Consider the following 57,671-nt stretch of genomic DNA (forward strand, 5'->3'; position numbering starts at 1 on the left):
ACCCTTCGGCTTATTATCTGCATACTTTCCACGAAGTTTCAATGTACCGTCTTCATAGTATTCACGATAACGACCATGGCGTTTTCCATCCTTTACTTCCGATTCACTCTTCAATGCTCCCTCCGGATAAAACTCCCTCAAAACATTTCCTTCAAACTTTTCGACATAGAAACGTTCCAGTTCACTCATTTGCTCTTTTTCGGTTTCGGCATCTTCATTCATTTCCTTATCATCCTCATCAGTAGCAATGGCAGCAACCACCTTCTCCGGTTGATACGGAGTATAATCCATCACATATTGCAAAGAAGCCGACTGGCCATCTCCAATAATTTGCATGGTCCAGTAAGGAAATGAATACAAAACATCCTTGTTGGATTGTATTTCATTCCATGTTGCGGGATTCATCATCGGTTTCAGTTGGGAATAGAATTTTTGTACATCTGTATATAAGAAGATAGTTGAACTGGATTCCAAATACGAAAGTGCGTTGTCAAATCCCTGATTCTTTTTCAATAAATTCTTTTGCTCATAATCCTCTACAAAAGAAAGCAAAGAGGCAGCTTTATTACTAAAGACGACATAATCATCGACATAAGTATAATATGGCTTCTCAAATTTATCAAATAGCTTTCCAAAGAACAGGCGGAAAAAGCCTTTCATCTCGACATAATTAATCTCGAAACCCTTATAATCGGCTGTCTTAATCTTAACCGGAGTGCGTCGCTTAATCTTCTTTTCAATGAACTCCATGTTCTTACGGGCCTCTTTTATATTTTTAGCCCTGATAGCCAAAATAAGTTCTGGGTCATATCCCAACAACCCGGGTTCGGATTGCGTAATAGCAAACTCTCCCGACATCCAACTCAAAAAATTTTCTTCCAAAGAGATACCGAATAACCCTTCAATCTTTTTCCGGGAACTTTGATAAGAGTCATACAATTGTCTATCATGAACTGCCAGTGCATTCTCCAATTCCTTCACAAAAGTTACCGGATTATTAAAGCCTATATTCGTATAAAAAGCTGTCCGTCCAGACAGAATTTCATGCGCTTTCATCTTATGTTTTCCCGAATTCAATAAAGCAGTGACATAAGGATCGGCAGAATCTTTTTTCAGTGTATATCCCTTCACCTCCATCCTCTTCTTATCCATATTCAAATAAAGCCCGGCAAAATTCATGGAGTTGCTAAACAGATCAATATATTCATTTCTTGCACCCAGATAAATTGACAGAAATTGAGGTACACGCGCATAATTGATAAAGACCCTGACAAGTCCCTTGCCGGAAACCAATTTCTCTGTTTCAATAAAAGAGTGATCAAGTCCGATTTTAGGCTTATCGCGAGAATCAATAGCCGACTCAACAAGTCCGGATGTATAAGAACCTACCAAATGATTATTCACAAAAGCAATATAAAAAATATCCCTCGTTTCGGGATCGCGCATTTCAAGGATATTAATGCCATTATGCATCCGGTTAGTCACGGTAAAACCACTCATAACCAATACGGTTTCAACTTGTTCTTTCAATAAGTCCATCTTTGATGTCTTCTGCATATCCAAGATAAGCAAAAAATCCCAATCTGTGGCACGAGTCTTATGGAGCGAGATAAGCATATCCCGCTCACCAACAAGCGACAACAACACCTTATTGCTCTTGACAACCGAGTCGAGTTTCTCCACACTCTCTGTCACTTTTCCAAAAGATTTTGCTCTTTTCAGACATTGCCACGTTTCGCTTCCACTAAATTTTTCCCAATCTTCAATCGGAGCCGATGATTGAATAATAAACGCAGCATCTTCCGGAACCAGATAGATTTGCTGAATATTACGATCCGGTGAAACGAATAAATAAACTACGGAATATACAACATATCCCACCAATGCTAATGCAACCACCACTAACGTTCGCTTTACGATTGTCGAGATGCCTTTTTTATTTTTCGGGCTCGCATTTTGCTCCTGTGTCCCACCATTTAGTTCATCCATCATTGATTTATTATAAACTTCCGGCGACAAAGATACGAAAAAAAACTATTCTGAATAAAACAAAAAACATTGACTCATATCGTAAATATATACTAACTTTACAGCATGAAAAAGAAATTCCAACTCGAAGTTCCGGGAGGAGCCGCAAAAGTCCTACTCCATACCTGCTGTGCTCCTTGCTCATCAGCCATCATTGAATGTATGATGCAGCACAATATTACCCCCGTCATCTATTATTGTAATCCCAATATCTACCCTCTGGAAGAATATACGATCAGAAAAGATGAATGTACCCGCTATGCCCAATCATTGGGGCTGGAAATAATAGATGCCGATTACAATCATGAAATCTGGCGATGCCATATAGCAGGAATGGAGCAGGAGCCCGAAAGAGGGGGACGCTGCTTACGCTGTTTTAAACTACGCTTGCTGGAGACTGCCCGCTATGCTCACGAACATGGATTTTCTGTCATTACCACCACACTTGCCTCCAGCCGTTGGAAAAGTCTGGAACAGATCAACGAAGCCGGACAATATGCCACAGCACATTACCCGGATGTCACCTACTGGGAACAGAATTGGCGGAAAGGCGGATTAAGCGAACGACGCATTGCCATCATTAAAGAATACAACTTTTATAACCAACAATATTGTGGCTGCGAATTCAGCATGAGAAAAGAAAAATAACAAGAAATTCGTTATTACCATACCATCGATGAACCGAAGTAAAAAAGGGAAGAACAGAAAATCATTCAAAAAGAAATCACATGCTAATAATAGATTAGGATGTATTATTGCCATCATCGTACTTATCCCTATTCTTTTTGGCGTCTATTTATATTATCGGCAGATTAATATCCAAAAGAATCATGAATCACAAACCGATACCTCCCTTCAGATTCCACTTAATAAAGAACTGGAAATTCCCATATCACTAATCCCCCGACAGGAACAAATTATCCGACATACCGGATACACCGTTTCATATAATAAAAATCTAAAAATACCCAATTGGGTTGCTTACGAATTAACCCGGGAAGAGACCGAAGGAAAAGAGAAAAGAGGCAATCGTTTCATTGCCGACCCACTAGTGACAGGTCCGATTGCAACGAATGCCGACTACACCCGTTCAGGATATGATAAAGGTCACATGGCTCCTGCAGCAGATATGAAATGGAGCCCTGAAGCCATGAAGGAGTCATTCTATTTTAGCAATATGTGCCCACAACATCCACAGCTAAACAGAAGAGGATGGAAAAATCTGGAAGATAAAATCCGGAACTGGGCCATAGCAGATAGTGCCCTTATTATTATATGCGGACCTATTATTGAAAAACAACCCGAAACGATCGGGAAAAATAAGGTCGTAGTACCTCAACGTTTTTTCAAAGTGGTCTTTGCTCCTTTTGTCAAACCGATGCGGGCTATCGGCTTCTTATTCAACAACGAACAGGCAGTAGATCCTCTATCTTCCTATGCAGTAACGATAGATAGCATTGAGAGCCTGACTAATATGAATTTCTTTGCTCCTCTGCCCGACGAGATAGAAAACAGGATAGAATCGGAGGCAAATTATTCCTTATGGCCGAACTAATTAACAACCTGCTTCCCTAAAACTAACTTATCTACATACAAATTCTTATTCGTTCCACAACTGTTATCCTTTAGTTCTACATCTGTTGTCCTTTAGTTCCACTATTGTTATCTTTTAGTTCCACTACTGTGGAACGAAAGAAAAACAATGATAGAAAAGGATTACACCTATCCAAATTCTTTTTATCTTTGACGGACTTTTTAAATATACCTCAAAAGATGAAGAGAAATATTCTACTATCCATGTTGATCGGAGCATTCCTCCTTTGTGCCATTGCCGGAGGTACCCTTTATTACTATCTGTTTGCTCCTCAATTTCATCCATCTAAAACCGTATATATTTACGTAGACCGGGATGACACAGCCGACTCTATCTATCATAAAATACAAAAAATCGGGCATGTCCATAAGTTCGCCGGATTCCGGTGGATGGCAAAATACAAAGATTTCAGCCGGCATATCCACACCGGACGTTATGCCATTCGTCCCCATGATAATATTTACCATGTATATAGCCGTTTTTCCAGAGGTTATCAGGAACCTACAAACCTGACTATCGGAAGCGTTCGGACATTAGAACGGTTAGCACGAAACATCGGAAAGCAACTTATGATAGACTCTGCCGAAATCGCCGACCGGTTATTCGACTCTACGTTTCAAACTCAAATGGGATATACGGTCGCAACACTCCCCACTCTTTTCATACCGGAAACCTATCAGGTATATTGGGACATGAGTGTGGACGAATTCTTTAAACGAATGAAAAATGAACACAAACGCTTCTGGAATAAAGGACGTCTGGCACAGGCTACCGCCATCGGTATGACCCCGGAAGAAGTATGCACTCTTGCCTCTATCGTCGAAGAAGAAACCAATAATAATAAGGAAAAGCCGATAGTAGCCGGACTGTATATAAACCGCTTACATCAGGATATGCCTCTGCAGGCAGATCCTACGATCAAATTCGCCCTACAAGATTTCGGCCTCCGCCGAATTACCAATGAGCATTTAAAAATCGATTCTCCTTATAACACCTATATAAATACCGGATTACCTCCGGGCCCCATTCGCATCCCCTCTAAAAAGGGGATAGACAGTGTATTGAACTATACCAAACATAACTATATCTACATGTGTGCCAAAGAGGATTTCTCCGGAACTCACAACTTTGCGTCCAATTACACCGACCACATGGCGAATGCAAGAAAATATTGGAAAGCCTTGAATGAAAGAAAGATTTTCAGGTAATTCTGGAATGAAATGTTTCTCAAATACCTGAGTTCTACTTTATTATTTTTGCAAAAAGAGGCAAATGTTCATCTACATAGCTAGCAATCAATGCTGTAACTTGCTCTTCAGTCTCTAAATAAGTCTCTTCCAATTCATCAAAAACTTCGTATTGCTCATACATAGCCATAAATTCATCATCCGTCCGTTCCTTTTCCAAATCTTCCCGGTTAGCATCAAAGATTACCTTAGCCTTATAGATTAATTTAGAGAATTCTTCCGCTCCCCATAAGCGCATCACTTTCGCAAACGGATTATCAAAGATGTATCCACCGTAGCCATTCTGAATCAATTGGCAAAATCCGCCAACCATTATCTCCTCCCGAAAAATCTGATAAGCCAGCAAAGAATGCTGCTCGCCGGTGAGCAGAGACATCGTATCAGCAGTCAGTTCACCACCAATCACTTCCTTATATTTATCTGTGAATACCTGGATAAATTCATCCATTCCTTCACCCGCAGCCTTCTGTAAAGCAAACTCTAAAACTTCAATCATAGCTTCATTCCTTAAATTCTGCCGCAAAGCTACAAATAAAATGTAAAATACTCAAGTTTCGGATTTAGATCTAAGCTGTCAGAAACAGAGGGTATTCGTGTCCGTCTTGACTGCATAAAGCACCGCTTTGGCAGGTGTAAAGCATCGCTTCAGACATCGTAAAACGATGCTTTTACGGGGGAAATGCTACCTTCCTTTCATGACTTATAGCTCTTCCCGTCATACAAGAATTTTAACACAATGAGGGATAACAGTCGTGAGATGTTTTTACATTACTTTTCCGGCACATCTTCCTGTCGCAAAGTTCCTCCTGCCTCTTTCAAATACCGGAGTGCCTCCGTACGGGCTTCCAGATACACTGTCCCTTTCTGCCTGACGTCCAAAGAAAGTATCTCTTCCGCCATACTTTTCGCATCTTCCTTACGCCCCAAGTCGCGATACAACCTGAACAAACAGAAACGGGGCAATATCTTCGACGGCACCATCCAATAGGCACGCCACAAAGTTTTTTCCGCCCGCCAAGCCTCGCCACAACGATGATAAGCCATCCCCAAATCGCAACACAAAACCGAAGTTATAAACGGAAAACTGCCCGAACCCACTACTCGACAAAACGTTTCCTCTTCACCCCGCTCGAGCAGGCACTTCGCATAGCGCGACATATACTTCTGATGATATGGCAACGCACACTGCTTTGCCGTTTCATCTTCCAACTGCCGGAAAGCCGTCCGATAATGTTGCACAACCGGTACCGCCGCCACTGCAAGTAGCCAAAGAAGGCAAAAACCGACTGCCACCGCACTCTTTCGACACAACGCAAATGCAAGCCATACACGCCGGCAAGAAAGCGTGCCCAGGAGCATGGGGAAAAACATTTTCAACGCCAACGAATCAGTAGGGTAAGAAAAACAGGAAAACACGCCAAGTGCCAGCAGTACCGGACGAAACCGTCCGGACCGAGTGCCGGACAAAGCCATTGCAATCAGCCCCGCCACAAGCAGACATCCCACAATACCCTGCTCGCACGCCAACGACAGAGGTTCATTGAATGCCTGTACGTTATTGTCTGCCAACACACAATAGTGCGAATCGGAATGGCGTTCGAGCCAAGCTCCCTGATAGTCCATATACTTCATCGGAAAACTTGCCACCCCATGCCCCAACAACGGCGCATCGGCAAACATCTCCATGCCTGCCCGCCATATCAGCAAACGTACATCCGCCGACACCTTCTTATAATGATACAATCCGAGAAGCATTCCCGCAAACATACCTGCAACCATCAACTGCACATACCACTTTTTGCCCCACGAACGTACCTCAACCGGCAACACCTTCCACCCCCAACAGGCGGAAGCCACCAACGCCGACAGCCATGACGCCCTCGAATCCGTGATAACAAGCGCCGCCCCTATCAGCAAAAGCACTATCAGAAACACGGCTTTCTCCACACGTTTTTTCGTCTGCTCCAAGCAACTCAGAGACGCTACAAACGCCACAGCCAAATACCCGCCCAACGGTCCCGGATTGCCAAAGCCTCCCGTCACAGGAAACTCAGCCCCCGCTTCTACCAACCAACCGTTTCCCTGCAACAATGACCATACTCCCTGCACCGCTCCGGACAATGCCAAAGCCGCATACAGCAGAAACACCTCTGCGCGCCCCATCCTACAACAGGCTCCATACAGCAAGCACATTGCCACCCATCCATACGCCCCAAGCGCATCTACCTCGCAGTGCCGCACAAAAACGGACGAGAGACAAGCCCAAAGCAACAGCAAGAAAACAAGAACATCCGTAACGGTGACCGTCACACGCCCTCCCTTCCACCCGATCAACAAGGCAGACACACATCCCGCCATCAGGACAACGGACAATGCCACCACCTCGTAGTCGGGAAGAAACCTCATCAGAAAAGGAAGAGACAAAAGATACAAAGCAAGTATCACATTCACCGTCATTCTCATTCTCAACGTTCTTTTTTTGCATTCATATCTGCAAATGTAAGAAAACCAACGCACCCATCCAAACACCCCCCAAAAAACATTCGTCCGAACCACGGCTCTTTCATTTAAAATTGCTTTGAAATTTTAAATGAAAGAGCCGTGCACAAAAGCATCGTTTTTATTGAAAATAATTTGGATTTTCCGGTCTTTTTTGTTTTATTTGCAAAATAACGAACTAAAACTAACGCCTATGAAAAACATGCGACTGTGCATTTATTGCATCCTCGCGGTTGCCGTCACCTTATTATACGTAAGGTGCATGGACGAACCGATTTTCGACGCAAAACGCTCGCCCTCTTCGGCAGAACCAGAAAACAAAACCCTGAGAGCCATGAAACAATGCTTCGAAGAAAACGCAACCACCCTCAAACAGGTACATGCCAACCTTGCGTACAAACCTCACACACGAAGCGGCAAGGAAGCACCGACAAATTGTTGCGCCGCACATACACATGGAAATGCAAACAAGGGAATCGTCAACATTGTCCCCAAATGGGATTACGCACGACTGTGGGAAGGAGAGAAAAGGATATACGCCGAAGTACCCTTGAAAGGAAAAGGTATGCATTTGGCCGCATACGTGCAATCCGGAAACAAAAAGAAGGTATACCTGGCAAACAACCTGCTGATGCTCACTCAGGACAAAGAGACCGGAGAGATACACTACTACGTGGTGACTGCACTTGCCAATCTGTCCAAGTACGGCTCAAGCCCCAGGCGCGAGAAATTATTCCAGTTTGTGGGAAACGCCGACTTCGACGGAATAGCCATCTACTCCAGGACAGACGGTACCTTTACGAAAGCACTCCACATACACGACGGAAAGTCACACCCCATCTTTTTCGGAAAGCCATCGCCTGCCACCAAGGCGACAGGAAGAGCCACTGACACAGGCACAGAAGGCAGCACTGTGACGCTGACATCCAAATTGTTAAGTTACGACGGTCCGGAGATTGGAGGAGGAGTGCAGGAAGAAGCTGTCTGCAAATGTTCACCTTGCCTCTGCGTCAATTGCCCCGGGAATAAAGCCTATTGTGCTATATGCGGGAATTATTACGACATCAGTCTGGGCACATGTCCCAACAATTGTGGTGTGGTAATAACACCGGGTGAAGGAGGAGACACCGGCGGAGGAGGTTGGATTCCCGACTATAAGACTTGCCCGTATTGCAATCTTCAATACGACCCGTTGTTAAACAGTTGCCCGTTCGGTTGCGAGGATCGTTGCAGCAAATGCGGACAAGCCCCATGTCAATGCACAGAAAACGATCACATATGCGAACGATGCGGAAGCAAGTACTGTCCCGGACCGTGGAATTGTGGTGCCGGAGGAGGAGGGAACCAAGGAAACGAAGGCTCTCAACCTATAGTAGCATCGAAAGCGAAAAAGCTATTTCAAAACACTGACATGTCCGAAGCTGACTGGAAAAAATTGGAAAAGTTAATTGATAAAATTATAAAAGAATGTATGGGAGAAAATTTATATAAAGAACTTTCAACACTTTTAAATGGAAACCCTATATTTTTCCAATTCACATCAGCATACGAAGCAACTTATAATGCCCAAGAACATACTATCAAATTTAATAAAGACATGAATAGTAATGAACTTTTTCATGAAATAATGCACGCATATCAACGTCAAAAAGATAAATCATTAGAAGACTTTTCGAATGCTACCATAAATCATGAAATTGAAGCACATTATGCACAATATCTCTATTTAAAAAAAGATACGGCTGAATATAATATTAGTAATTGGAAGTTAGGAGTTAAAGGAAGAAACAAACGTATACTCCACATAACGCATCTAGAAGATTACATTGATAACAAAGGAAATTTGCTACCAGAAACATTCATTGATCTTTTAGATACTCACATAGAATACAATCTTATTCCCACTTTTAAGACCGATAAAAATTACAAAAATTATATCTACAATAAGAATTACAATAGCTTAGCGAATTTTGAGAATCTAAGAAACATAACTAAAGACTGTTAAATATGAAACACTTATTACTATTTTTTTTCGTGCTGTTGAACATTTCAGCTACCGCCCAAATCAATTATTACGAGGTGACAAAAACATTCAATGAAAACGGATATATCTATCAGTGCAAAGTTGATAGAGCCAAAATGGTCACTCTCTACAATAAAGAGAACGAGTTTGTGCATGTTGATCAAACCAATCAGACAACAGGCGAGCAAATGCACATTGATTACAAAACGAACCAATTGGAAGATGATCATTGGACCAACGCCAAACTCTTATCAATTGTTGATAAAGCTATTCCTGACGAAGAAAGACTACTTATAAAGAAAAACGGCGGGCTTCTTACAATCTTATTGAATATCAATTCCAACACGGGAAAGGTAGCAGATGTGGTCTATAACTTTGTGAATTTTAGAGCTTACGCCACCATACCTGTATCAGTATACCGCCAAATAGAAATTGAAATCAAGGAAAAGATTTGGTTTGTCCCAAATCAAGAAGGGAAAAAATGGAACTATATCTGTCTCTTCTATACCATAAACCCTCAATAGAAGTGCAAATTACCCCAAGCCGTAATAGTGAGAATCTAAGAAACTTGCCGTCCCAACGAACCATTACACCGGAACATTCCACGAAACAGTTTGAAGTTTTCCGCCAAACACCGACTTGTGTATTCAAACAAAAAGTTCTTCCCTTGCGGAGCTTTCATTCTTTGCATACGTACAGCTAATTGTTTCTTTACTTAAATTTATTCGTCCAACAACTGTCAGATGAAAATTCAACAACCGCCCGAAGCAATTAAAATCTGACACAAAAGCATCGTTTTTATTGAAAATAATTTGGATTTTCCGGTCTTTTTTTATTCTATTTATACAAATAAACAAAATAGAGCATCAATCTTATATAAAAGCACACACTATTTATATTTTTTTTATAATTTGATCCTACACTATGTAGTAGCCTGTTCGAGTTTTCCTCAATAATAATCTTATAGTGCTACATTTGACCATTCCCTCTACCGAATCGAATGTCAGTTCATTGTTTCGACAGCGTTTCACACATGCATGTCCACGTAAATTCTCCAATAGCCAGTCAAAGTCTGACTGGGACCCCCATTCACGGTAATAACATTTTAAATCAGTTTTAATTTTCGGGGATTACGCCTTCTGGGGCCATGACAATTCTTTGGATCGAACCGTCAGGATTGTAATAGAGGAAACCGTGACCGACATAGACGTAGACTTTTCCATCATATACCATCGCTTCAGGATCTCCAAGAAATTCGTGAGTCACAAAGGAGTTGTCATGAGCGACAAACGTTGTATCAGATGAAGGTGTGTCAAAATGCGCACCTTCTTTTTTTGCCCAAAGCCCCGACTTTCACAAGCAGGGGCTTTGTTATTACCTAAAGATTTTGTATCTTTAAGCATAAAATTTACACTATGACAAAGATACATTTTCGTCCTTACATTCCCAACCAAACAGTGCTTTTTCCTGAGAGAATCGATGAGGATATTGCAGAAAACGATCCGGTTCGCATGGTTGACGTTCTGGTTGAAAGCCTGAATCTTGAAGGTTTCAGAAAGTTATACAAGGAATGCGGCCGTAGTGCTTACCATCCCCGAATGATGCTCAAGGTTATTCTGTATGCCTACATGAACAACATCTACTCCTGCCGGAAAATAGAAAAGCTACTCCATCGTGATATCCATTATATATGGCTGGCCGGATACGAGAAACCGGATTTCATTACCATCAACCGATTCCGCAACCGGGTGAAGAAGGAAATCAACGAGGTGTTTACCCAAACCGTACTTCTGCTTTCTTCCAAAGGTTTCATCAGCCTGAATGTGGAATACATTGACGGTACAAAAATCGAATCCAAGGCAAACAAGTACACTTTCGTCTGGAGAAAAACGGTCGAACGGAACCGTGAACGCCTGATGAAGAAAATACATGTACTATTAGGTCAGATAGACGAGTTCATCGCTCAGGAGAAATCATCAGAGACCAATGAGGGGATAGAGTTTACTCCGACTATGCTGACCGAAATGGCGGGAGAATTACGTAATGCACTTGCACAGGCTCCCGATCCTTGCACGAAAAAGGAAAAGACTGCACTGAAAAAGAAACGCAAACAGCTCAAGGAGCTGGAAGAACACAGAGATAAACTGCAGGAATACGACGGTCATCTGGAAAATCTGCAAGCTCGCAACTCCTATTCCAAGACAGACAAGGATGCCACTTTTATGAAGATGAAGGAGGACGCCATGCGTAACGGGCAGACAAAACCCGGCTACAACCTTCAGATCGGTACCGAGAACCAATTCATTACCGACTTCGCTCTTTTCTCCAATCCTACGGATACACTGACCATGATACCTTTCCTGCAATCCTTTTCAGGCAGATACGACAGATTGGCCCATATGGTGGTTGCCGACTCCGGATATGGTTCTGAGGAAAATTACCGTTTCATGTCTGAAAACGATATGGAAGCCTACGTCAAATACAACTACTTCCACATGGAACAGCGACCCGGATTCAAACCGAATCCGTTCAAGGCCGAAAACTTCTATTACAATGAAGAACATGACTATTGCATCTGCCCCATGGGACAAAAGATGCGGAGGACAGGAACCGGGCATGTGAAAACTGCATCCGGATATGTAAGCGAAAATGCCAGGTACAGAGCCGTCAGATGTGAAGGGTGTCCGTTGAGATGTCTATGTTTTAAGGCAAAGGGAAACAGGACAATAGAACTGAATCACAGACTCAGGAAATACAGGCAGAAAGCCAAAGAATTACTATGTTCCGAAGAAGGACTGAAACACAGAGGGCAAAGATGTATAGAACCGGAAGCTGTGTTCGGGCAAATAAAATATAATATGAACTACAAACGTTTCCGCCATTTTGGAAAGGAGAAGGTCTTTATGGACTTCGCATTCTTGGCCATTGCCTTCAATATAAAAAAGATGTGTGCAAAAATGAGAAAAGAAGGTATAGACTGGATGATTAAACTGTTTTATAAACTTGTACCCGCTCTTTTCAGATGGGGGGAACACATTTATCAAACAAATCTTCAAAAGAGCGCAGCTTGAAGAAGGTTTACTGATTCTTTATAGGTGATGAAAAAAAGAAGGCGTATCGTTCATTACGACACACCTTCTTTTTAATTTTGCTTTCTAAGTCTGCGGTGCGTACGGGACTCGAACCCGTGACCCCATGCGTGACAGGCATGTATTCTAACCAACTGAACTAACGCACCAGAATATCTACTTTCTCCTCTCTCTTGATTGTGGATGCAAAGGTAGATATTTTTTAGAAACCTGCAATAGGTTCAGTATCTTTTTTCTGAAAAAGCCCTTCATAAAATGAAAAAAACGGAAAGAACGATTGTTATTCCCTTTTTTTCCTACATTAGTGGCATGAATATCAACTCAGACATATTTAAGATTCAATCGAATAATGTGTTACCATCAAGAGGGAAGATTTTAATATCTGAACCTTTTCTGCGTGATGCAACGTTTGGCAGATCCGTAATTTTACTGATCGATCATACGAACGAAGGAAGTATGGGATTGGTTATCAACAAGCAACTGCCATTATTCCTTAATGATATCATCATGGAATTTAAATATCTGGACGAGATCCCACTATACAAAGGTGGTCCTATCGCCACTGATACCCTTTTTTATCTCCACACATTATCCGACATCCCCGGAGCTATTCCCATCAGCAAAGAGCTTTATCTGAATGGGGACTTTGATGAAATAAAGAAATATATATTGCAAGGCAATAAAATCAGCGAATGTATTCGCTTCTTCCTGGGATACTCCGGATGGGATAGCGAACAGTTGAGCAACGAAATCAGGGAAAACACTTGGTTGGTGTCCGAAGAAGAGAAATCATACCTGATGAAAAACGACATCAAAGATATGTGGCGGAAAGCCTTAGAGAAGCTAGGCAGCAAGTATGAAACATGGTCACGTTTCCCACAAGTGCCTACTCTCAATTAGTATTTTATTTCTTTGGATTCAAACATTGAAGGAGCAATACATCTTTGTAACAGTTCTCCACCTGCAGCCAGTTTTTTAATAATCCGCATTGAACGAAGCCACAAGACGTGAAAAGTTTTACACATATCTCATTGTCTGTCATGACATGTGCATAGAGCTGATTCAAAGACAGAAAATCAAAAGCATATTCACAAAGCAGTTGCAATGCATCAGTAGCGTAACCTTGTTGCCGATAATCTTTATGAACGGCAATTCCAACTTCTCCCCGCGAATGAAAGGGTACAAAATCCGTAATATCAATCGTGCCGAGTATGCATTGATCAGATTTGCGCACAATCATCAGGCGCAATTGCTTATCCGCAAACACATCACACTGCGAACCTTCAATGTATTGACGAAGCACATAACGGGAATAAGGAACCGTAAAGTTACTGATATCCCACATGGAAGGGTCATTTTCCATCTCGTACATAATATCCAGATCTTCCGGTTCTACCGCACGAAGATAAACACGTTCGTTCATCAAGAAAGAGTGTCTCATAGTTTTTCGTCTTTTGCTATATGAAGCTCGTTACGCAATCTTTCTTCACTGGGAAGACAAAAGACTGATGCCGTCAGACCAATCAGCATACAGAGATGCCCCGTACTGCTTACTGTCAGATAGTAACACAAAAGATTCACTACAACAGCCACTTCAAGCATCCCCAGACGAACAATGCTCCATTGCACATATCGCTTCAAGGCAAGCGTGATAGTCAAATGATCTATCTTTTTCTTAAGCACCGAGCTAAACAATTTGAGAGAAAGGGGCACACACAAAGCTGTGAGCAAAATGCCGATCGTCTCAAAATAGTAGACAGCTTGCGCATTATCTGCCAAACAGCCTACGGGAAAGAGTTCAAACTCCCCTGCTCCGAACAAAAACGCAGGAAGTACCCAAAAGAATATATAGCTAATATTCAAATTTCTGACAGCTTGTTTTATCAATTCTTCCATGTTCGTTCTTAAATGATTAAAATGACTATACAATTCCGGTAAAAAGTGTCCGGTTAACAATACTGCGTCCCAGAGTTACTTCATCAGTATATTCCAGCTCATCGCCAACAGATACACCACGGGCAATGATACTTAGTTTTACCCCCAGTTTATTTAACTTACGATAGATATAGAAATTGGTAGTATCACCCTCCATCGTGGTACTTAAAGCCAAAATGACCTCTTTGATTTCACCTTCAGTCACCCGTTGCACCAGACTTTCAATTTGAAGATCACTAGGTCCGACTCCATCCATTGGAGAAATAACTCCCCCCAAAACGTGATAAAGTCCACGGTATTGCTGGGTTGCTTCCACCGCCATGACGTCACGAATATTCTCCACTACACAGACAGTAGAAGCATCCCGTTGTGGATTAGCGCAGATCTGGCAAGTTTCAATATCAGAGATATTATGACACACTTTGCAATACTTCACCTCACGCTTCAAAGTGATGATAGAATTCCCGAAAGCTTCTACAGTTGCCGTATCCTGACGGAGCAGATGCAGAACAAGCCTCATAGCTGTCTTACGCCCGATACCCGGAAGTTTGGAAAATTCACCGACTGCCTTTTCAAGCAGTATAGAAGGATATTGTTGGTCCATAGATAATTAATGCTATTCTATCGATAAAACCTTGCAAAGATACAGATTATTGTTTTTAATACCTACAAAAATTGCTACCTTTGCATCTGTTATGATGATATTTGTCTCTATTATTTGTTACTTTGCGGTATTATTACTAATAGCCCGCATCACCGGCCGTAAGGGTGGGTCAAACGCAGCGTTCTTCAAGGGAGAGAATCAATCACCTTGGTACATAGTCTCTTTCGGAATGATTGGCGCCTCTATCTCCGGAGTCACTTTTGTCTCTGTACCGGGAATGGTGCGCGGAACGGATATGACCTATATGCAAATGGTGCTCGGATTTTTCTTCGGATATATGGCAGTAGCACACATTCTACTACCTTTATATTATAAACTAAACCTGACAAGCATCTACGGATATCTCGGCACGCGCATCGGATTGCGCGCCTATCTTACCGGCTCTTTTTTCTTTCTACTGTCACGCATGCTGGGAACCGCAGCCAAACTTTATCTGGTCTGCCTCATTCTCCATACTTATGTCTTTCAGAACATACACGTCCCCTTTGGGCTGATTGCTGTGGGGGCTGTTGCACTGGTATGGATATATACTCATAAAAGCGGAATAAAGACCATCGTATGGACAGATACCTTACAGACATTTTGCCTGATTGCCGCTCTGATTTTTATTATTTATTTCACGGTCCAAAAATTAGACCTTGACTTTAGCGGTATCGTCCGAACAATCCAAAGAAGTGAACATAGCCGTATTTTTATATTTGATGACTGGGTATCGCGGCAAAACTTCTTCAAACAGTTCTTCAGTGGTATCTTCATCGTTATCGTAATGACCGGACTGGACCAGGATATGATGCAAAAGAATCTTTCTTGCCGGAATCTTCGGGAAGCGCAAAAAAACATGTATTGCTATGGCTTCTCATTCATTCCGCTAAATTTTCTTTTTCTATGTCTGGGAATTCTATTGATAGCGCTAGCGAGACAAATGCAACTCGAACTGCCGGTCATGAATGATGATATACTGCCTATGTTTGCAACGCAAGGTTATCTGGGACAATCCGTATTAATACTCTTTGCAATCGGCATTATCGCAGCTGCTTTCAGCAACTCCGATTCTGCCCTGACAGCAATGACGACCAGCGTATGTGTAGACCTGCTGAATACGGAGAAAGATTCAGAAGAAAGGGCACGCCGAAAAAGAAATAAGGTGCACTTATCGCTATCAATTTTATTGGCATTCTTCATTTGTCTGGTAGAGATACTTAATAATAAGAGCGTTATTGACGCTATATATATCATCGCCTCCTATACATACGGTCCCTTGCTCGGAATGTTTGCCTTCGGACTCTTTACCCGAAGACAAACGAACGACCGGTGTGTTCCTTTCATTGCCCTCCTTTCGCCATTACTTTGCTACTTTGCCGACTGGTGGATTGAAAAAGAAACCGGATATAAATTCGGTTATGAATTGCTAATATTAAATGGAACGCTTACCTTTGCGGGGTTAATCTGTATGTCTAAAAAAGGAAAACGATGAACAAGCTCATTATAAGCGATCATATAAAGAAATAAATGACAAGAAGATGGAAATAACAAGTGCCGAATTTGTGATTAGCAACACGGACGTGAAGAAATGCCCGACCGGTGTTTTCCCCGAATATGCCTTTATAGGCCGTTCGAATGTAGGAAAATCAAGTCTTATAAATATGCTGGCCAACCGTAAAGGACTGGCTATGACTTCCGCTACTCCAGGAAAAACGATGTTAATCAACCACTTTCTTATCAACAAAAATTGGTACCTCGTCGACTTGCCGGGATACGGCTATGCCCGACGCGGACAAAAAGGTAAAGACCAGATACGCACCATCATCGAAGACTACATTCTGGAACGGGAACAAATGACCAATCTCTTTGTCCTAGTAGACAGTCGGCTGGAACCTCAAAAAATAGACTTGGAGTTCATGGAATGGCTGGGCGAGAACGGCATCCCTTTCTCTATCATCTTTACCAAAGTCGACAAACTCAAAGGAGGACGTTTGGGAATGAATATTAATGCTTACTTATGTGAATTGAAAAAACAATGGGAAGAACTCCCTCCTTACTTTATTTCTTCTTCAACGGACCGAACGGGACGTACGGAGATACTCAACTATATAGAAAATATAAACAAGAATCTCAACACTAAATGAAAAAAGAATGAAAATTAAAAAGAGCTTTTTATCAATTGCCTTCATGGCAGCATTTATGCTAACGGCGACTAGCAGCCGGGCACAATCATGGGCGGACTTATTGAATAAGGACAGCATCTCAAAAGTAGTGAACGCCATCACCGGCCCCCCCCCAATCGTTCGATATGACCGGAACATGGAATTATAAGGGTTCGGCGGTAGAATTCAAATCGGACAACTTGCTGATGAAAGCAGGAGGAGCAGCTGCTGCCACTATGGCTGAAAACAAGTTGAACGAACAGTTACGTAAAATAGGAATCAAAGACGGACAGATGAGCTTCACTTTTAACCCAGACAGCACCTTTACCAGTACAGTGGGCAAGAAAACTTTGAATGGCACTTACTCTTATAATGCCTCTACCAAACAAGTCAATCTGAAATATCTGAAACTTTTGAATCTGCACGCAAAAGTGAATTGTACGTCTAATTCACTGGAGCTACTGTTCAACTCGGACAAACTGTTGAAACTGATGGCTTTCATCGGAAGCAAAAGCAGCAATACCGCACTGAAAACAGTTAGTTCGCTAGCTGAAAATTATGATGGAATGATGCTGGGATTCCAACTTTCAAAGTAGCAAAAGAGAATCGTTTAATACTATTTCGCACTCCATAAAGTATATTTTAGAGGGAAAAGCATTATCTTTGGCAGTTGTAATCAAAAATAGAAGGAAAAATGAAAAAGATACTTTTTTTAATGAGCCTGCTAGTAATGGGCGTTGGTTTTGTGTTTGCGCAAACAAATGCAGATATCAAATTTGACAAAACAACCCGCGATTTCGGCAAGTTTTCAGAAAACAGTCCGGTTGTCAGTTGCACATTTACCTTTACTAATATCGGCGATGCCCCTCTGGTCATCCATCAGGCTGTAGCCTCTTGCGGATGTACAGTACCCGAATATACAAAAGAACCTATCATGCCGGGCAAAAAGGGAACGATTAAAGTGACTTACAACGGAACAGGCAAATATCCGGGACATTTCAAAAAATCGATCACCTTACGTACCAATGCCAAAACAGAGATGATAAGATTGTATATCGAGGGGGATATGACAGCAAAAGATACAAAGTAAGAAAAAATAGGCTATTACATAAAGGAGAATCTTTCGGTTCTCCTTTTTTTTTGTTTACTTTGAGGGCGAAAAGATAAATAAACACATTATTCATTATGAAACAAGAAGAAGACAAATTCACCGGACTGCCTGAGAATGCGTTCAGAGAGTTGAAACCCGGGGAAGTGTACAACCCATTGATGGGTCCCTCAAAAAGTTATCCGGAAGTTAATATCTGGTCAGTTGCGTGGGGGATTGCCATGGCAATCCTTTTTTCAGCTGCCGCTGCCTATCTGGGACTGAAAGTCGGACAGGTATTTGAAGCAGCTATTCCGATTGCAATCATTGCCGTAGGAGTTTCCGGAGCTGCAAAAAGAAAAAATTCATTGGGAGAAAACGTAATTATCCAGTCTATCGGAGCCTGTTCCGGAGTAATTGTTGCCGGAGCTATCTTCACTCTCCCCGCCCTTTATATTCTCCAAGCCAAATATCCCGAGATGACAGTTACTTTCATGCAGGTATTCATCAGTTCTTTATTGGGTGGCGTATTGGGTATTCTATTCCTGATTCCTTTCCGCAAATACTTTGTCAGTGACATGCATGGGAAATATCCTTTCCCGGAAGCAACAGCTACTACACAGGTGCTGATTTCCGGGGAAAAAGGTGGCAGCCAGGCTAAACCGTTACTGATGGCAGGCATGATCGGCGGATTATATGACTTCATCGTAGCTACCTTCGGATGGTGGAACGAAAACTTTACAACTCGTGTTTGCAGTGCCGGAGAAATGCTTGCAGAAAAGGCCAAGTTGGTTTTTAAAGTAAATACCGGTGCTGCCGTACTCGGTTTGGGATATATCGTCGGATTGAAATATGCTTCCATCATTTGTGCCGGTTCATTGGCTGTATGGTGGATTATCCTTCCGGGAATGTCTGCTATTTGGAGCGACAGTGTACTGAATGCCTGGAATCCGGAAATTACATCTGCCGTAGGTATGATGAGTCCGGAAGAAATATTCAAATATTATGCCAAGAGTATCGGTATCGGTGGTATCGCTATGGCAGGTGTAATTGGTATTATCCGTTCCTGGAGCATCATCAAAAGTGCTGTCGGACTGGCAGCGAAAGAGATGAGCGGCAAAGGGAATGTAGAGAAAAGCATTATCCGCACACAGCGGGATCTTTCCATGAAGATTATCGCCGTCGGCTCTATCATCACACTGGTACTAATCGTGTTGTTCTTCTACCTGGATGTCATGCAAGGGAATCTGTTGCATACACTGGTAGCTATTGCTCTTGTTGCCGGAATCTCTTTCCTGTTTACCACAGTAGCAGCTAACGCCATCGCCATTGTAGGTACTAATCCGGTTTCGGGAATGACATTGATGACGCTGATTCTGGCTTCTGTGGTGATGGTGGCTGTCGGATTGAAAGGGCCTTCAGGTATGGTTGCCGCATTAGTGATGGGCGGTGTAGTATGTACCGCACTATCGATGGCTGGAGGTTTCATCACCGACCTGAAGATTGGTTACTGGCTGGGAAGTACACCCGCCAAACAGGAAACATGGAAATTTCTGGGAACGATCGTATCAGCTGCAACAGTAGGCGGTGTGATGATTATCCTGAATAAGACATACGGATTTACAAGTGGCGCGCTGGCTGCTCCACAAGCAAATGCAATGGCAGCCGTTATCGAGCCACTGATGAGCGGTGTAGGCGCACCTTGGTTGCTGTACGGCATCGGTGCTGTTTTAGCGATTATTCTGACTCTTTGCAAAATTCCCGCATTAGCTTTCGCACTAGGTATGTTTATTCCATTGGAACTAAATGTACCATTGGTTGTAGGCGGAGCTGTTAATTGGTTTGTCACAACCCGTAGTAAAGACGCAACTCTGAATACGGAAAGAGGAGAAAAAGGAACCTTACTGGCATCCGGTTTCATTGCCGGAGGTGCATTGATGGGAGTAGTCAGTGCTGCCATGCGCTTCGGTGGAATCAATCTGGTAAATGAAGCATGGTTGAACAATACTTGGTCAGAAGTGTTGGCATTAGGAGCATACGCATTATTGATTCTTTACTTTATAAAGGCATCAATGAAAATTAAATAAATAATTGTGAGGAGACTCTTATCCATCATAACATCACTTATAACTGCAATATCATTTGCACAGCAGCCCGTCGAGCTATCTTTGTGGCCCGACGGTGCTGTAGTTCCGGAAAGTCCCGAGTCTATGTTACGAATCGGGAAATCTTATTTGGGAACCAGATATGTTGCCAATACGTTAGATCAAAACGAAAAAGAAACGTTGGTAATTCGAACCGATGCAGTAGATTGCCTGACTTTCGTAGAATATACACTTGCACAGGCACTCGGTTCTTCTTTTGCCGACAATCTGCAAAAAATACGTTATCGGGACGGCATCATCAACGGATACCCCTCCCGGTTACATTACACTTCCGAGTGGATTGAAAATGGAATCCGACACGGATTCCTTACCGATGTCACTGCAAGAGACAGTGAACATACCATGAAATTATCCCTTTCGTATATGTCCACCCACCCGGAAAAATACAGGAAACTAGCTGATTCACAGGAAAATATAGCACTAATAAGCGAACACGAAAAAGCAATTTCCGGAAAAACAGTACATTGGTTACCGAAAAGCGAACTGCCGGCATCCGGATTACCTTGGATCATGAATGGAGATATTATTGCTATTACAACAAAGTTGCCCGGACTGGACATAGCTCATGTGGGAATAGCAGAATACAGACATGGGAAACTACATTTGCTGCACGCTTCTTCTACGTTGGGAAAAGTAGTTGTCAGCGATAAGCCTCTCAATCACATGCTAAACAACAATAAATCATGGACAGGCATACGCGTTGTCCGGATGTATCACTCTAAAAACGACTGATTATGAAACGAGTAAAACATCTCCTTCTTGCCTCCTGCTTATTCCCCACTTTACTGGGAGCACAAGAAATAGCAAGCGCTTACTTTCTGGGACTCACTCCGGATGCCCAATCGGCAGGGATGGTATACATAGATTTGCTGTAGGCTTCCGGCATTTCAAAGAGCCCAAAGTGCTCGATTACCGTCCTCATATATGGGACTTGGAAGCTACCTATTTCAGAAATGTAGCTAGAAATCTATCTCTTTCATTAACGTTCAGATATCTGCAAGCAAAAGCTACCGGAGGTGCAGACAACCCAAACAGTGTTTGCCTGGACTTGGGTGCGACTTACTATCGCAAAATGGCTCTGCTGGACGAGATGGTCTCTTGGAGTATTGGTTTCCAAACTGCCAACCTAGGCAAAAAGCTGGACGGACAGAAGCTACCCGCCAGATTAGGTTTAGGAGGTACGATCGACCTGCCATTCAGTATAGAAAACCGTTTGCAGGTTGCACTTGACTTCAATGATCTGCTTCCTTCTGAAATCCGTCATCTCCAAGCTGACGTGGGAGCCGAATACCATTTCCTGAAATATGGTATTGCTCATGCAGGATACCATTTGGGAGACAAGGACAAAGGAGTAGGCAACTACGGCACTTTAGGCTGTGGAATAAACTTCTGGCCGATACGTGCAGACTTTTCTTATACCCTGGCTGATAAAGGCTGTTTTATGCACCGGACATGGCAACTGGGAGTTGGAATTGTTTTCTAAACTCATTTTCTAGACGTTGCTTCACTTCGTCCATTGGCACATCGTGCTTTAACTCTTGACGAAGAGAAGTGACACCTTTATCTATAAATCCACAAGGGTGGATATAACTGAAATAGCGTAAATCCGTATTCACATTCAAAGCCAACCCATGCATAGTGACAAAGCGACTGCTCCTCACTCCGATAGCGCAAATTTTACGCGCACGGGGCGTATCACCCTCCAGCCAAACTCCTGTCGCTTTCTCCAAACGCCCGGCTTCAATACCATAAAAAGCACATACACGAATCACCGCTTCTTCCAACAGATGAACGTACTCTTTCAATCCCAGCTGAAATTCCTCAAGGTTCAGTATCGGATAGCATACCAGTTGTCCGGGACCATGATAAGTTATATCCCCTCCCCGATCAATATGATAGAGAGTGGCATCGATGGCTTTCAGTTGTTCATCATTCAACAACATGTTATTTTCTTTCCCGCTACGACCTAATGTATAAACATGAGGATGCTCGCACATCACAATACGATTTTCATAACTTTCACCCCGGACTTTTGCCCGGATTATGTTATCAAACCACTCCGTCTGCCGGTGCCATGCTTCGGCATATGGTATTAAATTCCAATCGATAAAAACTGTTTTCATAAGAACAAAGGTAAGAAATAAAAAGAAAATGCGTATATTTGTTTCCATAATATAATAAACACAAGTATGAAAATGGACTTTCCACAAGTAGACTTACCTACCGAAGTGTTAGCATGGACGAATGTTACGGAAGAGATTCTAAATATCTATAAGCAATCTTGTCGGTTGCAAGCCTGTATTGTTGCGATCTGTACCGAAGGTTCGATAAAAGCTTCCATTAATCTGCTTGATTATGAAATCCGTCCGAATGACCTGATAACATTGTTACCGGGAACAATCATCCAATTCCGGGAGAGAACAGAAAAAGTACGCCTTTGCTTTGCAGGTTTCTCCGCCTTTTGTACCGGACGAATCAATCTGATGAAGATTATTGGTAATGCATATCCCAAACTCATAGAACAACCGGTAGTTCCTCTTAATGAAGAAGTAGCCAGTTATCTGAGAGACTATTTTACCCTATTATCACGGGCTAGTTGCAATGAGAATTTCAAAATGGACTCTGAACTGGTTGAATTGTCTCTTCAGACCATCCTGACAAGCATACGGTTGATATATCATAAAATTCCGGGCGGGAACAGCAGTTCGAACCGCAAAAAGGAGATCTGCCGGGAATTGATTCAAGCCATTAAGGAGAATTATAAGAATGAACGCCGCGCACAATTCTACGCAGACAAACTGGGAATATCTCTTCAGCATCTAAGTACAACCGTGAAACAAGTGACAGGTAAAAGAGTATTGGATACCATTGCATATATTGTAATCATGGATGCCAAAGCCAAACTGAAAGGTACTAATATGACTATTCAAGAAATAGCTTATTCCCTAAATTTCCCCAGTGCTTCTTTTTTCAGCAAGTACTTTAGACGATACGTAAAGATGACGCCATTGGAATTCAGAAACAGATAATCCTTAGAAAGAATAACGAGGATAAAATTAGAAACAGGAAGTTACAAACAATGAACGGTGAACAAATTGCGCATAATCCGCAAAGTATTCACCGTCTATTACCTGCTATTCACTGTAAATTACAGTTCACCGTTTGCTATTCAAATTCACCTTTGATGATTTACAGTTCGTTATTTGTTATAACCACATCCTTATTTTCTTCCCAAGCTCAATGAATTGAGCACTACACTCACACTGGAGAAAGCCATTGCAGCACTCGCCAACATCGGATTCAATAACAAACCATTCAAGGGGAACAAGATACCGGCAGCAATAGGAATACCAATCAGGTTATAAATAAATGCCCAGAAAAGGTTCTGATGAATCAGTTTGACCGTTTGCTTTGATAACAGAAAAGCCTTAGGAAGCAGTAGTAAATCCGATGTCATCAAGGTTAGCATAGCTACATCCATAGCAATATCTGTTCCTTTTCCCATGGCAATGCTGACGTCAGCCAGTGCCAGAGCCTGCGAATCATTGATACCATCTCCCACCATAGCCACTTTCTTTCCCTGCATTTGAAGCTCACGCACAAATTCAGCCTTATCGTCCGGCAGAGCATCAGCGACAAAACGTTCGATCCCTAAACGGGAAGAAACGGCTAATGCACTCCTCTTCCCGTCACCTGTCAACATACAGATGTCAATACCTTGGCGTTTCAATTCTTTTACTGCTTCGGCAGAAGTAGCCTTTATCGGGTCGGAAACAGCAATGATAGCCAATAACTCATTCTCGCATCCAAAGTAAATAATGCCATTACCATCCGATTCATAGTGAGCCAGCATTTCAGTCATCACATCATTTACTGCCGCACTGAAATTTTTTAGGAGTTTATGACTACCTACCCAGTAAGTATGTCCCTCATAAGAGACTTTGATTCCTTTGCCCGTAATACTTTCGAAGCTATCCAAAGCAGCAGGTTTTACGTTCTCCCCATCCTGAAGTGCAGAGACTATGGCACCGGCAAGAGGGTGCTCCGATTTTATCTCTGCCGCTAAAAGCACCTCTTTGAAATGTGGCTCCTGCGACTGTGCCCATAACCATCCGGTAGCTGTAGGGTGTCCTTCAGTCAATGTCCCGGTTTTATCCAATACAACGACATCCACTTTACGCATTTGTTCCAAAGCCACCGCATCCTTAATAAGGATATGCTGGCTGGCAGCTTTGCCTATACCCACCATCAATGCAGTAGGCGTGGCAAGTCCTAAAGCACACGGACAAGCAATGACAAGGACAGAAACAGCCGACAGAACACCATAAGAAATATATTCTCCACCACCAATGGTAACCCATAAAACAAGTGTCAGGACGGCAATGCCCAATACGACAGGTACAAAAATCCCTGTAATACGATCGACAATACGTTGCACGGGAGCTTTGCTACCCTGTGCTTCCTGCACCATGGAAATGATGCGGGCAAGCACCGTTTCACTACCTACCTGTGTAGCATGTATGATAAACGAACCACGCTGGTTGATTGTTCCCGCCAATACTCTATCGCCTTTCTTTTTTTCTACCGGAACCGGTTCACCGCTAATCATGCTTTCGTCGACATACGAATCACCTTCGGAAAGCAAGCCATCCACAGGAATCTGCTCTCCAGGACGTACAACAACCCTATCACCAATCTGAAGATTCTCGATCAAAATCTCCTCTTCTACTCCATTGCGCAGCACCCGGGCAACCTTAGGCTGCATCCCCATCAACTTGCGAATGGCAATAGAGGTATTTCCTTTAGCACGCTCCTCCATCAGTTTTCCGGTAAGTACGAAAGCGATAATCACCGCAGAAGCCTCATAATAAACATGCGGTTCCAATCCACGATCATACCAGAATTCGGGGAAGAAAGTATTGAACAGACTGAAGAGAAAAGCAATGGAAGTACTAAGTGTAACCAGAGTATCCATATTGCTCCGCCCCAGTTTAGCCTGTTTCCAAGCTCCGGTAAAGAAGCCACCTCCGAAAAAGACCATGACAAAGATAGCAAGTGCCATCTGAATCTCATTAGAGTATGGTATATGCATCAGCACCATGGAAAATACCAGCAACGGTACTACCAAAATCCAAGCCCCAATCACTTTCCACTTCAAACGAGTGTAACGCTTATGCTGCTCCTCTTCCTGACGATCCTCTTTACGGGCTTCTTCCACAATCAAATCATAACCTGCCGCGAGCACAGCTGCACGGATTTCTCCAGGAGTCAACTGGCCTTTTTCATAAGAAACGGTCAATGTATTGGTAGCAAAATTAACGGAAGCCTCCATGACTCCCGACAATTTCTTCACTGTTTTTTCTACATTATTGGCACACCCTGCACAATGCATATTAAGCACAGGAAATACCTTTTTTATTGTATTACCCATATAATTACCAGTTACGGTCTTCCCCTTCTTCCTCAAAGGAGTCGGGGAAGAACCATTGTTTAATTATAGAAACAAGCGAATATAGGTATTGCTCAATTACTTCCTATCACTCTTCTGATCACCTTTCTTTGTTTCTTTTACAAATTCAGCTTCATAATTGAACTTGTTAAATCCCGCTTGCAACTTCTTTACATTTGTTTTTTCCGCATCATACGTGATAGTCACCGTTTTGGTTTTTACCTCGGTCGAAATATCCTTCAGTCCTTTTTCAAAACGCATATTGTCCCTTACTTTCTTTTCGCATCTCTCACAATGCATCTGAGACACTTTAAATACGACTACACGAATATCTTTTGCCAATACAGCTGTTACACTCAAAAGAGCCACTACGCAAGTGACCATCCATCTTTTTGTTTTCATTTTTCTTATCAATCTAAAATTAATATTATATATTTCCTAGTGATCGTTTCCTTGCTCACTATTCTTGTCTTTACTCACTATTTCTAGCTAAATTAAAACGTATTCCGATATATCCTTTCGCCCCGTGTACCGGTCCCCATATCATAGTAGAATCAAAGTTATTCCCCCAAGGATTCGCCGCATCAACAATCGGATTCTTTTGTTTGAAATTTGTCAGGTTCTCGCCTCCCACATAGATAGACCAGCGACGGAAGTAACGTGTCACCTGTAAACTCAACTGCTCAAAACTACCATAACGACGTTCCCAGGATAACTGTCCGTCTCCCCATTCATAAGGAGCAGGCATTCTACCACCACCATTCAGTTGCAGTGTTGCATCGAACTGCCAAATTCCCAACGGTGTCTGGTAAGAAGCAGTGAGCAATCCTTTGTATTTACCGGTCAGAGGTTTCTCCATTCTTTCACCCTTGTAGGTCGTTTTTGCATCCGTGAACCGGTAGGCCCCCGTCAAGGTGAATCCTTTAAAGAAAGGATAGCTTGCTTCCACTTGAAATACATGCGAATAAGAGCGTCCATCCAAATTATAGAAAGCTACTTCATGAGGATTGCTATCCATATCCACTACTACTTGTTTCAGAAAATCTGTGTAATAATATTCCGCATTCACATTCAGTGTTTTTCCGAATATAGGAATATAAGCAGATACACTGGCACCATAATTCCAAGCCTCTTCCATATCCAGATTCTTGGCTATCTCCACCTTGCGGCTGCTGGAAAGCAGATAATTATTTTCTGCCAGCACATGATTGGTGCGATACCCTTTTCCGGCAGAAAAACGGAAGTTCACATACTCATTCGGATTGTATTTAAGATGCGCACGCGGAGTCACAAAGAAACGATGTTCGTTGCTGTAGTCTCCACGCAGACCTGCCATCACCATCCATTTATCGTTCAGGTTCAACGTATATTGCACGTAAGCACCGGGAACGGCTTCCTTTTCAAAGACTTTGAGAGGATTGTCCGTATTATTTTCCAAACGATAATGTTGGTTATAGGCGTCATAATTGAAACTTAATCCTGCTGAAAAGCTGTTCTGCGAATTAAATTCCGTTTCAAACATCAGCGAAGCATAGACGCTGGTCTGATCCACATTATAGAGTTTGCGTCCATACGCAGCATCCTGATTGTGTAAAGTAGTGGAAAGAATCAAAGCCAGATTGGTACTCTTCTCCTTATTAAAGATATAAGCATTCTTGGTGAAGAATTCATAACGCTCTGTATCGATTCCCACTTGATATAAATCACCGGAGTGTATGGTTCCTCCATGACTAGCTTGTCCGCTGGTACGCGTTTCAGAAAGGGCTTTGATACCTGCCTGAAAAACATAATGGTCACCCATATACGCCCACCGGTTCCACACATTATACTGCTCCACTTGTGGAATATCGACAAATCCGTCATCATTACCGTCATGCGCCTTGGTCTCATTTTCATAATGCGCCAGCAGCGAAGTGCTCCACCGTTTGGAGAGTTTCAATGTAGCATCTGCATTGGCTTCATACCGGTTGGTAGTGCTTGCAAAAAGATTGGCAGACACCCAGTCGGCTTCCGGCAACTGCGGTTTCTTAAACTCCACATTGATCTGTCCTGTAATGGCTTCATAACCATTCTTTACGGAAGATATACCTTTGGAAACCTGTATACTCTGCATCCACGGACCGGGAACATACCCTAATCCATAAGATGAAGCTGCTCCGCGATAGTTCGGAATGTTTTCCGTCAACATCTGCACATAAGTGCCGGACAGTCCCAACAATTTTATCTGTTTGGCTCCTGTTGCCGCATCAGAGTAGCTCACATCCACCGAAGGATTGGTCACAAAACTTTCACCCAGATTACAACAAGCAGCTCTACTCAATTCGGCACTGCTTATCATATCTTCATTCATCACGCTACTGCGCAATTTCATCGTTCCCAGTTTACGAGTGACAATATTTACTTCATTCAATTCCACTCCATCACGAAGCACAATATCTAATTGCTGTTTTTTACTGCTCACATGAATGGTGTCGTTCCGGAAACCGATAAAACTAATTATCAACATGTGGCTTCCTGAGGGTTTTGCGATAGAAAAGCTACCGTCTTCCTTAGTTGTCACTCCTTGCCCTGTATTCATCCAGAATACATTTGCCCCCGGAATAGCCTCTCCGGTACTGTCTTTCACTGTTCCCCGTACTTGCGCATTTATATAACCGGCAAATAACAGGAACAGACCTATCATCAAATATTTCATTCTTTCTAAAGTTACTTTCGAGATACAAAAATAATTCATTTCTCATGCAACCTAGTTGCATTCAACTTCACTTCACTTTCATATTTCATAAAAAGCAAAGAATTTAAGAAGAAAAAAAATAGTGGCTAAATAATATAGGTAGAATATAGCGCCAACTTCTGCCTTGAGCAGAGCGGTGGCGGAGAGGTCAGACTATCATATTCAACCTGTTTATCCCCATAAGTCGGAGTCAACAGATAGCAAAAATGCTCACACTCAAAATCGACTACCATAGCTGATACTGTCAGTTCGGTAGTATGTTTCATGAGGTCGATCTTATAAATAGTAGCTGTACACCCTTTCTCTTTACAGCCTTTTTTCGAATCGCAAGTATGAGCCTTTTTACACTTCGGACAACCTGTATCACAGCAGCTTTGCACCGTTTCACAACGGGCACAGCAATAACGCACAATAGAGACTCCACCTCCTGAATAGATAATCAGAAGAGAAAGGATGAGTGCTGTTATGTAGGCTAGTCTTCTCATTTCAGAGGACAAAGATACGGAAGAAAAACAGATTTTCCTATAAATTTTCATATTTAACACACATTTCCTCTCCCTTATTTGACTATTTTAGAGTCATATCAGCACTATTAACTCTTTTTACTCAACAATAAGACCTATCTTTGCCCCTGTAAATTTTCTGATTTTAAGTAAACACTATGCTCACATATTTACTGATTATCATCACTCTTTATCTGGCAGGTAATGCCTACATATTTATCAGTGCAAAGCAAGTTTTGATAGTTAAATCTCTCGGAGTAAAAATCTTCCTAACCGTTTTATTTTGGATATGTGCTTTGTCCTTTTTCGGCACGATGCCGGCTCGTAACCTTGAGATACCTCTCTTTATCTCGCATTCGATGTACACCATTGGAACAAGTTGGCTGATATTTACTTTATACATGACAATCTTCCTACTTTTGTTTGATATCTTGAGATTATTCAAAGTTGTCTGCAAATACAGGTTCTATCTGTCTTTAGTACTCACATTGGGATTGCTGGGATATGGAGTGTACAACTATCATCATCCGGAAACCAATGTAGTCAGCATTTTAACCAATAAACAGTATGGAGATACTCCCCAAGCAATTAAAATCGCTGCAATCAGCGATGTTCACTTGGGGAATGGTACAGGGAAAGCCGCATTAAAAAAATATGTGGAAATGATAAATGCACAACATCCCGACTTGATACTGATTAGCGGTGACTTGATCGATAATAGCGTCGTACCTCTTTATACAGAGAATATGGCTGAAGAATTGGCCGAATTGAAAGCTCCTATGGGTATCTATATGGTTCCCGGCAACCACGAATACATCAGTGGTATCAATGAAAGTATTCGATATATAAAAAATACTCCAATACAATTATTGCGCGATTCAGTAGTTACACTTCCTAATGGCATACAACTGATAGGACGTGATGACCGCCATAACCGCAAGCGTCATTCCCTGCAGGAATTAATGGTAAATGTCGATAAAAGCAAACCTATCATTTTATTAGATCATCAACCTTTCTATTTAGAAGAGACAGAAGCTGCCGGCATCGACCTGCAATTCAGCGGGCATACACACCACGGACAAATATGGCCCATTAATTGGATGACGGATTTTATATTCGAGCAAAGCCACGGTTATCGCCAATGGGGAAACAGCCACGTATACGTATCTTCCGGATTATCCCTTTGGGGACCACCTTTCAGAATAGGGACGCATAGTGAAATGGTTATTTTCAATTTTCGATGAATATCATGCAGTTTTGTCACAGATATTACAGTCTCTAAGTAATCGTTTACAAGTATTGATTGACGGACAATATCCACCAATCCCATTTTAGGAGATAAATAGTTCACGGCTCTTAGCAGAGTAATTTCGACATCCTTGAGTTGGATGGTGCCATGGTTACGGCAAAGCAGTTTGATGCACCAACGAGTGTTATTACCGATCCTTTCCCTGTTGATTTCGTCAATTCCTCTTTCATCCTATCACCGTCGTCCTGAAACTCTTTATTCATCGTATTTACAAAGCGGTGATAGGTTGTTATTAACCTATCACCTCATCTATCACCTATCACCGCCAATTTTTTGCAAGCCCGATTTGTTTTGTCTTATACGGATTTAGGTTGACACCTTTTTAGAGACATAAAAAAAGAAAAATTATGTCTAAATTATCTCGTAAGATTTATTCTGAGACTTTCAAATTGGAAGTTCTCCGTGATTACTTCAGTAGCGGTTTGTCAATGTTTGCTACTGCCAAGAAATGGGGTTTACCCAACCATACTTATATTCTGCGTTGGCAAAAGTGTTATGCAATTGATTCGGATTCCTTATCTTTGTCCCCCGAACTTCTGTCAGATCTTCAAATGAAAAAGAATCCAAAATCAAAATCTAAAGAAGAACTTCTTGAAGCGGAAAATTTGCGTCTGAGAAAGGCTTTGGAACTTGAAAAACTTCGTTCCCATGCCTTTGAAAGACTGATTGAACTCACAGAAAGAGAAGAAGGGATTTCCATCTTAAAAAAAGATGGTGCCAAATAGTCACCGGCCTTCGTGAAGAGTTTCCTCACATCAGTGTGAAAACCCTTTGCGGACTGTTTGGCATGTCTTCCCAGGCCTATTACAAAAAGAAAAAAAATCTTTTGTCGCGTCATCAGATCAGAACAGCCATCTTGGATGCCGTCTTCTTCTACCGCTCAAAGGCTCCGGGCATCGGTGGTTTGAAATTATACCATGAGCTCCGCTCCCTTTATGGAAGCGAGATAACCGGAGGGCGGGATGCCTTCCTTCATCTGCTGCGTTCGGAACGCCTTATGCTGCCCCCGAAGAAACCCAGGCATACGACGGACTCCCACCATCTTTACAAGAAGTATCCGAATCTGATCAAGGGGGTAACGGCACAATACCCGAACCATATCTGGGTATGTGACATCACTTACATCTGGATTGAAGGTGGCGTATGCTACCTCCATCTTGTAACGGACATGTACTCACATGCCGTTTTAGGATGGGTGCTCTCTCCCAGTTTGCATGCCGAATATACGCTACAGGCACTGGAACAGGCCATCAATGAGGCCGGAGGTGGCAATCTTTGCGGCACAATCCACCATTCCGACCGGGGGGTACAGTATGCCTGCGATGCCTATATCGACACACTGGTCACTCATCATATACGTGTGAGCATGACTGAAGATTACAACCCGACGGACAATGCGGTAGCAGAAAGGATGAATGGCATCCTGAAAACGGAATGGATATACGGCATGTCGCTGTTCAGGGATAAAGAGATGGCACGGGAGCAGATTACGCGAATGATTGACTTCTATAATAATGGACGACCACATATGAGCATAGGTATGAAAAAACCCATGGACGTATATCATGGAGAGGTGCCGGGAAAATCATTGTGGAAAAAATAAGGTTCCATATGATAAATAAATACTATATTTGCGATACCGAGAGCCCGAGCACACTCAGATTTGTCCATTGTTTTTACGTATGACAACTATCTTAGGAGCAAAGGGAAGAAACTAACAACTGTTTTAGTTATGAATAACAGAATGTGACAACTTATTTAGTAACTAGCCTCTAAAAGTGACAACCATTTCTAGTATAAGTCATTTCAAGATGTTTCATTTGCTTGAAACACTTTGTTTCAAGGCGCGAAACACTTTGTTTCAAGGCGCGAAACACTTTGTTCCAAGGCGCGAAACACTTTGTTCCAAGGCACGAAACACTTTGTTCCAAGGCACGAAACACTTTGTTCCAAGGCACGAAACACTTTGTTCCAAGGCACGAAAACATTTTGTATCCCGCAATGCAACAATCCAACAATCTCATTTTAGAGGATAAATAGCTCAAATTTTTCTATTTTTATTAGCCCGATTCGTGAATTTCATCTATATTTGTCAATAGTGAATGATAAAACAAATGTTGAATTTACAGAAAAAGTGGATATGAAAAAACAATATGTCAGCTTGCTTGCAATTATACTTTCGGTAAGCGGCTTTTTGTTTTCTTGTCATGACAAGATGAACAAAAATACAGGTGCGCTACAATTTGATAGCATTCAGGTGAATACGACAGCACACCTTTTCAATGATACGACTAAACCGGCCTGCAATATTATTATTAATTTTACTTATCCGGTAAAATCATCGGATGATATGCTGAAAGACAGTCTGAACACTTATTTTATCTCGGCCTGTTTGGGTGACAGATTCATTGGTGAAAACCCGGAAGAAGCTGTAAAGCAATACACTGAAAACTACATAAGCGAATATCGTCGCGATCTCGAACCGATGTACACTGAAGATGAGAAAGACAAGGAAGATGAATCTTCCATCGGTACCTGGTATTCTTATTATAAAGGAATGGAGAGCCATGTGCAACTGTATGATAAAGATCTGCTTGTATATCGCATCGACTATAACGAATATACCGGAGGTGCACATGACATTTATATGTCAACCTATTTAAATATGGATCTTACCTTGATGCGTCCGCTCCGTCTCGATGATATTTTTGTCGGAGAATACAAAGACGCATTGACCGACCTGATCTGGAACCAGCTCATGGCGGACCACAAAGTAACCACTCACGAAGCATTGGAAGACATGGGATATGCGTCGACCGGTGACATCACTCCGACGGAAAATTTCTATCTAAGTAAAGGAGGGGTCACCTTCTATTATAATGTATACGATATCACTCCTTATTCGATGGGACCTGTTAAGGTAACAATCCCGTTTGCTATGATGGAGCATTTGTTAGGCAGTAACCCCATTTTGAAGGAACTGAAAAATTAAATTCCATAAAAACGGACACCAATGAATATCCTGTTGGCATCACATCTCTGTGACAGAATAAAATATTCATCCACTTATTATATTATTCAAAACTTATAACTCAAAATTCAAACAGTGGAAATCATACTGAAATATTTTCCTGATCTGACTGAAGAACAGCGCAAACAATTCGCAGCTCTATACGACCTCTACGTGGACTGGAATGCAAAAATCAACGTTATCTCCCGCAAGGACATTGAAAATTTATATGAGCATCATGTGCTCCATTCGTTAGGCATCGCCAACGTAATCCAATTCCGCTCCGGAACTCGTATCATGGACTTGGGCACAGGAGGAGGCTTTCCCGGCATTCCTTTAGCAATCCTGTTCCCCGAGGTAAGATTTCACCTGGTGGACAGCATCGGTAAAAAAATACGTGTAGCAACCGAAGTGGCAAATTCCATCGGACTAAAAAATGTGACTTTCCGCCATGCCCGCGCAGAAGAGGAGAAACAAACGTTCGACTTTGTTGTCAGCCGTGCCGTAATGCCTTTGGCAGACTTGATTAAGATTATCAGGAAGAACATTTCTTCGAAGCAACAAAATACATTGCCCAATGGGCTTATCTGTCTCAAAGGCGGTGAACTGGAACATGAAACGATGCCATTCAAGCATAAAACGGTCATTCATAGTTTGAGTGATAACTTCGAGGAAGAGTTCTTTAAAACCAAAAAAGTGGTGTATGTCCCGATTTAAACAAGACCATGTGTTCTGACAAATGATAAATCATAGAGAAGCCATGAAAATAAAACGATTTGAATTTAATATGTTTCCCGTAAATTGCTACGTCTTATGGGATGACACTAAAGAAGCAGTTGTTATCGATCCCGGCTGCTTTTATGAAGAAGAAAAGCAGGCACTGAAAAAGTTCATTCTTGCCAACGAGCTAAATGTAAAGCATCTGCTGAATACTCATTTACATCTGGATCATATCTTCGGAAATCCGTTCATGCTGGAAGAATTCGGATTGTCGGCAGAAGCAAACAAAGCGGACGAATACTGGATTGACGAAGCACCCAAACAAAGCCGGATGTTTGGCTTTCAGTTGCAGGAAGAACCTGTACCACTGGGTAAATACCTGCACGACGGGGATATAATCACTTTCGGACACACCAAACTGGAAGCGATACATGTGCCCGGACACTCCCCCGGCAGCTTGGTGTATTATTGCAAGGAAGACAACTGCATGTTCTCCGGTGACGTCCTGTTCCAAGGCAGTATCGGTCGTGCCGATCTCACAGGAGGTAATTTCGATGAACTGATAGAACACATTTGCAGCCGTTTATTTGTTCTCCCCAACGATACAGTCGTTTATCCGGGACATGGCGCTCCCACAACTATCGGAATGGAGAAAGCTGAGAACCCCTTTTTTAGAAAATAAAAAAATGAATATCAAACATCAAGCATTCGTATGAACAAGGCACCCCCATCAACTACAGCAATACTTGATATTTGATACTTAATACTTAATACACGATACTTTAATACTTGATTATTATGAGAACCGATTTGTTAGCTAGCCGTCACATCGGCATCAATGAACAAGACACAGCCACAATGCTTCGCAAAATTGGCGTGGACTCACTGGACGAACTGATTGATAAAACAATTCCCGCCAATATACGGCTGAAAGAGCCGCTGGCATTGAATAGTCCGCTGACAGAATTCGAATTTGGGAAACACATCGCCGAACTGGCTGCTAAAAACAAACTATATACTACGTATATCGGTTTGGGATGGTACAATACGATTACTCCGGCCGTTATCCAACGGAATGTATTCGAAAATCCGGTATGGTACACTTCATACACTCCATATCAGACTGAGGTGTCGCAAGGACGTCTGGAAGCATTGATGAACTTCCAAACAGCTATATGTGACCTTACTGCCATGCCACTTGCCAACTGTTCCCTCCTAGACGAAGCAACTGCCGCCGCCGAAGCTGTAAGCATGATGTATTCTTTACGCTCCCGCGCACAACAGAAAGCCAATGCGAACGTAGTCTTCGTAGACGAAAATATTTTCCCGCAGACATTGGCTGTCATGACTACACGTGCCGTACCCCAAGGCATCGAACTACGTGTAGGTAAATATAAAGATTTTGAACCTTCACCGGAAGTATTTGCCTGTATTCTGCAATATCCGAACTCGAACGGAAACGTAGAGGACTATTCCGAATTTACAGAAAAAGCACACGCTGCAGACTGCAAAGTAGCCGTTGCCGCTGATATTCTAAGTCTGGTCCTGCTGACTCCTCCGGGGGAATGGGGAGCGGACATTGTATTCGGAAGCACACAACGCCTGGGCACTCCGATGTTCTATGGCGGTCCGTCGGCTGCTTACTTTGCTACCAAGGATGAATACAAACGGAATATGCCGGGACGAATCATCGGATGGTCTAAAGACAAATATGGCAAACTCTGCTACCGAATGGCTTTACAGACACGCGAACAACATATCAAACGGGAAAAAGCAACGTCAAATATATGCACTGCACAAGCACTATTAGCCACTATGGCAGGCTTTTATGCTGTTTATCACGGTCAGGAAGGCATCACTACGATTGCATCACGCATTCACAGCATTACTGTATTTCTTGAAAAGCAATTGAAGGAATGCGGATATACGCAAGTCAACACTCAATACTTTGACACCTTGCGTTTCGAATTGCCCGAACATGTTTCAGCACAGCAAATCCGTACAATAGCACTAAGCAAAGAAGTAAACCTGCGTTATTATGAGAATGGCGATGTCGGTTTCAGCATTGACGAAACAACAGATGTGGCAGCCGCCAATGTGTTGCTCTCTATTTTTGCCATTGCTGCCGGAAAAGATTATCAGAAAGTGGACGATATTCCGGAAAAAAGCAATATCGACCAGGCTTTGAAACGTACAACGTCTTTCCTGACACATGAGGTATTCTGCAAGTATCACACGGAAACGGAGATGATGCGTTATATCAAACGCCTGGACCGCAAAGATATTTCTCTTGCACAATCGATGATTTCCCTCGGTTCATGCACCATGAAGCTGAATGCAGCTGCGGAAATGTTGCCTTTAAGCCGTCCCGAATTTATGGGTATGCACCCTCTGGTCCCGGAAGATCAGGCAGAAGGCTATCGTGAATTAATCCATAACCTAAGTGAAGATTTGAAAGTTATCACCGGATTTGCAGGAGTCAGTCTGCAACCCAATTCGGGTGCCGCGGGAGAATATACAGGCCTTCGTGTGATTCGAGCCTATCTCGAAAGTATCGGTCAGGGACACCGGAACAAAGTCCTGATTCCGGCCTCGGCTCACGGAACAAATCCTGCGTCGGCCATACAGGCGGGCTTTAAGACCGTTACCTGTGCATGTGACGAGCAAGGAAATGTAGATATGACGGACTTGCGTGCCAAAGCTGAAGAGAATAAGGATGAACTGGCCGCACTGATGATTACTTATCCTTCTACACATGGCATCTTCGAAACCGAGATAAAAGAGATTTGCAATATCATCCATGCCTGTGGTGCACAAGTATATATGGATGGAGCCAACATGAATGCGCAAGTGGGATTGACCAATCCGGGATTCATCGGTGCGGATGTTTGTCATTTGAATCTTCATAAAACATTCGCCTCTCCTCATGGCGGTGGCGGTCCGGGAGTCGGTCCTATCTGTGTTGCCGAACATTTGGTTCCTTTCCTTCCCGGACACGGAATCTTCGGCAATTCACAAAATCAAGTATCGGCAGCTCCATTTGGTAGTGCAGGTATTCTGCCTATCACCTACGGATATATCCGCATGATGGGTACGGAAGGACTGACACAGGCAACTAAAATTGCAATTCTGAATGCGAATTATCTGGCTGCTTGTCTGAAAGAGACGTATGGAATTGTTTATCGGGGAGCCAACGGTTTCGTAGGACACGAAATGATTCTGGAATGTCGGAAAGTACATGAAGAAACAGGTATCTCGGAAAATGATATTGCCAAACGCTTGATGGATTATGGTTATCATGCTCCTACCCTCTCCTTCCCCGTTCACGGCACATTGATGATTGAGCCGACAGAAAGTGAGAGTTTGGCGGAACTAGATAATTTCGTAGAGGTCATGCTAACTATCTGGAAAGAAATTCAAGAAGTGAAGAATGGCGAAGCAGATAAAGATGATAATGTATTGATTAATGCTCCGCATCCGGAATACGAGATTGTAAGTGATCGTTGGGAACACTCATATACACGAGAGAAAGCTGCTTATCCTATAGAAAGTGTACGTGATAATAAATTTTGGGCAAATGTATCCCGCGTAGATAATACATTGGGGGACCGGAAGTTACTAGCCACTCGCTATGGCACTTTCGAATAAATAGAATTGTTTCAAACATCAGTTGAGTCAGTGACTAATTAAGAGGGTGTGTCATAATGTCTAAATAGGAATATTCAGTAAATGTTCCCCCCAAATACCATGGCATATGAAGATGATAGAGTATAATCACTTCATATGCCATTATTATTGTCATTTTTCTGTATATTCTCATATACTCTTATCTGACAATACATGAAGTTCCGGAAGAAGTCTTCTGACCTCTTCTGATTCTTTCAGTAAACTCATATCATGCAGCTTTCCCCGTTCTGTTCCTGATCTTGTCAATCATCAGTATGGCATTTGCTGTATGTATTCCGAAGAAAATCCACAGGATTTCCGTCTTCTTGTTCCTTGCCTTTATCCTTGGGAGCGAGTAATGTTGCTTTTGAGTGCCGAAGCTTCCTTCAAGCCGTGTGGCCCTTTCTTTTGAGAGTTCGCTTCTAAGCACCTTCCTCAAAGGCTCATCTTTGCCCTCCCTTCCCTTGCGCACAAAGGATGTGGATATCCCATATTTAGTACAGAACTTTCTGTTGGCATTATTGGCATATATGGAATCGGCAGCCACACATCTTACCCTTACATTCATCAGCTTCTGCTGCATACGGATACAGTCCTTCAAGCGTATCCCCTCATTGAAAGCCTTGAACGAGAGGTGTTCGATGAACGATATGCCGTCTATCTGTATATTATTGACCTTTGCACCGAACTCGACGGACTTGGTTTCCTTGCCTCTGACGATGGGACGTACATAATGACGGTCGATGCTGATGATGCGGTCACTGACTTTTCGCCCTTCAAACATTTCCTTTTCCTGTACAAGCACCTTTCTGATGATGGAAAGACGCTTATGGTAATCCTGCGTATATCGGAGTAAAGCACCGTACTCGCTATGGAGCCCATCCCTTTGACTGAGGAGCTTTTCAAGAAGCTTGATCATACGGCGCTTAAGCATTCTTGTCCTTGAAGCTCTCCTCTTTCTTTTCTTGCAGTAGGACAGATAGGATTCCGCCACATTCCTGTATTTGTTGCGCGGACGCCTTATGCCCAGATCCCTGCAATGCCGGCATATATGACTGTAGAGCCATTCGATGCTTTCCCAAAGGAGTTTCATGTCCGTAGGAAAACGCATGTGGCTCTCATAGCATGTGGCATCGGTCATGCAGACGTGAAGGTTATCAAGATAAGGTTTCCAGTGTGAAGCCAGGATCTCCTGGAAGGAATCAATGTCAAGGCGGGATGCTATCTCATTACGGATGGCACTGACTATCTTGAAGTTGGTTATGGGAAGGGACGGGGGGATCATGATGCCACAGAACATCTGGTAGTGTATGTTCCCGTTCAGATGTTCCACCAGTTTCCTGTCGGAGAATCCGGTGTATGCCTTCAGGACCATAAGGGCGATCTTTGCGGAAGGACTGAATATGTTCCTGCGGCCCAAACGTTGTTCAGACAGGCCTGCGGCTTTTGCCATACGATCAAATGGAAAGACCGAATGAAGCCTGCCAAGCTCACTCTCATGAAAACTCTTGCGGCATTTTTCCAGAATATCAAATTCTGTAAAGCCCAAAGTTGGGTGGATTTCTGAAATTTTTTGTATCTTAGCCATATCTTAGTTGGGGAATTTCCCCCGTTTGGGCCGTCAAACCTTGTTTTCGGGGGAATACCTAAAGATACTAAAAAGCCAACTAATTCGCAATAATTTGTGTATGAATTAGTTGGCTCATTTTATAATATTTAATGAATGTCCCTAGTTATACATTTGGCTATATATGAAGGTATTATCATATATAAGAAGCCTTGTTGCCCAACATTTGCCCCTATTTCGTAATAGGACTTCCGTTAGGAGTATTGCAATATTAAAAAGAAGGTGTGTCGTAATGAACGATACGCCTTCTTTTTTTCATCACCTATAAAGAATCAGTAAACCTTCTTCAAGCTGCGCTCTTTTGAAGATTTGTTTGATAAATGTGTTCCCCCCATCTGAAAAGAGCGGGTACAAGTTTATAAAACAGTTTAATCATCCAGTCTATACCTTCTTTTCTCATTTTTGCACACATCTTTTTTATATTGAAGGCAATGGCCAAGAATGCGAAGTCCATAAAGACCTTCTCCTTTCCAAAATGGCGGAAGCGTTTGTAGTTCATATTATATTTTATTTGCCCGAACACAGCTTCCGGTTCTATACATCTTTGCCCTCTGTGTTTCAGTCCTTCTTCGGAACATAGTAATTCTTTGGCTTTCTGCCTGTATTTCCTGAGTCTGTGATTCAGTTCTATTGTCCTGTTTCCCTTTGCCTTAAAACATAGACATCTCAACGGACACCCTTCACATCTGACGGCTCTGTACCTGGCATTTTCGCTTACATATCCGGATGCAGTTTTCACATGCCCGGTTCCTGTCCTCCGCATCTTTTGTCCCATGGGGCAGATGCAATAGTCATGTTCTTCATTGTAATAGAAGTTTTCGGCCTTGAACGGATTCGGTTTGAATCCGGGTCGCTGTTCCATGTGGAAGTAGTTGTATTTGACGTAGGCTTCCATATCGTTTTCAGACATGAAACGGTAATTTTCCTCAGAACCATATCCGGAGTCGGCAACCACCATATGGGCCAATCTGTCGTATCTGCCTGAAAAGGATTGCAGGAAAGGTATCATGGTCAGTGTATCCGTAGGATTGGAGAAAAGAGCGAAGTCGGTAATGAATTGGTTCTCGGTACCGATCTGAAGGTTGTAGCCGGGTTTTGTCTGCCCGTTACGCATGGCGTCCTCCTTCATCCTCATAAAAGTGGCATCCTTGTCTGTCTTGGAATAGGAGTTGCGAGCTTGCAGATTTTCCAGATGACCGTCGTATTCCTGCAGTTTATCTCTGTGTTCTTCCAGCTCCTTGAGCTGTTTGCGTTTCTTTTTCAGTGCAGTCTTTTCCTCTTTCGTGCAAGGATCGGGAGCCTGTGCAAGTGCATTACGTAATTCTCCCGCCATTTCGGTCAGCATAGTCGGAGTAAACTCTATCCCCTCATTGGTCTCTGATGATTTCTCCTGAGCGATGAACTCGTCTATCTGACCTAATAGTACATGTATTTTCTTCATCAGGCGTTCACGGTTCCGTTCGACCGTTTTTCTCCAGACGAAAGTGTACTTGTTTGCCTTGGATTCGATTTTTGTACCGTCAATGTATTCCACATTCAGGCTGATGAAACCTTTGGAAGAAAGCAGAAGTACGGTTTGGGTAAACACCTCGTTGATTTCCTTCTTCACCCGGTTGCGGAATCGGTTGATGGTAATGAAATCCGGTTTCTCGTATCCGGCCAGCCATATATAATGGATATCACGATGGAGTAGCTTTTCTATTTTCCGGCAGGAGTAGATGTTGTTCATGTAGGCATACAGAATAACCTTGAGCATCATTCGGGGATGGTAAGCACTACGGCCGCATTCCTTGTATAACTTTCTGAAACCTTCAAGATTCAGGCTTTCAACCAGAACGTCAACCATGCGAACCGGATCGTTTTCTGCAATATCCTCATCGATTCTCTCAGGAAAAAGCACTGTTTGGTTGGGAATGTAAGGACGAAAATGTATCTTTGTCATAGTATGAAATATTATGCTTAAAGATACAAAATCTTTAGGTAATAACAAAGCCCCTGCTTGTGAAAGTCGGGGCTTTGGGCAAAAAAAAGAAGGTGCACATTTTGACACACCTTCTCATCAATTAGAGTAAAGACAAAATATCAGAAAGAAAAAACAACCTGTTTACTCAAACTTACACTTACTTCCCCAAACTACCTTTTTCGGGGAAGATTCAGCAAAGAATACACTGCATTACTCAAAATCGGTTCTTTATGAAACGGCAGTATAGCCAATGTCTCATAAGCCTTCCTATAGTCACCGCTCCTTGCATAAGCAGCAGCCAAATAGGAAACTGTACTCTTTGAAGGAGTCAACTCGAACGCCTTCTCCGTCAGCTTTAAGATAGTCTGTTTCTCCTCGTCAGACGGAGAATAATTGTCAACAAAGAATTTACCAATAACAAAGGTATATGCAATTTCTCTATATAAATAAGCATGAGTTGCTTCATAGGCTGCTCCAATAGCAAGCGCCTGCTCCAATGCCTCTTTATAGTTACCTTCAAACACCTTGGATTCCATCTGAATAAGATTCAAATACAGCTCTTTATTAGGGAAGTTTTTACTCTTTATCAACTCCAGATACGAACGAAATTTAACTTCGTCTGTCCATACGGACATAGGTATGCGTACTAAATTCATATACATATAGCGGTCAAAATCAAGAGATGAATCCAGTTCTGACGAATAAACATCATTATATTCAAGTAAGGTAGACCAAACCCTATCATTTTCAATAGTATGAGTGAAGCGACACAAAAGTTTTCCTATTCTCGGACTTTTTAGTTTCTCGGGAGACAAACCGGCAAGGTATTGATTGAAATACGGACGTACGGAATCAGGAAACACTTGTGGCAATATCTCAAACAGATATTTATCAATAAAAGCATCTTCCCGGTTCCCCGATTTCCATTTCCGGTTATACTCATCAATTTGCTTTCCCAACGAGCCAGTTTGTGCATCCCGACAGGATTTCAGAAATGACTCCGACAACATATATCCGGTTTTAGTGCTCAACAGTTGCCCATTTTTATCCAACCAGTAGAAAGAAGGATATGCCCCCGGATGGAATTTCGTAAAAAATCCATGCTCTTTCTCCTTTTCCGCATCCAACTGAATAGAAATATAGTTCTTATCCATATAAGCTACCACCTCAGGATCTTTAAAAACTGTGGCTGCCATCTTCTTGCAAGGAGCACACCATGATGTATATACATCAACAAATATCGGTTTATCTTCTTTCTGTGCACGAATTTTTAATTCCTCCCAGGAACAATTCTTCACAAAAGAAATCTGCTGGGCTTCTGCAATAGATGTAAAAGCCAATAAACAGAATCCAAAAACAATAAAACAACCTATTTTATACTTCATAATCAATATTTACTTTCAAAATCAACAATACGGTCAGCAAACTGCGGATGAAAAACAGTACGCTTCAAGCTAAGTCCCCCGTCAGTGTTCACTGTCAAACCACAAAAACCCGCTTTCTTCTTTGACAGGCTATTATCGCGGAATGCCACCCACAAACGATTTCCACCGCGTTCTACTTCTATATGATCAATTATATATTCTGCACCATCCTCTGCGTCTGTTTGCAAGTCGTATATTTCTCCCCCCGTAGCACTTGCCGAATTATACACATATACTTTACTACCGGCAGTGTAAAACAAATAGCCGGAAAACAGAGCCGAGGTAGTAAACGAATTAGCCGTACCAATATTCTCACAAGAAAGGACATCATTGGACAAATCCTTGAAATAAGAAGAAGGAGTATCATCGGTGTAGAAACCGATTCCCATCTTCAACAAGTGCCGCTCCCCTGCTCCGTCCTCAAATACTCCCAGATACTCTTTACCACCTGATGAACTACGTGATGTTATACCTGCATACAAACATTTCATACCAACCCGATCCGGATTAAAGAAACCTCCATTGATATAAGTAAAGCCGCTTGTTTTAGTCACTTTCGTCAAAAACGCTGTCGTTATGCTCATAATAGAATAGAAGCAAGTATTCTGATTATCATAAAGCACCATACGAGTTACCATATCCTCATCATCGATAAAGTTTGCGTTGTCAGCAATTTCGTACGTCGAACCCTGAACAACCAAGTTGGGTTTTACCGTTATATTCGGAGTCGTGGAATTAGTGGCACGGTCGTAAACCAGTCCGTTATCTACCAAATACTCACGCATAGAACTTTTATAATAAGCTTGCGGTACAACAGTTTCGGGAACCACACCAAAAAACATATCCTTATAATCTCGGCGTTTCGTCAAAGTAATATTATCCAGTACCTTACCACCTTCTCCATCCTGACACATTACAAGAACCTCACTTGTGACATCCGTCCGATACTTATTAAAATAAATCCGCTTCGGATGACTGCCCAGCACATCATTGTCATTCAATTTGCCATAAACGTCCGTTACAACCTCATCTTTACCGGGAATCCAGAAATCAAGTACGGCTTTGCCATCCGTTTCTGCAAGAATCATCAACCCATTTGTAAATTCATTCACCACATTTACGGTAAACTCCTTCTCATAATAGATATCAGTCGTTGTACTGACAGCTTTGAACTTCATGGTATGTTCTCCCGGAATCAAACGAATCACAATATCCAGATTTTTCTCTTTAGAAAGCGTATCTGCCTCATAACGAGTAGATTTATCATAAGCAATCCAAAAGAACTCCAAATCATCCTCTGTATGTAACGTAGTCTTTATTGTAGGATGTATACTAAATAAATTATCTACATATACATCCGTATATTCATCTTCAATACCTTCGATTGTAACATCATTAAGCGTATTGAAGTCCTTATTCGTTGTATCGTCCACACACGCCCAGCAGACGGCCAACATTATGTATGCTATGCTCTTTTTCATCATATTATAAATCATTAAAGTGGTGACCAATCTGCTGTAATCCATGCCTGTGTATCTTCATCCCAAACAGGAGTCTTCAATAAATAATTATACACCATACGCCCGTAAGACATATAACTCGAAATCCTATTGAAATCCATCACCTCCGGGAAATCAAAGCCTTGCAACTGGATACACACCCGATGTTTGGCTTTAGAATACGCCCCATAATATAACGACAAAGGCATATCCCAATAAGAAGGTTTGACCAACTGATCAGTAATCACCAGTTTCGCTTTCAGTGAACCGGCGTATCCCAAATCAAAATCTTCACTCGTCTTTAGATTCAGAATTAACTTCACATCGCCATTCTCCAGTTCCCTGTTCATTACAGTGACCTTAATCTCCGTTTCCACGTTACCGGCTTCCAACAGCACTGATTCCGACAAGTCTTTATAGTGTACACCTTTCTTTGCGGTTGATGCCGGATCTACCTCAATCATAATACAACGGTCCTTGTCAGTGGAAGTTCCGATTATCCGCACCGGGATAGAGACTATATCTTCATCTGTCAAACCGGATGCGAAAGAATAGAAAATGCTGTCTTTTTCTGTTATTGAGCTGAAATAGACAGCCGGTTTTTCCGTATAGAGTACTCTTTCATTTTCTTGGCATCCCAACAGGCTACAACCAATAATCATAGCCCACACATTTACTAACAAAAATTTCTTCATAACATATCAATCTATAAAATACGTATTTTCCACAGGAATCGGAAGTATATACACACTCTCATAGTCGGACAAAGCAGTCTGTAAAATAGGTTTCTTCTGTATTGCCATACGTTTGTAGGCATAAAACAACTGTCCTTCACCCAAAAATTCTTTAGCATATTCCGCAAGGAGTATCCCTTGTAAGTTATCCGCAGTAAGTTCCGTTTCCGGAAGTCCACGATGATATTGGAGCTGATAAAAGTACCCGTTTGCCTCATCCAATGTCGGAGCTGTCTCCGTTGCGATAAGAAACATTTCCGAAACTTTCAGAAGGGGAACCCGTTCCGAATAGTTATATTTCGCAACCAAATTATAAGAGCCGGAATTTTCAACCCACCATTGCAGACGATAATCCAGATTCAAACTTGCAGGAAATATTTTATTCAGTGTTGATTTGTTGACAGACAAGAAATTGGAACTAGTATTGCCAACATAGAAATATTTATCTACCATCTCATCTTTCAGGCCTCGATATTCCAACGAGAATATATTTTCCTGAGTAAACCCGTTCTTGTCCTGACTTGACAAGTCAGCCCCGGACACTAGCGGGAACAAAGCGGAGTTTATCACCTCGACAGCATAATTATAGGCTTTTGCCTTATCCCCTGCGGCATTGCGATACAATAAGGTGCGTGCCAATAAAGCAGTCACCGCATAATAATTCATCCGGTACTCCCTTCCTTTCCACACCCCGGTAAGATTCTCCAAATCATACGCAGCATGTTCCGGCCCGTAAGGATCGATCTCCGCCAGCAAATCACGGGCATTCTCCAGATCACCGACAATACGGTTTAGTACTTCCTCCGTAGTAAGGCGTTCAAAAAGCTCGTCCGTATATCGGTCAACATACGCAATCGCTTTCCTGTCTCTGCCATTCTCCATCGCCGGTGAAGCTGCAAACAAACGCAACAGGTCCAGATGAATATAAGCCCTTAATCCCAACGCTTCTCCTTTGAAAAGCTCATATTCCCCGTTCGCAAAAATCCCTCTTTGTTCATCAATACGTCCTAAAAGACTATTCAAATTAGCAATGACATTATATTCGTTCTTCCAGATATTGTCCTTACGTGTCTCTTCCTGCGTCTCCGTATAATTATACGCATACGCATATTCGAAGTTATTGAGAGCAGTGGCGGCTGTCGAATAATATTGTCCGAGCACATCCATATAGGTCATGGTAAGTTGCCCGCCATACAGTTCGGTGGCAGCCATGCTTCCATAGCAACCCATCAAAGCATCCCTGAATCCTTGTGAACTTTCAAACAAGTCATCCGCCTTCAGTTCAGATTTAGGGGAGATATCAAACCAACTTTCGCACGAAGAGAGTGTGAAAAGTGGTATTATATAACTTAACAAAAGTATCTTCTTCATATTCTTCTTCATTAAAAAGTTAATTGAGCAGTAAAAGAGTAATGACGTGCATAAGGGTAAGTCGTACCAATCTCCCGACGTATGGTAGACATTCTCATAAAATCGTTCGCGGTCAATGCAACCTTCAGGTATTGGGCTCCGAAGTGGCGAATCCAGTCTGTTTTGAATGTATATGCCAAACTTACGGAATTGGCAGATAAATAATTATCTTTCTCCACAAAGCGCGATGTCGGTTTGGTGGCCGAACGGTCACTGATTCGTTTATATTCGGCAGCTATTCCCGGAGTCTGCCAACGATTATAAAGGGCACGTTCATCCACATTATTATACGGATTCACATTCTCCACTTTATCTACCAATGTCTGATTATAAGCATATCCTCCAAAACGGTAATAAAAGTTCGTATTCAATTCAAATCCCTTATAATAGATATTAAAACCGAACGTACCACTCAATTTAGGATCAGCCGAAGCATACGGTACATAATCATTTTCATTCCATGTATCCGTATAACCGCCATCCTTACTGATAAACACTTCATTTCCCGTGGCAGGATCGATGCCTGCCGAAGGCACTACCCAGATTGTATTGATAGAAGCCCCTTCGATATACCTCACATAAGTTTTAGTAGCACCTTCCGCATCTGCCTTTTCATTGAACGAGCTCAGTCCCGAAGAAATCTTTTTCAGGGTATTTTTATAATGTTGCCCGTTTACAAACATATTCACCCGCCAATCCTTATTTTGGAAAGCTGTCAGTTTTACACTGAAGTCATAGCCCTTGTTCTGAGTCTCTCCCAGATTTTCTTTATAAGAATCAAAACCGAGGTAAGAAGCCATATTGACATCTACCAGCAGGTCTTCCGAGTTCTCTATAAAATAATTGAAGTATCCGCTCAAACGATTATGAAAGAATCCGAAATCAATACCCAAATTCGTTTTCTGAGTACGCTGCCACTTCAAGTCCGAGTTGCCAAAAGCTTTAATCACGGTACCGATATAGTCCTGATATGACAATGAACTTTTGTACCGGTACATCATCAAAGCCTGATAAGGATAAAAATTCTGGCTGCCGGTATATCCGGTACTCATACGCAGACGAAACTGTTCGACAAAAGCAATATCCTTCATAAATGCTTCTTTATGAAGGTTCCATCCGATACCGGCACTCCAGAAAGTTCCCCATCGCTGGTTACTGCCAAACAAAGAAGAGCCGTCCATACGTATGGAAGCGTCTACAAAGTAACGATCGTCAAAACTGTAATTGGCATTTCCGAAGTACCCCATCAAACGAGTCATCGTTGCATCTCCTTTCACAACACTGCCTTCCAGAAAACCAGCCCCCATAGCAGGATGGTCAAGTTGCTGGTTCGGAAATCCGTTAATAGTATAAGTACTGTAATCATTTGAGGTCTGCTGAATGTTCCATCCGCCATTCAAACTCAGTGCATGTTTTTTGAATTGTCCGAAATAAGAAAGCACCAAACTGCCATCGTAAGAACTGGACACCGTATTTCCTTTGGTATAACTTCCTTTATTCTCTTCCATTGTAGCAAAATCCGTGTGATCTGCCGGCTTAAAAATATCTGTCGATTTATTGATACGTTCCAAAGAAAAGTTACCTTTCAACTTGAGGTTGCTTAGGATATTCCATTCCACACTGAAATTATCAACAAAATCGTCATAAGCTGTACAGTCTTTCGTATTCAACGTAGCATTGTACATCGGATTGACCACTGTTGTCGAACCGGCACTCGGACTATAAATAGTGAATAGTATTTTTTTCAACTGCCCGTTCTCGTCATACGGATAGTAATAAGGGTTCATATTGGCATAATCACTGAATGACCCGTATGGAGAATTATTGGAAGTTATCTTATCATAGGTAATCTCATTACGGAAACGCAGATTGCGATAATTATACTGTAACTTGATACCTGTACCGATGCGTGTACGGTCCGACCCCTTCATTACACCAGAAGTCCCGTTATACGTAAGGTTCACTCCATAACGGAAACTTTCGTTTCCCCCTTCCAACTGCACACTATGACGATGGCTGATACCTAAAGAGCGCAACGGTTGTGCCAGCCAGTCCGTATCATACCCTTTCTGTACTAATTTCAGGCGTTCGTTATAGTTTCTGCGATATTCTTCATCCACATACACGGCGCCTGTCCCCACATAAAGCCGTGCCAATTCTTCATACTTCAGCTTGTCAGGAGCACGAAGCAAATGATAATCGGAAAGATCAGCCACCTCAAAGTCCATACTTCCATAATAATTCAAACGCAACTTTCCGAGAGCCGGTGCCTTAGTGTCGATAATTACAACTCCGTTGGAAGCACGCGAACCGTAGATGGCCGTGGCAGAAGCATCTTTCAGGATTGAGATATTAGCTACCCTGTTGGGATCAAGGTCATATATTTTTTCCACACTGACCTCAAACCCATCAAGGATAAAAGTCGGCAAATTAGAATTACCTTTATATTCCTCGCTCAAGCTGGTAGTAGTAGGAAGAGCATTCACACCACGTATTTGTATATTCGGAACGGTATTGGGATCAGATCCCATCGCAAGATTATCCACAATCTTGAAAGAGGGATCAACGGCGGCAATGGTTATAAGCAATCCTTGATTGGAGATCGCCGATAATTCCGCACCGCTATAATTGGTAGCCGCTCCGGTGAATGTTTGTTTGCGTTGCGTATAATATCCTGTCACAACCACATCATCCAACGCTTGTACACCCACCTTCAAACGGACATTCATCACAGTCTTTACAGGAATTGAAGCTGTTTCCATTCCAATAAAAGAAATACGTATGATTGCGTCGTCAGGTACTTGGGCCAATTCAAACTTTCCGTCGATATTGGTTTGTACACCGATATTCGTTCCCGCCACTTGTACGGACGCTCCGATGACCGGCATTCCGTCTTCCGCTGAGATAACTGTCCCTTTCACGCTTTCGTAAGTCCCGGTCGTTCCTTTCTTGAGAGGAGTTATATTCACAAACTGCCCGTCAATAAGATATTTCAAAGGCTTGCTGCCAATCATGAACTTCAGAACCTGCTCAACGGTCTGGTTCTTTACTTTCCCGTCCACAAAGTACTGATTGACATCTTCATAGGCAAACAGTATCTTATACCCAGATACTTTCTCAAGATTCTTAAACGCAGAAGGCATGCGTTCATTCTTAAATTCCATCGTAATCCGCTTCTCCTTCACTTCCTGTGCTCCTATATTCAGTGAGCACATCCAGGAAATAAAAAAGATGATGGCTAGTAACCGATCTTTTCTCATAACTGATTTTATTAAACAAAGTATTTCATATTATCAGTTTATATACGAAGTAAACCTTCAAACGATTACCTTTTCAAGCAAAAAAATTTCAAAAAGAGATATTTTTATTCCAGAAACAACTAAATTGTCATACATCAATCGACAACTAACGTATGCCCTTCCAAGCTGATAGTCGCCTTTTCCATTCTATTCAGCAACGTAAGCGTATGTTCCAATCCCTGAAAACGGTCGGACAAGAAATGTACCTTACAATCCATGGCCTGAATATTACGGAACTCCACTCCCACATTATACCAACGTCCAATACCTTGCAATACTTCGACCAATGGAAGGTTATCAAAATAAAAGTATCCGTCACGCCAGTATATATACGAATGCAAGTCTACCTCTTTCACAGAAATGCCTCCGTCTTTCCGGACACACAAATCCTGTCCGGGCAGGATTACTTTAGAATTGCCGGAAGCATCAACTTGCACACTCCCTTCAATCAATGTGACGTGGACATCGGAAGCAGAATAACTACTGATATTGAATTCCGTACCGAGCACACGAGTTTGTACGTTCCCCGCTTGCACTATAAACGGGCGTTCTTTATCTTTAGCTACCTTAAAATAGGCTTCTCCTTCAAGGGTGACTATCCGTTCCTTCCGGACAAATCTCGTTGGATAAGTAAGACGGCTACCGGCATTCAGATAAACTTCCGTACCATCGGAAAGGACAAGTTTGAACATCTGCCCATACGGGATGCGCAAGATATGTGTTTGTGCATTTACTTTCTCCTTAAAGGTATTCTTCTTATCGAAGTAGTTCATTTCTTTGGTACGCACAGTAGCGGTCTGTTGAACCACCGGAGTCTTTTCTATTTCTTCCAATGAGTATGTTTCATGCCGGTGTTGTTCATCTTCCACTTCCAAGGTAACTTTTTGTGGCAAAGGATCGGCCTTCATAACTACAGCAACCGCATGGGATTTATCAACCAAGTTATTCAAAGTTCCCTCCGGACCACCGCTCAATAAGAATATCCCACCGACAAACAGAGCTACCGCAATACCGGCTGCCATGCTCCATCTTATCATGCGGCGACGTTGCGCTTTCTGTTGATGTTTATAGTGAAAACATTGTAATTCCGTTTCTATATTCTGATAGGCAAAAGCGGCATCTTCTTCCAAAAGGACAGAAATATCATTCAATAACCGGCAATCCCGCAGCGCTTCCTCTTGCAACGTTTCAATGTCTCCGCGCGTGATGCCTCGAGGGTTTTCCATGATATCCAACGCTTTCTTTTCCGACTCACTTATTTCCATACTCTTATCCTTTTTTATTATATTACGGACACGATTACCTATCAATCACTTATCTTGCGATTCATTTTTAATTTCTTCACGAATCACCCGAAGCGCTTTAACAATATGTTTATTGACAGAACTTACGCTGATATTCAATTCATCCGCCACCTCCTTGTAAGATTTACGGGCATTGTAACAACTTTCCAATACATGCCGGGTCAGAGGAGTAAGTTTGTTCATCGCTTTGCGAATACGTTTCATGCGTTCTTCCCACAATAACCGTTCATCAGTATCAGCATCATTCGAAGTCATTTTACGGACAAATTCAGCATAATCTTCTTGAACATTCTGCTGGCGGATGTAATCGATACAACGTGAACGGACGATGGAATAAAGATAAGCCCTGACCTTATCAGCTTCCATTTTTTCATAATTCCGCCAAATGTACTCAAAAGCATCATGGACAATATCCCGGCTTGTTTCCGTATCTTGCAAGTAGTGGTTCGCAAAAGAAAAAAGTCTTGCGAACCACTCTTTAAACATACGATCAAATTCCGTTTTATCCTCCATGAACCATTTATCTATTTAACATATCGGTCACAAAGTTAGTCTTTTTTCAGATATAAGCAATCGTCCTATTCCCGATTCATCAAACGATGTTCCGCCATCTGTTCGAACTTTGTTCCCGGACGACCGTAATTGGCATACGGATAAATGGAAATCCCCCCACGAGGAGTAAAGATTCCAGTTACTTCTATGTATTTGGGATTCATCAATCGGATAAGATCTTTCATTATGATATTCACACAATCTTCATGAAAGGCCCCATGATTACGGAAACTGAAAAGATAGAGTTTCAAACTCTTGCTTTCCACCATTTTTATATCAGGAATGTAGCTGATACGTATTTCGGCAAAGTCCGGCTGTCCGGTAATAGGACACAGACTTGTGAACTCCGGGCAGTTGAAACGTACCCAGTAATCATTTTCAGGATGCTTATTATCAAAGGCTTCCAATACTTCAGGAGCATAATCTTGCTTATACTCGGTTTTTCTTCCTAACAAGGAAAGTTGCTCTTTTAATTCAGTCATTGCACTCGTTAACTACCACCTCTACCCTAAACAAAAAATGCATTTCCTCTTTCACCTATCACCGTCCAATCCCAAACGCTTTATTCATCGATGTTTCAGTGGTGAAAGATTCATTTTACAACCTATCACCGCATCTATCACCTATCACCTATCAACATCAACTCTTAACCCACGTCTACTTTCTCCTCATCTTACGTGTTACAGTGTGTTTCATTGCCTTGAAACAAAGTGTTTCGCGCTGCTGAACAAAGTGTTTCGCGCCTTGAAACACTTTGTTTCCCTATGCGAAACAAAGTGTTCACCATAGCGAAACAAGTAGTTTCAAGCTATTGAAAACCTAATCTAAGCCTTCTAGTTTGTCTACAGCCATGTGACAGATGACCACCACAAATGCATTTAATCTCTGTGTAGAGATATTATTGATTCTTACTTTTTAAATACTTCTCCAATCCCTCCCGACGTAGTGTACAAGCCGGACAGTGCCCACAACCATCTCCCTGCACACCATTATAGCAAGTCAGAGTCTCGGTGCGAATCAGTTCCAGCACTCCCAGTTCGTCGGCCAATGCCCACGTTTCTGCCTTATCAATCCACATCAAAGGAGTATGAATCACAAATTGTTCATCCATAGCCAGATTGAGAGTTACATTGAGAGACTTGATAAAGGCATCACGGCAATCGGGATAACCGCTGAAATCCGTTTGGGAGACTCCCGTTACCAGATGATTTATACCACGTTCACGGGCATATACCGCTGCGATACTTAGAAAAAACAGATTACGTCCCGGAACAAAGGTGTTGGGAACGCTATCTGCCGGCTTTTCCTGATCCATCACCATCGTAGTATCGGTCAATGAATTATGCCCCAACCGTCCGATAAAGGAGACATCCATCACATCAAATTCCACTTCCGCTTTCCGGGCTATCTCCCGTGCAAGTTCCACTTCTTTCTGATGCTTCTGACCATACAGGAAACTCAAGGCATATACTTTCTTAAAGTTGCGTTTTGCCCAAAACAAACAAGTAGTAGAATCCTGTCCACCACTAAACACAACCAATGCTGCTTCTCTATTCATGTTCTATCTTAAATATCTTTGACTTTCAACACATTATAGGAGATATCGGTATCATACACATCACTGCCATCGACCTTCTTAATGGCTTTCACAACACGGATTGTCACCGGAAGGATCATTACTTCATACATGGATTTCAGCATTATCTGAATCCCCATCATGAGAAGCAGTTCCTTCCAGGCAATGATTCCGCCAAAAGCTACCGGAAAGAAAATCAGTGAATCGGCAGTCTCACCTACTACAGTAGACCAGATGGCACGAGCCGAAAAGTTACGCCCCTGACTGGCTACTTTCATTTTACTCATCACATACGCATTAAGAAATGAGCCTACCAGAAAAGCCATCAGACTGGCAGCCACAATGCGGGGAGCCATGCCGAACACAAAATCAAAATGTTCCTCGCCCTCCCAGAAAGGAGCAGCCGGAATGGCAACAGCTATCAATCCAAGAGCTACCACGAAGAGGTTCATGGCAAAACCGCTCCAAATGATGAGCCGGGCTTTCTTGAATCCCCAAACTTCGGCGATACAATCATTAATGATATAAGAAATAGGAAAGACTAATAATCCGGCTGTCACAGTCAGACTACCCACCTGGATTACTTTTGTTTCAAGAAGATTGGCTGCAATGAGACAGACATTAAACAGAATGCCCAGCAGCATAAAGGGTACAGATACTTTTTCTTTCATAACTCCTGTTTTTTACGTGGTGTTCTAGAATACACGACCGCTATTCACGGCATCATACATTTTTATTCTTTCGGGGTGCAAAGGTAAAAAATAAAACTGAAATTATCATATTCATCTTAACAGAATCTTTGTTCCCGAAACGGCTCTTTCATTTAAACCTGTAGTGCAAACAAGTATTCAAACCGATAAAAGTGTTCCACCTTATTGCAACAAAGTGTTCACCGTGTTGAAACAGAGTGTTCCACCGTATTGAAACAAAGTGTTTCACCATATTGAAGCAGAGTGTTCACCATATTGAAGCAGAGTGGTTTCTGAAGTAACAACAAATACAAAATAGCATACGAGTTTACTTGTGAGATTGAAAGAGTAGTTTATCATGTTGTCAGACCATCATGAGCTAAAACAGATATGTTGCAGATACTTGACCTGCAACATATCTGCAACAGGTATCTGCAACACCATAAGACGTTATATTTCAATTAGATACAACGAAATTGTTGCAGATGGCAGATAATTACCATAAATATATTCTTTTGTATAGGAATCGGATGTAGGTTCCTCCGGATTACCCGGCTCGCATTGGACCGGATAAGGGGCAGTATGGCTATATTTTTATCTTAAATGAAAGAGCTATGACCAAATCATTGGCAGCATGGTCTGCAGTCAATTTATATGCGAAGCGATGCAAATCCGGCCGTATCGCCAACATTCTTTTAGTAAAATCTACTTTTTCCATCACCATATCTCTTTTATCTAACTAGTACGATACAAAGATCCGATTTTTTTTAATCACTATAATAACACTGGGCGTGCACCCCGTTTTAACAAATTTTACATACAGAAAGTTTGTCAATCTAAAATCCATTAATAAATTTGCCTCGCATATTTTCTGTTGCAAGTATGATACGGGCTTGCAGATGGGAATACATACATAATTATAAGCGTTTATCTATGCTTATCCTTGACCTATAGGAATCTCGCAAATTCTTTCATTGGAGTCGAAGATGAAGCAATGGTAGATGCCTTTCGAGTATGGTATTTTGTCAGAGACGGTTATAAGACCACCTCTGTATTTATCATACAGCGTGAGGCTTCAACATTACTCTTTCTACTCCAATGGGCAATGCGAGAGCCTCTATGGGCGGATTGAGTAACTGATACAGGTTCTCACGCTTTTTTTTTGCTAATCCGTTGAATCGTGAACCTTTCAACTAAATCATTAATACTATGTCTAAGAAAAGATTGAATAGAATGGTGCGCGGTTTTGTTTGGTCTCTTCTGGCTGTTTTCATCTCTTGCTCAGAAGAAAAGGAATGGACCGTAACCGACGGTGAGGAAATCACTACCTCTGTCACCGTGGAAGTGCCCGAAGTATTCAGAACACGCGCGGTTCCCGCCGGCTATCCGACGGACGCTAAAAGCTATCTCGGTGAATCGGGTTATCCCTCTATAGGAAATGTGGATCTCAACAAGCATCCACTTGCTTTCACAGTGGCCGTTTATGTTGAAAAAACTGTTAACGGCAACAAGGATTACACCTTCGTCGACCAGCAATCAAGGCTCGATGTCAATGACGATAAAGCAGACTTTAATTTTCGTCTTATGAAAGGTCAGACATACCGAATCGTCGCCTATGCCGACTTCAGTAAAAAAGAACAAGCAAATCTTGACAACATATCCATCGCTCCCGGACTCAATGATGAATTGAAGGACGCATTCTTTGTGACTCAGGACTTTATAGCCGATGACAATTTGACAGTTGTTCTCAAGCGACCTTTCGGAAAACTACGTCTGATAGCTCGTGACTTCAGCACCTTTGCCAAAGGAGGAGTGTTGAAAATCGAGGAAATAAAAGTCACATACAAAGAAACTGTCACTGCCCTTGCAACCAATTCGTTCAACGCCATCACGGGGCAATTCAACGAAATCGAGGAAGGTATTAGCCGAGAATTTACAGCGGATCCTGTGATTTACCCAAAAGAACATGAAGGAGAAACAACCCCGTATGCCGCAGTGTTCACGATGTACCTTCCGGTAAATTTCGGCACAGAAGATACTTCAGGCAAGTATACCCCGGTCGAATCGGGGAATCCGGTACCCCAGTCGTGGATGCATCCTTTTGACATAGAGGTGACATATAAAAATGAATCCGGTACAACTACCACAATCAAACGTTCTTTCGAGATTGACATCCCGATAAAACGCAACTGGCTCACTACCATTGATGCCGCCGACTTCTGGACCGATAATTCCAGGATTACCGTATCTATCGACCACCGCTTCGAAGGATTCATCTATAAAGAGCCGGAGACATATTATGTCTATACGGGAAAAGAGCTGAGGGATGCGATCACAGCAATAGAAAAGACGTCTGAAAGAACAGGTAGGATTGTACTCGGGGCAAACATAACCCAGATTGGTGGTTATGGTGGTGTTGAAATTGGCTACTACTACAATAAGACATCACATCCGACTGCGGCTCCCTTTGAGAGCGAGGATATTACACTGGATCTGAACGGACACAAACTGACTACCGATGTAATTCCACAATATGGCCTTGGGTTAATTAATGTTTACGGGCCGGTCACCTTGAGGATTGTGGATACAAGCCCCGATGCAAACGGTGTAATTGAAAGTCCGTGGGTGCCGGATGAAAACGGAAATAATAAAAGCGTTCAGACGATAATCGCATGGCGTTATGGCAGCCATATTATCGTGGATGGCGGGAAGATAAAAGCTCGTCCTTATTGGTGGTACGATGATGATCCTAATAAACCACCCACATCCGGGTATTATGAAACAGAGGCTATTTATCTGGGTGGTCCCATTAGATATGTCGGAAGTAAAACCGAAGGACATCTGGGGCTTGAGCCAAACTCTTTGACCATCAACTCCGGATGGTTTGAATGTGTTGGAATAGCTAATCCGGAATGTCTTATCAATCTCGAAAACTCGGGGCCGGTTGTGGATATTGATGGCAAAGACCAACCCGGACACATAGGTTACGGTAAGGTATATGTCAATGGCGGTTCGTTTGTAGAGTTCAACCCCTCGAATGGCGACAATAAGTCAGGCAATTACACTAACCAATGGGTCGATGACGACCACACCGTTTTGACGGAGACAGTCGAAGGTAAAACCGTTTACACGGTGATTCCCAAAAACTCACCCGAATATCACCATTAGTCCCGATAGGTTACGGTTTAGGTACGGTCGGCGGATTCCGACCGTACCTAAACCGTGCATTAAGTAAGCTTACCGGTCACCGTTAAAATTCACATGCAATATGATTGATTACACCCGCTTACCATACTTTTTCCTGCGGTGCGTTATATCAGCGGTTTGCCTCATGAACGTCTTCATGGCTTTTGCGCAGGTACCTGCCGACGATACGACCAATCGCACTGACGAGAGGGTCGTGATCCGGCATATTCCTCCCGCTGTCGTCGGACGATATCCTTACGGCGTAACGTTTCTGAAACCCGAACAAACCGACTCTGTTCTCAATTATGCCGAAACCGAACTCGTACCTATTATCTTCAAGCGCAACAAAACCGACCTTATACTCCCCAATGCCCGGCTCGACAGTATCGTGGGAGTGGTCAACCGTATACTCGATGACAGGGATGCCGGTCTTTCTTATGTATGGATCGGTGGCTCCGCGTCGCCCGAAGGTCCCGAAGCGCATAATGTCTGGCTCGGCAAGACCCGCGCCAGACGCCTTTATGATTATCTCAAGACTCATA

The 57,671-nt window shown here is 42.4% G+C and carries 45 protein-coding genes, 1 tRNA gene and 3 pseudogenes (2 of these 49 running past the window's edge); 23 read left to right on the plus strand and 26 right to left on the minus strand.

The annotated features are described in order from the left end of the window. A protein-coding gene (locus tag AB9N12_RS00475) for a toxin-antitoxin system YwqK family antitoxin (protein ID WP_369892771.1) crosses the window boundary here: on the minus strand, positions 1–1,989 show its 5' portion. 54 nt of this gene lie to the left of the window's left edge; the window shows 1,989 of its 2,043 coding nt (coding positions 1–1,989); the start codon lies at positions 1,987–1,989; its stop codon lies beyond the left edge, outside the window. 105 nt (positions 1,990–2,094) lie between these two features. On the opposite strand from AB9N12_RS00475, the gene AB9N12_RS00480 reads away from it, so the two are divergent. The 3 genes from AB9N12_RS00480 to mltG all read left to right on the plus strand — a co-directional run bounded on the left by AB9N12_RS00480 (position 2,095) and on the right by mltG (position 4,830). Further along, positions 2,095–2,676: an epoxyqueuosine reductase QueH gene (locus AB9N12_RS00480; protein WP_369888989.1), complete on the plus strand. Its 582-nt coding sequence runs from the start codon at positions 2,095–2,097 to the stop codon at positions 2,674–2,676. A gap of 28 nt (positions 2,677–2,704) precedes the next feature. Continuing rightward, positions 2,705–3,583 carry a DNA/RNA non-specific endonuclease gene (locus tag AB9N12_RS00485; protein ID WP_369888990.1) on the plus strand — a complete coding sequence of 293 codons (879 nt, stop codon included), beginning with the start codon at positions 2,705–2,707 and terminating at the stop codon, positions 3,581–3,583. Positions 3,584–3,801: 218 nt separating this feature from the next. After that, a complete protein-coding gene (mltG, locus tag AB9N12_RS00490) occupies positions 3,802–4,830 on the plus strand; it encodes an endolytic transglycosylase MltG (protein ID WP_369888991.1) in 1,029 nt (342 codons plus the stop codon). Between the two features lie 34 nt (positions 4,831–4,864). Here the strand turns inward: mltG and AB9N12_RS00495 are convergent, their stop codons facing one another. Together AB9N12_RS00495 and AB9N12_RS00500 are read right to left on the minus strand one after the other, a co-directional pair. Then, on the minus strand, positions 4,865–5,365 hold the full coding sequence (locus AB9N12_RS00495) for a DMP19 family protein (RefSeq protein WP_369888992.1): 501 nt from the start codon (positions 5,363–5,365) through the stop codon (positions 4,865–4,867). A 272-nt stretch (positions 5,366–5,637) separates the two neighbouring features. Next, positions 5,638–7,332 carry an O-antigen ligase family protein gene (locus AB9N12_RS00500; protein ID WP_369888993.1) on the minus strand — a complete coding sequence of 565 codons (1,695 nt, stop codon included), beginning with the start codon at positions 7,330–7,332 and terminating at the stop codon, positions 5,638–5,640. A gap of 298 nt (positions 7,333–7,630) precedes the next feature. On the opposite strand from AB9N12_RS00500, the gene AB9N12_RS00505 reads away from it, so the two are divergent. The 3 genes from AB9N12_RS00505 (at position 7,631) to AB9N12_RS00515 (ending at position 12,462) form a co-directional block, all read left to right on the plus strand. Next, positions 7,631–9,373 (plus strand): hypothetical protein, encoded by a 1,743-nt coding sequence (locus AB9N12_RS00505; RefSeq protein ID WP_369888994.1) that lies wholly within the window; start codon positions 7,631–7,633, stop codon positions 9,371–9,373. A gap of 2 nt (positions 9,374–9,375) precedes the next feature. Continuing rightward, the gene (locus AB9N12_RS00510) at positions 9,376–9,915 is read left to right on the plus strand and encodes a DUF5043 domain-containing protein (protein ID WP_369888995.1); all 540 of its coding nucleotides are present in this window, start codon (positions 9,376–9,378) and stop codon (positions 9,913–9,915) included. Positions 9,916–10,806: 891 nt separating this feature from the next. Continuing rightward, positions 10,807–12,462, plus strand: a complete 1,656-nt coding sequence (locus AB9N12_RS00515; RefSeq protein WP_369888996.1) for an IS1182 family transposase — start codon at positions 10,807–10,809, stop codon at positions 12,460–12,462. 93 nt (positions 12,463–12,555) lie between these two features. Here the strand turns inward: AB9N12_RS00515 and AB9N12_RS00520 are convergent. Continuing rightward, positions 12,556–12,629 (minus strand) — tRNA-Asp (locus tag AB9N12_RS00520). 160 nt (positions 12,630–12,789) lie between these two features. On the opposite strand from AB9N12_RS00520, the gene AB9N12_RS00525 reads away from it, so the two are divergent. Further along, on the plus strand, positions 12,790–13,380 hold the full coding sequence (locus AB9N12_RS00525) for a YqgE/AlgH family protein (RefSeq protein WP_369892772.1): 591 nt from the start codon (positions 12,790–12,792) through the stop codon (positions 13,378–13,380). A 4-nt stretch (positions 13,381–13,384) separates the two neighbouring features. Here the strand turns inward: AB9N12_RS00525 and AB9N12_RS00530 are convergent, their stop codons facing one another. Genes AB9N12_RS00530 through recR form a run of 3 tightly spaced genes read right to left on the minus strand, consistent with a single transcriptional unit; the run spans position 13,385 to position 15,019 of the window. After that, on the minus strand, positions 13,385–13,921 hold the full coding sequence (locus AB9N12_RS00530) for a GNAT family N-acetyltransferase (protein WP_369888997.1): 537 nt from the start codon (positions 13,919–13,921) through the stop codon (positions 13,385–13,387). After that, entirely contained in the window at positions 13,918–14,376 is a 459-nt protein-coding gene (locus AB9N12_RS00535) for a hypothetical protein (RefSeq protein WP_369888998.1), read from the minus strand. Before AB9N12_RS00535 ends, AB9N12_RS00530 begins: the two co-directional genes overlap by 4 nt. A 25-nt stretch (positions 14,377–14,401) precedes the next feature. Next, complete coding sequence (gene recR, locus AB9N12_RS00540) at positions 14,402–15,019, minus strand: recombination mediator RecR (RefSeq protein WP_369888999.1); 618 nt, start codon at positions 15,017–15,019, stop codon at positions 14,402–14,404. 91 nt (positions 15,020–15,110) lie between these two features. Between recR and AB9N12_RS00545 the strand changes: the two genes are divergently transcribed. From AB9N12_RS00545 to AB9N12_RS00575, 7 genes and pseudogenes are all read left to right on the plus strand, one after another. After that, positions 15,111–16,553, plus strand: a complete 1,443-nt coding sequence (locus tag AB9N12_RS00545; protein WP_369889000.1) for a sodium:solute symporter — start codon at positions 15,111–15,113, stop codon at positions 16,551–16,553. Positions 16,554–16,599: 46 nt separating this feature from the next. After that, on the plus strand, positions 16,600–17,205 hold the full coding sequence (yihA, locus tag AB9N12_RS00550; protein WP_369889001.1) for a ribosome biogenesis GTP-binding protein YihA/YsxC: 606 nt from the start codon (positions 16,600–16,602) through the stop codon (positions 17,203–17,205). A gap of 7 nt (positions 17,206–17,212) precedes the next feature. Next, a pseudogene (locus tag AB9N12_RS00555) lies at positions 17,213–17,819 on the plus strand (DUF4923 family protein). Positions 17,820–17,917: 98 nt separating this feature from the next. Next, the gene (locus AB9N12_RS00560; RefSeq protein ID WP_369889002.1) at positions 17,918–18,313 is read left to right on the plus strand and encodes a DUF1573 domain-containing protein; all 396 of its coding nucleotides are present in this window, start codon (positions 17,918–17,920) and stop codon (positions 18,311–18,313) included. A 95-nt stretch (positions 18,314–18,408) separates the two neighbouring features. Further along, positions 18,409–20,397, plus strand: a complete 1,989-nt coding sequence (locus AB9N12_RS00565) for an OPT family oligopeptide transporter (RefSeq protein WP_369889003.1) — start codon at positions 18,409–18,411, stop codon at positions 20,395–20,397. Positions 20,398–20,445: 48 nt separating this feature from the next. Further along, complete coding sequence (locus AB9N12_RS00570; RefSeq protein WP_369892773.1) at positions 20,446–21,207, plus strand: DUF1460 domain-containing protein; 762 nt, start codon at positions 20,446–20,448, stop codon at positions 21,205–21,207. A 2-nt stretch (positions 21,208–21,209) separates the two neighbouring features. Further along, positions 21,210–21,958 (plus strand): annotated as a pseudogene (locus AB9N12_RS00575) (PorV/PorQ family protein). Here AB9N12_RS00575 and lipB read toward each other — a convergent pair. Then, on the minus strand, positions 21,915–22,598 hold the full coding sequence (gene lipB, locus AB9N12_RS00580; protein ID WP_369889004.1) for a lipoyl(octanoyl) transferase LipB: 684 nt from the start codon (positions 22,596–22,598) through the stop codon (positions 21,915–21,917). The pseudogene AB9N12_RS00575 and the gene lipB overlap by 44 nt on opposite strands. A gap of 66 nt (positions 22,599–22,664) precedes the next feature. Here lipB and AB9N12_RS00585 point away from each other — a divergent pair, with 66 nt between their 5' ends. Beyond that, on the plus strand, positions 22,665–23,504 hold the full coding sequence (locus AB9N12_RS00585; RefSeq protein WP_369889005.1) for a helix-turn-helix domain-containing protein: 840 nt from the start codon (positions 22,665–22,667) through the stop codon (positions 23,502–23,504). Positions 23,505–23,695: 191 nt separating this feature from the next. Here AB9N12_RS00585 and AB9N12_RS00590 read toward each other — a convergent pair whose 3' ends face one another. The 4 genes from AB9N12_RS00590 to AB9N12_RS00605 form a co-directional block, all read right to left on the minus strand. Then, on the minus strand, positions 23,696–25,906 hold the full coding sequence (locus tag AB9N12_RS00590; RefSeq protein ID WP_369889006.1) for a heavy metal translocating P-type ATPase: 2,211 nt from the start codon (positions 25,904–25,906) through the stop codon (positions 23,696–23,698). Between the two features lie 96 nt (positions 25,907–26,002). Then, positions 26,003–26,326, minus strand: coding sequence for a heavy-metal-associated domain-containing protein (locus tag AB9N12_RS00595; protein WP_369889007.1), 324 nt, complete (start codon positions 26,324–26,326; stop codon positions 26,003–26,005). A 70-nt stretch (positions 26,327–26,396) separates the two neighbouring features. Then, a complete protein-coding gene (locus tag AB9N12_RS00600; protein ID WP_369889008.1) occupies positions 26,397–28,619 on the minus strand; it encodes a TonB-dependent receptor domain-containing protein in 2,223 nt (740 codons plus the stop codon). 125 nt (positions 28,620–28,744) lie between these two features. Continuing rightward, a complete protein-coding gene (locus AB9N12_RS00605) occupies positions 28,745–29,143 on the minus strand; it encodes a hypothetical protein (protein ID WP_369889009.1) in 399 nt (132 codons plus the stop codon). Between the two features lie 176 nt (positions 29,144–29,319). Between AB9N12_RS00605 and AB9N12_RS00610 the strand changes: the two genes are divergently transcribed. The 7 genes from AB9N12_RS00610 (at position 29,320) to gcvP (ending at position 37,848) form a co-directional block, all read left to right on the plus strand. After that, positions 29,320–30,405, plus strand: coding sequence for a metallophosphoesterase (locus AB9N12_RS00610; protein ID WP_369889010.1), 1,086 nt, complete (start codon positions 29,320–29,322; stop codon positions 30,403–30,405). 412 nt (positions 30,406–30,817) lie between these two features. Then, complete coding sequence (locus AB9N12_RS00615) at positions 30,818–31,195, plus strand: hypothetical protein (RefSeq protein WP_369889012.1); 378 nt, start codon at positions 30,818–30,820, stop codon at positions 31,193–31,195. Between the two features lie 35 nt (positions 31,196–31,230). After that, a complete protein-coding gene (locus tag AB9N12_RS00620; RefSeq protein ID WP_369889013.1) occupies positions 31,231–32,073 on the plus strand; it encodes an IS3 family transposase in 843 nt (280 codons plus the stop codon). A gap of 537 nt (positions 32,074–32,610) precedes the next feature. After that, positions 32,611–33,462 (plus strand): RsiV family protein, encoded by an 852-nt coding sequence (locus AB9N12_RS00625; protein WP_369889014.1) that lies wholly within the window; start codon positions 32,611–32,613, stop codon positions 33,460–33,462. Positions 33,463–33,576: 114 nt separating this feature from the next. Further along, positions 33,577–34,197, plus strand: coding sequence for a 16S rRNA (guanine(527)-N(7))-methyltransferase RsmG (gene rsmG / locus AB9N12_RS00630; RefSeq protein ID WP_369889015.1), 621 nt, complete (start codon positions 33,577–33,579; stop codon positions 34,195–34,197). A gap of 43 nt (positions 34,198–34,240) precedes the next feature. After that, a complete protein-coding gene (locus AB9N12_RS00635) occupies positions 34,241–34,882 on the plus strand; it encodes an MBL fold metallo-hydrolase (protein WP_369889016.1) in 642 nt (213 codons plus the stop codon). Between the two features lie 116 nt (positions 34,883–34,998). Continuing rightward, positions 34,999–37,848, plus strand: coding sequence for an aminomethyl-transferring glycine dehydrogenase (gene gcvP / locus AB9N12_RS00640; protein WP_369889017.1), 2,850 nt, complete (start codon positions 34,999–35,001; stop codon positions 37,846–37,848). A gap of 247 nt (positions 37,849–38,095) precedes the next feature. On the opposite strand, the gene AB9N12_RS00645 is transcribed toward gcvP, so the two are convergent. The 13 genes and pseudogenes from AB9N12_RS00645 to AB9N12_RS00705 all read right to left on the minus strand — a co-directional run. Beyond that, positions 38,096–39,454 (minus strand): transposase, encoded by a 1,359-nt coding sequence (locus AB9N12_RS00645; protein WP_369889018.1) that lies wholly within the window; start codon positions 39,452–39,454, stop codon positions 38,096–38,098. Between the two features lie 325 nt (positions 39,455–39,779). After that, positions 39,780–41,435: an IS1182 family transposase gene (locus AB9N12_RS00650; RefSeq protein WP_369889019.1), complete on the minus strand. Its 1,656-nt coding sequence runs from the start codon at positions 41,433–41,435 to the stop codon at positions 39,780–39,782. Between the two features lie 191 nt (positions 41,436–41,626). Beyond that, positions 41,627–42,841 carry a thioredoxin family protein gene (locus AB9N12_RS00655; RefSeq protein WP_369889020.1) on the minus strand — a complete coding sequence of 405 codons (1,215 nt, stop codon included), beginning with the start codon at positions 42,839–42,841 and terminating at the stop codon, positions 41,627–41,629. 2 nt (positions 42,842–42,843) lie between these two features. After that, positions 42,844–44,406 (minus strand): PKD-like family lipoprotein, encoded by a 1,563-nt coding sequence (locus tag AB9N12_RS00660; protein ID WP_369889021.1) that lies wholly within the window; start codon positions 44,404–44,406, stop codon positions 42,844–42,846. Next, positions 44,376–45,074: a DUF4843 domain-containing protein gene (locus tag AB9N12_RS00665; RefSeq protein ID WP_369889022.1), complete on the minus strand. Its 699-nt coding sequence runs from the start codon at positions 45,072–45,074 to the stop codon at positions 44,376–44,378. Before AB9N12_RS00665 ends, AB9N12_RS00660 begins: the two co-directional genes overlap by 31 nt. A 6-nt stretch (positions 45,075–45,080) precedes the next feature. Further along, positions 45,081–46,484 (minus strand): RagB/SusD family nutrient uptake outer membrane protein, encoded by a 1,404-nt coding sequence (locus tag AB9N12_RS00670; RefSeq protein ID WP_369889023.1) that lies wholly within the window; start codon positions 46,482–46,484, stop codon positions 45,081–45,083. Between the two features lie 11 nt (positions 46,485–46,495). Beyond that, the gene (locus tag AB9N12_RS00675; RefSeq protein ID WP_369889024.1) at positions 46,496–49,783 is read right to left on the minus strand and encodes a SusC/RagA family TonB-linked outer membrane protein; all 3,288 of its coding nucleotides are present in this window, start codon (positions 49,781–49,783) and stop codon (positions 46,496–46,498) included. Positions 49,784–49,917: 134 nt separating this feature from the next. Continuing rightward, entirely contained in the window at positions 49,918–51,087 is a 1,170-nt protein-coding gene (locus AB9N12_RS00680; RefSeq protein ID WP_369889025.1) for a FecR family protein, read from the minus strand. A 45-nt stretch (positions 51,088–51,132) separates the two neighbouring features. Beyond that, on the minus strand, positions 51,133–51,639 hold the full coding sequence (locus tag AB9N12_RS00685; protein ID WP_369889026.1) for an RNA polymerase sigma-70 factor: 507 nt from the start codon (positions 51,637–51,639) through the stop codon (positions 51,133–51,135). A 65-nt stretch (positions 51,640–51,704) separates the two neighbouring features. Beyond that, entirely contained in the window at positions 51,705–52,160 is a 456-nt protein-coding gene (gene queF, locus AB9N12_RS00690) for a preQ(1) synthase (protein ID WP_369889027.1), read from the minus strand. 416 nt (positions 52,161–52,576) lie between these two features. After that, positions 52,577–53,236, minus strand: coding sequence for a 7-cyano-7-deazaguanine synthase QueC (gene queC, locus AB9N12_RS00695; RefSeq protein ID WP_369889028.1), 660 nt, complete (start codon positions 53,234–53,236; stop codon positions 52,577–52,579). Between the two features lie 8 nt (positions 53,237–53,244). Further along, positions 53,245–53,925: a queuosine precursor transporter gene (locus tag AB9N12_RS00700; protein ID WP_369889029.1), complete on the minus strand. Its 681-nt coding sequence runs from the start codon at positions 53,923–53,925 to the stop codon at positions 53,245–53,247. 634 nt (positions 53,926–54,559) lie between these two features. Next, positions 54,560–54,661 (minus strand): annotated as a pseudogene (locus AB9N12_RS00705) (RNA polymerase sigma factor); the annotation flags it as partial. Between the two features lie 491 nt (positions 54,662–55,152). On the opposite strand from AB9N12_RS00705, the gene AB9N12_RS00710 reads away from it, so the two are divergent. Further along, positions 55,153–57,111 carry a DUF6562 domain-containing protein gene (locus AB9N12_RS00710; RefSeq protein WP_369889030.1) on the plus strand — a complete coding sequence of 653 codons (1,959 nt, stop codon included), beginning with the start codon at positions 55,153–55,155 and terminating at the stop codon, positions 57,109–57,111. 148 nt (positions 57,112–57,259) lie between these two features. Here AB9N12_RS00710 and AB9N12_RS00715 read toward each other — a convergent pair whose 3' ends face one another. Then, positions 57,260–57,671: the 3' portion of a hypothetical protein gene (locus AB9N12_RS00715; RefSeq protein ID WP_369889031.1), read on the minus strand. Its footprint extends 92 nt past the window's final position; only the last 412 of its 504 coding nucleotides appear in the window; its start codon lies off the right edge, out of view; the stop codon is at positions 57,260–57,262.

It is taken from the genome of Bacteroides sp. AN502(2024), from assembly GCF_041227145.1.
In the GTDB taxonomy this organism is placed as follows: Bacteria; Bacteroidota; Bacteroidia; order Bacteroidales; family Bacteroidaceae; genus Bacteroides.

Bases quoted from the DNA above. Each gene is read 5' to 3' on its own strand.
- AB9N12_RS00480 (WP_369888989.1), top strand. From the start codon at position 2,095: ATGAAAAAGAAATTCCAACTCGAAGTTCCGGGAGGAGCCGCAAAAGTC.
- AB9N12_RS00485 (WP_369888990.1), top strand. From the start codon at position 2,705: ATGAACCGAAGTAAAAAAGGGAAGAACAGAAAATCATTCAAAAAGAAA.
- mltG (WP_369888991.1), top strand. From the start codon at position 3,802: ATGAAGAGAAATATTCTACTATCCATGTTGATCGGAGCATTCCTCCTT.
- AB9N12_RS00495 (WP_369888992.1), bottom strand. From the start codon at position 5,365: ATGATTGAAGTTTTAGAGTTTGCTTTACAGAAGGCTGCGGGTGAAGGA.
- AB9N12_RS00500 (WP_369888993.1), bottom strand. From the start codon at position 7,332: ATGAGAATGACGGTGAATGTGATACTTGCTTTGTATCTTTTGTCTCTT.
- AB9N12_RS00505 (WP_369888994.1), top strand. From the start codon at position 7,631: ATGGACGAACCGATTTTCGACGCAAAACGCTCGCCCTCTTCGGCAGAA.
- AB9N12_RS00510 (WP_369888995.1), top strand. From the start codon at position 9,376: ATGAAACACTTATTACTATTTTTTTTCGTGCTGTTGAACATTTCAGCT.
- AB9N12_RS00515 (WP_369888996.1), top strand. From the start codon at position 10,807: ATGACAAAGATACATTTTCGTCCTTACATTCCCAACCAAACAGTGCTT.
- AB9N12_RS00525 (WP_369892772.1), top strand. From the start codon at position 12,790: ATGAATATCAACTCAGACATATTTAAGATTCAATCGAATAATGTGTTA.
- AB9N12_RS00530 (WP_369888997.1), bottom strand. From the start codon at position 13,921: ATGAGACACTCTTTCTTGATGAACGAACGTGTTTATCTTCGTGCGGTA.
- AB9N12_RS00535 (WP_369888998.1), bottom strand. From the start codon at position 14,376: ATGGAAGAATTGATAAAACAAGCTGTCAGAAATTTGAATATTAGCTAT.
- recR (WP_369888999.1), bottom strand. From the start codon at position 15,019: ATGGACCAACAATATCCTTCTATACTGCTTGAAAAGGCAGTCGGTGAA.
- AB9N12_RS00545 (WP_369889000.1), top strand. From the start codon at position 15,111: ATGATGATATTTGTCTCTATTATTTGTTACTTTGCGGTATTATTACTA.
- yihA (WP_369889001.1), top strand. From the start codon at position 16,600: ATGGAAATAACAAGTGCCGAATTTGTGATTAGCAACACGGACGTGAAG.
- AB9N12_RS00560 (WP_369889002.1), top strand. From the start codon at position 17,918: ATGAAAAAGATACTTTTTTTAATGAGCCTGCTAGTAATGGGCGTTGGT.
- AB9N12_RS00565 (WP_369889003.1), top strand. From the start codon at position 18,409: ATGAAACAAGAAGAAGACAAATTCACCGGACTGCCTGAGAATGCGTTC.
- lipB (WP_369889004.1), bottom strand. From the start codon at position 22,598: ATGAAAACAGTTTTTATCGATTGGAATTTAATACCATATGCCGAAGCA.
- AB9N12_RS00585 (WP_369889005.1), top strand. From the start codon at position 22,665: ATGAAAATGGACTTTCCACAAGTAGACTTACCTACCGAAGTGTTAGCA.
- AB9N12_RS00590 (WP_369889006.1), bottom strand. From the start codon at position 25,906: ATGGGTAATACAATAAAAAAGGTATTTCCTGTGCTTAATATGCATTGT.
- AB9N12_RS00595 (WP_369889007.1), bottom strand. From the start codon at position 26,326: ATGAAAACAAAAAGATGGATGGTCACTTGCGTAGTGGCTCTTTTGAGT.
- AB9N12_RS00600 (WP_369889008.1), bottom strand. From the start codon at position 28,619: ATGAAATATTTGATGATAGGTCTGTTCCTGTTATTTGCCGGTTATATA.
- AB9N12_RS00605 (WP_369889009.1), bottom strand. From the start codon at position 29,143: ATGAGAAGACTAGCCTACATAACAGCACTCATCCTTTCTCTTCTGATT.
- AB9N12_RS00610 (WP_369889010.1), top strand. From the start codon at position 29,320: ATGCTCACATATTTACTGATTATCATCACTCTTTATCTGGCAGGTAAT.
- AB9N12_RS00615 (WP_369889012.1), top strand. From the start codon at position 30,818: ATGTCTAAATTATCTCGTAAGATTTATTCTGAGACTTTCAAATTGGAA.
- AB9N12_RS00625 (WP_369889014.1), top strand. From the start codon at position 32,611: ATGAAAAAACAATATGTCAGCTTGCTTGCAATTATACTTTCGGTAAGC.
- AB9N12_RS00635 (WP_369889016.1), top strand. From the start codon at position 34,241: ATGAAAATAAAACGATTTGAATTTAATATGTTTCCCGTAAATTGCTAC.
- gcvP (WP_369889017.1), top strand. From the start codon at position 34,999: ATGAGAACCGATTTGTTAGCTAGCCGTCACATCGGCATCAATGAACAA.
- AB9N12_RS00645 (WP_369889018.1), bottom strand. From the start codon at position 39,454: ATGGCTAAGATACAAAAAATTTCAGAAATCCACCCAACTTTGGGCTTT.
- AB9N12_RS00650 (WP_369889019.1), bottom strand. From the start codon at position 41,435: ATGACAAAGATACATTTTCGTCCTTACATTCCCAACCAAACAGTGCTT.
- AB9N12_RS00655 (WP_369889020.1), bottom strand. From the start codon at position 42,841: ATGAAGTATAAAATAGGTTGTTTTATTGTTTTTGGATTCTGTTTATTG.
- AB9N12_RS00660 (WP_369889021.1), bottom strand. From the start codon at position 44,406: ATGGATTACAGCAGATTGGTCACCACTTTAATGATTTATAATATGATG.
- AB9N12_RS00665 (WP_369889022.1), bottom strand. From the start codon at position 45,074: ATGAAGAAATTTTTGTTAGTAAATGTGTGGGCTATGATTATTGGTTGT.
- AB9N12_RS00670 (WP_369889023.1), bottom strand. From the start codon at position 46,484: ATGAAGAAGATACTTTTGTTAAGTTATATAATACCACTTTTCACACTC.
- AB9N12_RS00675 (WP_369889024.1), bottom strand. From the start codon at position 49,783: ATGAGAAAAGATCGGTTACTAGCCATCATCTTTTTTATTTCCTGGATG.
- AB9N12_RS00680 (WP_369889025.1), bottom strand. From the start codon at position 51,087: ATGGAAATAAGTGAGTCGGAAAAGAAAGCGTTGGATATCATGGAAAAC.
- AB9N12_RS00685 (WP_369889026.1), bottom strand. From the start codon at position 51,639: ATGGAGGATAAAACGGAATTTGATCGTATGTTTAAAGAGTGGTTCGCA.
- queF (WP_369889027.1), bottom strand. From the start codon at position 52,160: ATGACTGAATTAAAAGAGCAACTTTCCTTGTTAGGAAGAAAAACCGAG.
- queC (WP_369889028.1), bottom strand. From the start codon at position 53,236: ATGAATAGAGAAGCAGCATTGGTTGTGTTTAGTGGTGGACAGGATTCT.
- AB9N12_RS00700 (WP_369889029.1), bottom strand. From the start codon at position 53,925: ATGAAAGAAAAAGTATCTGTACCCTTTATGCTGCTGGGCATTCTGTTT.
- AB9N12_RS00710 (WP_369889030.1), top strand. From the start codon at position 55,153: ATGTCTAAGAAAAGATTGAATAGAATGGTGCGCGGTTTTGTTTGGTCT.